At 67.8% G+C, this 44,386-nt stretch carries 40 protein-coding genes; 22 read left to right on the forward strand and 18 right to left on the reverse strand.

The annotated features are described in order from the left end of the window. Positions 1–146: 146 nt before the first annotated feature. Positions 147–782 (forward strand): vancomycin high temperature exclusion protein, encoded by a 636-nt coding sequence (locus tag ACFVJ5_RS35205; protein WP_379226986.1) that lies wholly within the window; start codon positions 147–149, stop codon positions 780–782. On the opposite strand, the gene ACFVJ5_RS35210 is transcribed toward ACFVJ5_RS35205, so the two are convergent. Continuing rightward, on the reverse strand, positions 709–1,362 hold the full coding sequence (locus ACFVJ5_RS35210) for a hypothetical protein (RefSeq protein ID WP_379226988.1): 654 nt from the start codon (positions 1,360–1,362) through the stop codon (positions 709–711). The genes ACFVJ5_RS35205 and ACFVJ5_RS35210 overlap by 74 nt on opposite strands. Before the next feature lie 208 nt (positions 1,363–1,570). On the opposite strand from ACFVJ5_RS35210, the gene ACFVJ5_RS35215 reads away from it, so the two are divergent. Next, positions 1,571–4,861 (forward strand): DEAD/DEAH box helicase, encoded by a 3,291-nt coding sequence (locus tag ACFVJ5_RS35215; RefSeq protein ID WP_379226990.1) that lies wholly within the window; start codon positions 1,571–1,573, stop codon positions 4,859–4,861. On the opposite strand, the gene ACFVJ5_RS35220 is transcribed toward ACFVJ5_RS35215, so the two are convergent. The 3 genes from ACFVJ5_RS35220 to ACFVJ5_RS35230 form a co-directional block, all read right to left on the reverse strand. Beyond that, positions 4,843–5,901: a class I SAM-dependent methyltransferase gene (locus tag ACFVJ5_RS35220; protein ID WP_379226992.1), complete on the reverse strand. Its 1,059-nt coding sequence runs from the start codon at positions 5,899–5,901 to the stop codon at positions 4,843–4,845. The genes ACFVJ5_RS35215 and ACFVJ5_RS35220 overlap by 19 nt on opposite strands. Positions 5,902–5,998: 97 nt before the next feature. Next, entirely contained in the window at positions 5,999–6,454 is a 456-nt protein-coding gene (locus ACFVJ5_RS35225) for a PTS glucose transporter subunit IIA (RefSeq protein WP_379226994.1), read from the reverse strand. Then, positions 6,451–6,681, reverse strand: coding sequence for a PTS glucose/sucrose transporter subunit IIB (locus ACFVJ5_RS35230; RefSeq protein ID WP_358072659.1), 231 nt, complete (start codon positions 6,679–6,681; stop codon positions 6,451–6,453). The genes ACFVJ5_RS35225 and ACFVJ5_RS35230 overlap by 4 nt, the downstream gene beginning before the upstream one ends. A gap of 228 nt (positions 6,682–6,909) precedes the next feature. Between ACFVJ5_RS35230 and ACFVJ5_RS35235 the strand changes: the two genes are divergently transcribed. The 6 genes from ACFVJ5_RS35235 (at position 6,910) to ACFVJ5_RS35260 (ending at position 13,036) form a co-directional block, all read left to right on the forward strand. Further along, positions 6,910–8,256, forward strand: coding sequence for a PTS transporter subunit EIIC (locus ACFVJ5_RS35235; protein WP_379226996.1), 1,347 nt, complete (start codon positions 6,910–6,912; stop codon positions 8,254–8,256). A gap of 4 nt (positions 8,257–8,260) precedes the next feature. Further along, complete coding sequence (locus tag ACFVJ5_RS35240; protein ID WP_378663552.1) at positions 8,261–8,524, forward strand: HPr family phosphocarrier protein; 264 nt, start codon at positions 8,261–8,263, stop codon at positions 8,522–8,524. Continuing rightward, the gene (gene ptsP / locus ACFVJ5_RS35245; RefSeq protein WP_379226998.1) at positions 8,524–10,188 is read left to right on the forward strand and encodes a phosphoenolpyruvate--protein phosphotransferase; all 1,665 of its coding nucleotides are present in this window, start codon (positions 8,524–8,526) and stop codon (positions 10,186–10,188) included. The genes ACFVJ5_RS35240 and ptsP overlap by 1 nt, the downstream gene beginning before the upstream one ends. Positions 10,189–10,333: 145 nt before the next feature. Further along, the gene (locus tag ACFVJ5_RS35250) at positions 10,334–11,503 is read left to right on the forward strand and encodes an N-acetylglucosamine-6-phosphate deacetylase (RefSeq protein ID WP_379227054.1); all 1,170 of its coding nucleotides are present in this window, start codon (positions 10,334–10,336) and stop codon (positions 11,501–11,503) included. Next, positions 11,503–12,282 (forward strand): glucosamine-6-phosphate deaminase, encoded by a 780-nt coding sequence (gene nagB / locus ACFVJ5_RS35255; protein ID WP_379227000.1) that lies wholly within the window; start codon positions 11,503–11,505, stop codon positions 12,280–12,282. Before ACFVJ5_RS35250 ends, nagB begins: the two co-directional genes overlap by 1 nt. Position 12,283: 1 nt before the next feature. Next, positions 12,284–13,036 carry a copper homeostasis protein CutC gene (locus ACFVJ5_RS35260; RefSeq protein WP_379227002.1) on the forward strand — a complete coding sequence of 251 codons (753 nt, stop codon included), beginning with the start codon at positions 12,284–12,286 and terminating at the stop codon, positions 13,034–13,036. Between the two features lie 26 nt (positions 13,037–13,062). On the opposite strand, the gene ACFVJ5_RS35265 is transcribed toward ACFVJ5_RS35260, so the two are convergent. Both ACFVJ5_RS35265 and ACFVJ5_RS35270 read right to left on the reverse strand, forming a co-directional pair. Beyond that, complete coding sequence (locus tag ACFVJ5_RS35265) at positions 13,063–13,704, reverse strand: HD domain-containing protein (protein ID WP_379227004.1); 642 nt, start codon at positions 13,702–13,704, stop codon at positions 13,063–13,065. Positions 13,705–13,777: 73 nt separating this feature from the next. Continuing rightward, positions 13,778–14,446 (reverse strand): methyltransferase domain-containing protein, encoded by a 669-nt coding sequence (locus tag ACFVJ5_RS35270; RefSeq protein WP_379227006.1) that lies wholly within the window; start codon positions 14,444–14,446, stop codon positions 13,778–13,780. Positions 14,447–14,545: 99 nt separating this feature from the next. On the opposite strand from ACFVJ5_RS35270, the gene ACFVJ5_RS35275 reads away from it, so the two are divergent. Next, the gene (locus tag ACFVJ5_RS35275; protein ID WP_379227008.1) at positions 14,546–15,124 is read left to right on the forward strand and encodes a TetR/AcrR family transcriptional regulator; all 579 of its coding nucleotides are present in this window, start codon (positions 14,546–14,548) and stop codon (positions 15,122–15,124) included. On the opposite strand, the gene ACFVJ5_RS35280 is transcribed toward ACFVJ5_RS35275, so the two are convergent. After that, complete coding sequence (locus ACFVJ5_RS35280; RefSeq protein ID WP_379227010.1) at positions 15,060–15,362, reverse strand: hypothetical protein; 303 nt, start codon at positions 15,360–15,362, stop codon at positions 15,060–15,062. The genes ACFVJ5_RS35275 and ACFVJ5_RS35280 overlap by 65 nt on opposite strands. A gap of 245 nt (positions 15,363–15,607) precedes the next feature. On the opposite strand from ACFVJ5_RS35280, the gene ACFVJ5_RS35285 reads away from it, so the two are divergent. From ACFVJ5_RS35285 to ACFVJ5_RS35295, 3 genes are all read left to right on the forward strand, one after another. Continuing rightward, positions 15,608–16,558 carry an NAD(P)H-dependent flavin oxidoreductase gene (locus ACFVJ5_RS35285; protein WP_379227012.1) on the forward strand — a complete coding sequence of 317 codons (951 nt, stop codon included), beginning with the start codon at positions 15,608–15,610 and terminating at the stop codon, positions 16,556–16,558. Between the two features lie 60 nt (positions 16,559–16,618). After that, a complete protein-coding gene (locus tag ACFVJ5_RS35290) occupies positions 16,619–17,173 on the forward strand; it encodes a TetR/AcrR family transcriptional regulator (protein ID WP_379227014.1) in 555 nt (184 codons plus the stop codon). 71 nt (positions 17,174–17,244) lie between these two features. Then, positions 17,245–18,975 (forward strand): alpha/beta fold hydrolase, encoded by a 1,731-nt coding sequence (locus ACFVJ5_RS35295; RefSeq protein WP_379227016.1) that lies wholly within the window; start codon positions 17,245–17,247, stop codon positions 18,973–18,975. 31 nt (positions 18,976–19,006) lie between these two features. Here the strand turns inward: ACFVJ5_RS35295 and ACFVJ5_RS35300 are convergent, their stop codons facing one another. Then, positions 19,007–20,659, reverse strand: a complete 1,653-nt coding sequence (locus ACFVJ5_RS35300; RefSeq protein ID WP_379227018.1) for a CocE/NonD family hydrolase — start codon at positions 20,657–20,659, stop codon at positions 19,007–19,009. Positions 20,660–20,722: 63 nt separating this feature from the next. Continuing rightward, the gene (locus tag ACFVJ5_RS35305; RefSeq protein ID WP_379227020.1) at positions 20,723–21,631 is read right to left on the reverse strand and encodes an SDR family NAD(P)-dependent oxidoreductase; all 909 of its coding nucleotides are present in this window, start codon (positions 21,629–21,631) and stop codon (positions 20,723–20,725) included. Between the two features lie 44 nt (positions 21,632–21,675). On the opposite strand from ACFVJ5_RS35305, the gene ACFVJ5_RS35310 reads away from it, so the two are divergent. After that, positions 21,676–22,263: a TetR family transcriptional regulator gene (locus tag ACFVJ5_RS35310; protein WP_379227022.1), complete on the forward strand. Its 588-nt coding sequence runs from the start codon at positions 21,676–21,678 to the stop codon at positions 22,261–22,263. Between the two features lie 232 nt (positions 22,264–22,495). Continuing rightward, complete coding sequence (locus tag ACFVJ5_RS35315; RefSeq protein WP_379227024.1) at positions 22,496–23,755, forward strand: lipase family protein; 1,260 nt, start codon at positions 22,496–22,498, stop codon at positions 23,753–23,755. A gap of 163 nt (positions 23,756–23,918) precedes the next feature. On the opposite strand, the gene glnA (ACFVJ5_RS35320) is transcribed toward ACFVJ5_RS35315, so the two are convergent. Continuing rightward, entirely contained in the window at positions 23,919–25,355 is a 1,437-nt protein-coding gene (gene glnA, locus ACFVJ5_RS35320; RefSeq protein ID WP_379227025.1) for a type I glutamate--ammonia ligase, read from the reverse strand. Positions 25,356–25,643: 288 nt separating this feature from the next. Between glnA (ACFVJ5_RS35320) and ACFVJ5_RS35325 the strand changes: the two genes are divergently transcribed. Continuing rightward, positions 25,644–26,099 (forward strand): RDD family protein, encoded by a 456-nt coding sequence (locus tag ACFVJ5_RS35325; protein WP_056821067.1) that lies wholly within the window; start codon positions 25,644–25,646, stop codon positions 26,097–26,099. A gap of 45 nt (positions 26,100–26,144) precedes the next feature. After that, positions 26,145–26,528: a YrdB family protein gene (locus ACFVJ5_RS35330; RefSeq protein WP_379227028.1), complete on the forward strand. Its 384-nt coding sequence runs from the start codon at positions 26,145–26,147 to the stop codon at positions 26,526–26,528. Between the two features lie 52 nt (positions 26,529–26,580). On the opposite strand, the gene ACFVJ5_RS35335 is transcribed toward ACFVJ5_RS35330, so the two are convergent. After that, complete coding sequence (locus ACFVJ5_RS35335) at positions 26,581–27,324, reverse strand: DUF4191 domain-containing protein (protein WP_056821069.1); 744 nt, start codon at positions 27,322–27,324, stop codon at positions 26,581–26,583. 119 nt (positions 27,325–27,443) lie between these two features. Between ACFVJ5_RS35335 and ACFVJ5_RS35340 the strand changes: the two genes are divergently transcribed. The 3 genes from ACFVJ5_RS35340 to ACFVJ5_RS35350 are packed head-to-tail and all read left to right on the forward strand — an operon-like array spanning position 27,444 to position 30,196. Continuing rightward, a complete protein-coding gene (locus ACFVJ5_RS35340; RefSeq protein WP_379227030.1) occupies positions 27,444–28,865 on the forward strand; it encodes a M20/M25/M40 family metallo-hydrolase in 1,422 nt (473 codons plus the stop codon). Beyond that, positions 28,862–29,698 (forward strand): alpha/beta hydrolase, encoded by an 837-nt coding sequence (locus ACFVJ5_RS35345; protein WP_379227032.1) that lies wholly within the window; start codon positions 28,862–28,864, stop codon positions 29,696–29,698. The genes ACFVJ5_RS35340 and ACFVJ5_RS35345 overlap by 4 nt, the downstream gene beginning before the upstream one ends. 36 nt (positions 29,699–29,734) lie before the next feature. Then, on the forward strand, positions 29,735–30,196 hold the full coding sequence (locus ACFVJ5_RS35350; protein WP_379227034.1) for a 6,7-dimethyl-8-ribityllumazine synthase: 462 nt from the start codon (positions 29,735–29,737) through the stop codon (positions 30,194–30,196). A 1-nt stretch (position 30,197) separates the two neighbouring features. On the opposite strand, the gene ACFVJ5_RS35355 is transcribed toward ACFVJ5_RS35350, so the two are convergent. After that, positions 30,198–31,643: a metallopeptidase gene (locus ACFVJ5_RS35355; protein WP_379227036.1), complete on the reverse strand. Its 1,446-nt coding sequence runs from the start codon at positions 31,641–31,643 to the stop codon at positions 30,198–30,200. 74 nt (positions 31,644–31,717) lie between these two features. Then, positions 31,718–32,668, reverse strand: a complete 951-nt coding sequence (locus tag ACFVJ5_RS35360) for an endonuclease/exonuclease/phosphatase family protein (protein WP_379227038.1) — start codon at positions 32,666–32,668, stop codon at positions 31,718–31,720. 87 nt (positions 32,669–32,755) lie between these two features. On the opposite strand from ACFVJ5_RS35360, the gene ACFVJ5_RS35365 reads away from it, so the two are divergent. Continuing rightward, a complete protein-coding gene (locus ACFVJ5_RS35365; RefSeq protein WP_379227040.1) occupies positions 32,756–33,043 on the forward strand; it encodes a hypothetical protein in 288 nt (95 codons plus the stop codon). On the opposite strand, the gene ACFVJ5_RS35370 is transcribed toward ACFVJ5_RS35365, so the two are convergent. After that, entirely contained in the window at positions 33,040–35,553 is a 2,514-nt protein-coding gene (locus ACFVJ5_RS35370; protein WP_379227042.1) for a DUF262 domain-containing protein, read from the reverse strand. The two genes, ACFVJ5_RS35365 and ACFVJ5_RS35370, sit on opposite strands and share 4 nt — an antisense overlap. A 103-nt stretch (positions 35,554–35,656) precedes the next feature. Continuing rightward, on the reverse strand, positions 35,657–36,679 hold the full coding sequence (locus ACFVJ5_RS35375; protein ID WP_379227044.1) for a hypothetical protein: 1,023 nt from the start codon (positions 36,677–36,679) through the stop codon (positions 35,657–35,659). 221 nt (positions 36,680–36,900) lie between these two features. Here ACFVJ5_RS35375 and ACFVJ5_RS35380 point away from each other — a divergent pair, with 221 nt between their 5' ends. Beyond that, a complete protein-coding gene (locus tag ACFVJ5_RS35380) occupies positions 36,901–37,104 on the forward strand; it encodes a cold-shock protein (RefSeq protein WP_056821080.1) in 204 nt (67 codons plus the stop codon). Positions 37,105–37,162: 58 nt separating this feature from the next. Here ACFVJ5_RS35380 and ACFVJ5_RS35385 read toward each other — a convergent pair whose 3' ends face one another. The 3 genes from ACFVJ5_RS35385 to ACFVJ5_RS35395 form a co-directional block, all read right to left on the reverse strand. Further along, entirely contained in the window at positions 37,163–40,174 is a 3,012-nt protein-coding gene (locus ACFVJ5_RS35385; protein ID WP_379227046.1) for a bifunctional [glutamine synthetase] adenylyltransferase/[glutamine synthetase]-adenylyl-L-tyrosine phosphorylase, read from the reverse strand. Between the two features lie 48 nt (positions 40,175–40,222). Beyond that, positions 40,223–41,563: a type I glutamate--ammonia ligase gene (gene glnA, locus ACFVJ5_RS35390; RefSeq protein WP_379227048.1), complete on the reverse strand. Its 1,341-nt coding sequence runs from the start codon at positions 41,561–41,563 to the stop codon at positions 40,223–40,225. A 121-nt stretch (positions 41,564–41,684) separates the two neighbouring features. Further along, complete coding sequence (locus ACFVJ5_RS35395; protein WP_379227050.1) at positions 41,685–43,274, reverse strand: alpha/beta hydrolase; 1,590 nt, start codon at positions 43,272–43,274, stop codon at positions 41,685–41,687. Between the two features lie 142 nt (positions 43,275–43,416). Between ACFVJ5_RS35395 and panB the strand changes: the two genes are divergently transcribed. Then, positions 43,417–44,271, forward strand: coding sequence for a 3-methyl-2-oxobutanoate hydroxymethyltransferase (panB, locus tag ACFVJ5_RS35400; protein WP_379227052.1), 855 nt, complete (start codon positions 43,417–43,419; stop codon positions 44,269–44,271). Positions 44,272–44,386 lie beyond the last annotated feature (115 nt).

Below are 44,386 nucleotides of genomic sequence, written 5' to 3' on the forward strand. Positions count from 1 at the left end.
CAGTCAGGCGCTCATCGTACTACCTCGTGTCTCGGCCGCTGGGCGGCTGAGTCGGTGTCCGTGTCGCTCTGACTCGAATAAAGTTACGTGCCGACAATTGCAATGTCAAATCCCCTAGTCAGGGGATATTTTCGCAGTGTTCATGTATGAAAGTGCGCATGGCGGAGGAACATAGCGGGAAGCGCCGGCGGTTGCGTCGTATCGCGAGAGCCGGACTTGTCGTGGCGGGTGGGCTGGTGTTGGTGACGGCTGGGGCGAACATCGCTATGTGGACTTTGTCGTCCGGCCATAGAAGTGATGTGGCGACCGCACCCAGCGCACCCGTCGTGATCATCCCGGGTGCCAAGGTCGGGCCGGACGGAACTCCGATGGCCTACCTACGGGGACGCCTCGATGTGGCGATCGAGTTGGTCGAAGCGGGCAAGGCCAAGGAGATTCTGTTGTCCGGGGATGCCGGCGGCTCGTCAGGTGATGAGATCGCGTCGATGACGCGCTATCTCCTCGACCACGGCATCGACCCGGCCATCGTCCGATCCGATCGTGCCGGGCTTTCCACCCGGGAGACCTGCGAACGGGCGAAGTCGCTGTTCGGCATCGACCGGGCCATCATCGTGAGCCAGTACCAACATCTCCCCCGCGCGGTCGCGCTGTGCCGGGCCGCGGGCATCGAGGCCGACGGGGTGGTCGCCTATTGCGAGTGCAGGCAGGTCACCGAGGTACGCAACAACGTTCGTGAATGGCTTGCAGCGCCGAAGGCCATGGCGGAGATGCTTCTGCGCTGACAGCTCGCCGGGAGCGCAGAGAAGCGATGAATTGCCGCCACCTCGCGGGCCGTGCCGACCGCCGCTCGGGAGGCGCTGTGACCAGATGTGGGGACACCAGCGCGTAAGGCGGTCCTGCCAAGAGGTTGCGGCACCCCTGTCGAATCTGTTCGCGGATGGTGGTCGGGTCGGCGAACTCCAGGTACTCCGACAACACCTCGAACTCCCTGGCCAGGTCTTCCATATCCGGTGCGGGTGGGTCCGGGTATCCGGCGAGCTCCCGGAGCTGCCCGGTGATCCCACCCAAGTGGTCGGCCGGCGCGGCATCATCAGCCAGCAGGGCAGTCGCGTGAGCTCGTGCCAGCCCGACCCGGACGTCGACTTCCCGCGCCCTCCAGTCGTGCACCAGCCCGAGCTCGGCCATCGCGGTGCGGAACAGTTCGGGAGCTGCGCCGCAGTCCGTTCGGTGCAGACAGGCGAGCTCGACCAGTGCCGGACTGTCGAGTCCACGAGCGAGCGCCTCGGCGGCGGCCATCGACAGGTCCGCGCCGTTGAGCTCACCGAGCACGAATCGGTCTGCGGCGTGGGCCAAGTCGTTCATGGTCTCAGCGTGCGCGGCGCGAGGTTGATGGGTCAAAGGGTTTTCCCGGGCCGTTGTGGGCGGCGAGGTGCTTGCCGCGACGGCGGGACCAGCGCCGATGTTCTCGCCACGGCAGACGCGAGGGCCGGGGTGGCGTGCTGGAGGAATCCGGATCGCGTACCGTGATCGGGGTTGTCTGCAATGATCGCCGACCGGATTGGGGTGCATCGTGGGCGGTTCCGAGCACGCCGCGCGGCTCGTGCGTTTCTGGCAGACCGTCGAGTTGTTCGGTCCGCAGCTGGTGCCCGACGTCGAGACCGACGGACTGGTGGTCGATCTCGCGCCGGATGACCGCGCGCCGTGGGAAGACCTCGCCGCGCTGCCCGCGTTGAAAACCGGGCGGGTGTGGCAGTTCGTCGTGTACGGCGGATTGTTCGAGGTGGGGCGCGCGCGGGAAGCGCTGGTGCGGACATTCGGCGAGGACCAGCTGGAGGCCGACGCCCGACGGGCCGGGACCACAGCGGCTTTCGCGGTGACGTTGACCGACAGCGGAGTGGTTGTCGAAGGCTCGGCGACATTGTCCGGGTTGGCGTGGGCCGTGAACCGGCTGCGCGCGCCAGGACCCGACGACATCGGCTGGGCCGACGGGTTCGACCATGACTCGGCGGCGTTCACCGCCGCGCTCGACACGCTGACGCGAGAAACCCACCCCGATGCCGAACAGATGGGTCCGGCGCCGCGCTGGCGTGCGCTGGACGTGGCAGGCCGCGGGGTAGCGGCTTCGGTGATCGCGGCAGGAGCCGATGGCGTCATCTCCCCGGGGCTCGCCGGGATGTCGGCGTTGGCCTTCGCTGAACGGTTCGCTGTCCAGCCCGACGACGACATCGTCGAGGCGCCCCGGCTGACCGGCCGCGACCTGCAAACCTTCACCGGTGAACTGTGTGCCGCGTTGGGCATTCGATCGGAATTGCGGGCCGGCGGTGTCCGGGTGGCGTGCGTCCAGGTCGCGGCGCGTGACGCCGACAGTGATGCCGCCGTGGATCGCCTGAACAGCGGGTTCGGCACGGATCTCGCCGAGCTCGCGAAGGCGGTCGAGCGCGGCGATATCGGTGCGGCGCTGCGTGATTACCTCGCGGCGGCGGAGTCGCTGCCGCTCGATGACCGGATCGATGTCCGTCGACGCCAGGACGCGGTCGTCGAGGGCCTACTCCCCCACCTCATTCCGGACGGACGCTGGCCGGGTGATCCGCTGGTATCCGGACAGCAGTTCGCCGTCGATCGCGCGCTGTCCGAATTGCGCGACGATGCGGGCATCTTCGCGGTGCACGGCGCGCCGGGCACCGGGACGACGACGATGCTGCGAGACCTGCTGGCCGGGATTCTGGTCGAGCGGGCCGCGCAGCTGGCGGCGTTCGATGATCCGATGGCGGTGTTCGCCGGGATCACCGAGCAGGTGCAGGTGGCGAAGAACTACACGGTGGGCGCGCATCGATTGGCGAACTGCGTCACCGGGTTCGAAGTGGTGCTGGCGACCGGCAGCGATGCCACCGCGGCCGATGTGGTCGCCGAGATCCAGCACCGCGACGCGATCGATGGCGAGCTCAATCACTTCACCGACCTGGCCGAACTCGTCGGCGGAGCCCCGGCGTGGGGACTGGTCGCCGCGGCCCTTGGCGGAACGCGACGCACGTTCGCCGAACAGTTCTGGTTCGGGGATCGGTTCGCGACCGAGCGGAAGACCGGCACACCGAACGGCGGGATGCTCGACATCCTCAAGCAGGCCGAGGCCGACCCGGATTCCATTCCCGACTGGCCGACCGCGGTGCGGGATTTCACCACTCGCCGCGCCGAGGTGCGCAGGCTCGCGCAAGCGCGCCAGAACGTCGCCGACGCGGTCGCCGAGCTGCCGACCATGAACGCGGGGTTGCAGTCGGCGGCGGCCGAGATCGCCAACGCCGATGACGCGCACGCGCATTGGCGCGAACGTCATCAGCTGGCCACCGAGCATCTGCGGACCGCGCAGGCCGCGCACCACCGGGCGGGCAAGTTCCTCAGCGAGCACGGTGGGCAGAAGCCGGGGTTCGTGGCGTCGCTCTCGACGGGATTCCGGGCGGGACGGCGGTGGAGCGCGCGCAGCAACGAGTTGCTGCGCGAACGACATATCGCCGAGGCGGATATGCGGCGACGTCAGACCGAGGTCGAGTACACGCGGGAGCAGTGGGCGCAGGCGGCCGAGCACGGACGCACGCTGATTCGCGAGCACGTGGAGTTGACGGAGCGACGGGCGGCGGCGCTGGATGTTATCGAGCGGGGACGCGAGAACTGGTCGCGCACAATCCCGTTCGGTGATGTGGCGGGTGACGACGAGCAGTTCCAGCTGTGCAATCCGTGGGCGGACGAGCAGTACGCGAGCGCACGGCGTGAACTGTTCCTGTCGGCGTTGAAGTTGCATCGAGCGTTCTTGCTCAACGCGGCCCCACGGATTCGCGACAATCTCATCGTCGCCATCGCGTTGATCCGTGGTGAGCTCGCGGTTGAGCCGAAGCCGGAAACCGTTGCGGCGGCGTGGCAGACACTGTTCTTCGCGGTGCCCATGATCACGACGACCTTCACCGCGCTGCCTCGGTTGTTCGCCGGGTTGGGGTCGCAGGCCCTCGGGTGGTTGTTCGTCGACGATGCCGGGCAGGCTGCGCCGCAGTCGGTGGCCGGTGGGTTGTGGCGGGCTCGGCGAGCGGTGATCGTCGGTGATCATCGCCAGCTGGGACCTGTTGGTGTGCTGCCCACTTCGGCGCAGGAAGCATTCGTGCAGCAGTACGGGCTCGACGCGGAGTGGATGCCGGATCAGGCCTCGGCGCGCCAGGCGGCTGACCGTGGGGTGCGGTTCGGGACCTGGCTGATGCCCTCCGATTCGATCGCGCCGGTATGGGTCGGCGCACCGTTGCGGGTCCATCGGCGCAGTGACAGGCAGATTTTCGAGCTCACGCATCACATTGCCTATGACGATGATCTGCTGGTGTTCGCCACCCCGGATCGGCCGGAGTTCCCCGGGCACGATCGGTGGATCGATGTCAGATCTGCACGGGCCGAAGGTAATTGGATTCCCGGTGAGGGCGAAGCGCTCGCCGCGCTGCTCGCGCGGCTGACCGAGGACGGAGTGGCGGCGGCCGATATCCGGGTGGTCAGCCCGTTCCGTGATGTCGCCTTCGGTGCGCAGGAGATCGCGCGTGAGGTACTCGGTGCGGAGTTCGCGCAGCGGCAGGTGGGCACTGTCCATGCGATGCACGGCAATTCGGCCGAGGTCGTGGTGCTGATACTGGGGACATCGCCCGCCGCCGGCGGGTCGCGACGGTGGGCGGCGACGAATCCGAATGTGCTCAACACGGCGGTGTCGCGGGCTCGGCGGCGGGTTTACGTCATCGGTAACTACCGATTGTGGAGCAGCCAGCGCTATTTCGACGATCTCGCCAGGCGCTGGACGGTCGAGACCGAACTGCTCGCCGATCAGACCGTGAGCCGGTAGAAACGCCAGAATCCGAAGTCCTCGATCGGGAGGATGTCCACGGCGGTGAAACCTGCCTGCTCGGCATACTCCCCCAGTTTCGCCGTGCGCATGACGGTGCCGGTGCCCGCGGAGTCGGGATGCGCCATGCCGTCGGGCAGGCAGACCAGCAGGCTGAACCCGTACATCAGGCGGTCGATATCGCTCGCCGGCGCGGTGAATTCCGGCGCGACGGCCTCATCCATGATGATCACCGCGCCGCCTGGGCGCAGGGCTTTGCGCATCGAGGTCAGTACCTCGACGGGGTGTGGCATGTCGTGCAGGCACTCGAACGCGAACAGCGCGTCGTAGGCGGATTCGGGGAGGTCGGTGGCGGCATCGGCGTGGTGGAAGCGGACGCGATCGCCGAGATCGGTGGCGTTTTCTGCGGCCATCCGCACCGAGGGCTGGTCGATGTCGTAGCCGTCGACAGTCAGCTCGGGGTAGGCGCGGGCAAGGGCGATCGCGGACCAGCCACCGCCTGAGCCGATGTCGGCTGCCTTGGCATCGGGGCGCGACAGCAGCGCGTGGATGTCGGCGACCCCAGCCAAGTCTGTCGCGAGACGTTGTTCGAACCAGGGGCGGTTCATGTCCGACTGGGATTCGCGCATGTCGGCGCCGTACTCGGACCAACCGACGCCGCCGCCGTCGCGGTAAGCGCGCACGAGCGCGGGCATCTGGGCGGCGGCACCGGCCAGCATACGAGCCAGTGGCGCAAGGTAATTGAGACTGTTCGGGTCGGTGAGAACCTCGGCAGCACCGGCGGGCAGTACGAACCGCCCGTCCGCGGCCACCGTCAGAATCTCGGTCGCCGCCTGCTGCTCGAGCCACTCCTGCGCGTACCGGCGGTCCCCACCCGCCCGCGCGACCAACTCACCCGCATCCGCGGGCCCACCCTCGACCAACGCCCGATACCAGCCCAGCCGATCCCCGAGATGCACCGCCAGAATATCGATAGCCCCGAGCGCGGCCCCGAACAACCGCTCGGCGAACTGCTCACCGGACTGCTCCACTGCGCTCACCAGTCGTCCTCCTGTTGATGCGATACGGATCCACGCCGACCCGCTGATACGGATTACGGGTCGGTCGGCCGAAAGGTTCAGCAGCAGGTCAGGGTGGCTACGGAGAATCGAACAGGAGGCTGCCTGATTCGACGGTGGTGCCGATGGTGTCGGTGTAGACGGAGTCTTTCGCCGAGTCCATGACTACGACGGGGCAGATGACCGAGTAGCCGGTGGCGGCGGTTTTCGTCGGGTCGAAGGTGACGATGGGGGCGCCGGCTTCTACGGTGTCGCCTTCGGTGGCGAGGAGTTCGAAGCCTTCACCTTTGAGTTTCACGGTGTCGATGCCCAGGTGAACCAGGACGCCGACGCCGTGGCCGAGGATGACGAAGGCGTGAGGGTGGAGTTTGAGGATCTTGCCCGCGATGGGGGCCGTCACCATCAGGGTGCCGCGGGTGCGGTCGGGGTCGAGCGCGACGCCGGAGCCGACGATCTGTTCGGCGAAGACCTGATCGGGGACCTCGGACAGGGCCACGACCTTGCCGGGCAGCGGAGCGATGACCGGGATGCTCACAGAATGTCCTCGATGTCGTCGGCCAGGGTGTCGGCTTCGGGGCCGACGACGACCTGCACGACGGTGCCCGACTTGAGGACACCGTGGGCGCCCGCGGCCTTGAGCGCGGCCTCGTCGACCAAGCTGCCGTCCTTCACCTCGGTGCGCAACCGGGTGATGCAGGCCTCGATCTCAACGATATTGTCCGCGCCGCCCAAGCCCTGGACGATCGCTTCCGCTTTGGACATATGTTCTCCCTTTCGGCGGTGGTTGCCAGTACCAGTATGGGAGTCTCGAATGTGCGCCACATCATATTCAGCGGTTGACATCCGACCTCCACCTGGTCAAACTGGCAACTGGTTATGACCGGACAGTACCCGTCAGGTACACCGGTTCACAACAGTTAACCCGGATCGGCGGGCAAGCCGGTCCTCCCTCGCCGAGACCGCCGGAGAGCCGGCACGAAGAAGGTCGACATGACTGCCGTTACCGACACACCCAAACAAGAATCGAAGGTGTTCGCGGGATTGCAGCGCCTCGGTCGCAGCCTCATGCTGCCGATCGCGGTGCTCCCCGCGGCAGGCATTCTGCTGCGCGTCGGCCAGGACGATCTCCTCGGCCGCTTCTCCGCGCTGGAGAGCACCGCCTCGGTCATCTCGGCAGCCGGACAGGCCGTGTTCACCTGGCTGCCGCTGATCTTCGCCGTCGGTATCGCCATCGGCTGGGCGAAGAAGGCCGACGGGTCGACGGCACTGGCCGCGGTGGTCGGCTACATGGTGATCAACGGCGTGTTCGAAGCGATGTCACCGATCGTGCTCGAAGGGAAAACCGACCCGAAGGGCGCGCAGGCGCTGATCAACTACGGCGTTCTCGCCGGCATCGTGATGGGTCTGCTGTCGGCGATGCTGTGGCAGCGGTTCTATCGCACGAAGCTGCCCGATTTCCTCGGCTTCTTCAACGGCAGGCGGCTGGTGCCGATCCTGACCGCGTTCACCGGCCTCGTCGTCGGCGTCGGCATGGCGTTCCTCTACCCGGCCTTCAACTCCGCGCTCACCTGGGTGGGTGAGACCGTCGCGGACAACTCGGTCGTCGGTGGCGGCATCTACGGCGCGGCGAACCGCCTGCTCATCCCGACCGGTCTGCACCACATCCTGAACTCCACGGTCTGGTTCCTCGTCGGCGATTACACCGACGCCTCCGGCCAGCTCGTGCGCGGTGACCTCAACCGCTTCTTCGCCGGTGATCCGAACGCGGGCACGTTCATGACGGGCTTCTTCCCGATCATGATGTTCGCGCTTCCCGCTGCCGCGCTGGCCATTTGGCGCAACGCGCGTCCGTCGCAGAAGAAGCTGGTCGGCGGCATCATGCTCTCCACCGGTCTGACCGCGTTCGTCACCGGCATCACCGAGCCGCTGGAGTTCTCGTTCATGTTCGTGGCGTGGCCGCTGTATGTGGTGCACGCGATCTTGACGGGCACGTCGATGGCGCTGGTGAACGCGCTCGGTATCCACGACGGATTCACGTTCTCCGCGGGTGCGATCGACTACCTGCTGAACTTCGGCAAGGCCACCAACGCCTGGATGCTGATCCCGATCGGGCTCGGCTACGCGGTGATCTACTACGTGCTCTTCAGCTTCGTGATCAAGAAGTGGAACCTGCGCACGCCGGGTCGCGAGGCGGAAACCGATGTCGAAGCGGGTGTGCCCGACGCGGCCCTGGTCGAAGCGGAGACCGCCCAGACGGCCACGGGCGATACTCGAACCGACGCACCCTCGGTCGCCGAAGTCGAAACGAAGCTGGACAAGAAACTGGAAGGTGAGTGAGGCAATGAGCACCCGCACCGTCATCGTCGGATCCGAGGTAGGCCTGCACGCGCGGCCCGCCGCGAAACTCACGCAGGCCGTGCAGGCCGCGGGGGTGCCGGTGCGAATTTCGCTGGGAGGTGGCGAACCGGTCGACGCGGCCAGCGTGCTCGCGGTGATGACGCTGGGCGCGGGACACGGGGCCGAGGTGACCCTGCACGCCGAGGGCGCCGATGCGGTGTTGGACCAGTTGGCCGAACTCATCGCCTCGGATCTGGACGCCGCCTGATGCCGGAACAGGTGATCCGTGGACTCGGAGTGAGCCCGGGCGTGGTGTGCGCGCCGTGGTTGCGGTTCGGATCGCAGCTCGAGACGTCGGCGCAGGATCCCGTCGGCGGCTCGGTTGCCGACGAGCTCGCACGGGTCAAGGACGCGCTCGGTGGCGTGTCCGACGAGATGACCGCCAGGGCCGCGCGAGTGAGTGGTGTCGCGGCCGAGATCCTTTCGATGTCGGCGACGATGGCCCGTGATCCGGGCATCGTCGCCGCCACGGAGAAGGAGCTCGCCGCCGGGATGCCGACGGCGCACGCGGTGCACCTGGCGTTCGAGGGATTCTGCGCCAAGCTGGAAGCGCTCGGCGGGTACATGGCCGAGCGGGCGACCGATCTGCGCGATATCGGCGGGCGGACCGTCGCGGTGCTGCTCGGGCTGCCGATGCCGGGCATTCCGGAGCCCGGGTATCCATTCGTGCTGGTCGCACGGGATCTCGCACCTGCCGATACGGCGATGCTGGGTGACAGTGATGTGGTCGGGTTGCTCACCACCGAGGGCGGGCCGACCAGCCACACCGCGATTCTCGCGAAGTCCCTCGCGTTGCCCGCGGTGGTGAACTGTCCGGATACCGATCGGCTCGTCGACGGTGTGCCGGTGCTGCTCGACGGCGCCACCGGTGAGGTCGTGATCGATCCGAGTCCCGAGCATCAGCAGACAGCTCTCGAACAGGCAGCGGCGGACAAGGCGCGGATCGCGGCGGCCAGCGGGCCGGGACATACCGCTGATGGGACGCCGGTGCATCTGCTGGTGAACATCGGCACCGTCGACGACGCGGCGAAGGCCGGGCCCGTCGACAGTGAGGGGGTTGGCCTGTTCCGCACCGAGTTCATGTATCTCGGAAAGACTTCCGCGCCGTCGCTGGAGGAGCAGACCGCTTCGTACACAGCGGTTCTCGAACAGTTCGCCGGTCGACGAGTCGTAGTGCGGACACTCGATGCCGGGTCGGACAAACCGCTGCCGTTTCTCGATCTCGGCACCGAGGAGAACCCCGCGCTCGGTGTGCGCGGGCTGCGGATCGGCACGGTGTTTCCGGAAACTCTGGCCACACAGCTCACGGCACTCGCCCGTGCGGGCGAGGCCACCGGGGCCGATCTGTGGGTGATGGCGCCCATGGTCGCCACCGCGGACGAGGCTGCCGGATTCGCCGCGCTGGCAAGGGAATCCGGACTGACCAAGGTCGGGGCGATGATCGAGATCCCGGCGGCCGCGTTGCGCGCCGCTGATCTGCTCGCGCATCTCGACTTCGTCAGCATCGGAACCAACGACCTGAGCCAGTACACGTGCGCGGTGGATCGAATGGCGGGCGGGCTCGCGCAGCTGCTCGATCCATGGCAGCCCGCGGTGCTCGATCTGATCGCGATGGTCGGTGCGGCAGGCGCGGCGGCGGGTAAGTCGGTCGGGGTGTGCGGTGAGGCGGCGTCGGATCCGACGTTGGCGCCGGTGCTGGTGGGCCTGGGCGTGACGAGTTTGTCGATGTCGGTGCCCGCGTTGCCCGGGGTGCGGGCAGCGTTGGCCGCGGTGGATGTGCAGCAGTGCCAGGACGCGGCCGATGCGGCGCGTGCGGCGCGCAATCCACAGGTGGGGCGGGCGGCGGTCGCGGCGATCATCGGGCGGGCGTGAAAAGGGTTGTTGTGCACGCGGTCCGGCCGTCGGTCGGATCGCGATGCGGTGTCCGGCGGCGGTCCTCGATCGCTGAGGTGGAAGCCGTATCAGGTTGTTCAGGTGTTGGGGCCGACCACGGCTCCGGTGATGGGGAAGGTTCGTGGTGACGGGAATCGTGCGCGGTCGTCTCGTCGGGACGGTCGAGGGTGACATCGCCGATGGCGTCGTCGAATTCGCGGACGGGCTGATCACCTGGGTCGGCGATGTGGCGAGTCATCCTGCACCCGATCGGCTTCCAGCATCCAGTGACGATCTGGTGCTTCCGGGATTGATCGATCTGCACTGTCACGGTGGGGCCGGGTTCGGGTTTCCCAATGCTGATGCGGACGGCGCTCGGGTCGCGGCGGCGCATCATCGGGCGCACGGCACCACCGGGTTGATGGGGAGCTTGGTGTCGGATCAGCCGGAGGTGCTGGTCGCGCAGGCGGCGATGTTGGCCGATCTTGTCGAGGACGGGGCTTTGCTCGGGGTGCATCTCGAGGGCCCGTTCATCAATGCGATCCGGTGTGGGGCGCAGGATCCCGCGGCGATCATTCCCGGTGATCCCGCGTTGTTCGAGCGGCTCTACGCGGCCGCGCGCGGCACGGTGCGGTCGATGACAGTGGCTCCCGAGACCGCGCATTTCGATGAACTGCTGGCCGCGATGCGCCGGCATGATGTGCTGCCCAGCCTCGGGCACACCGATGCCGATGCCGCGACCACCGCGGCGCGCATCGCCGAGGCCAGTGGTGGCCCCGTGACAGCTACGCACCTGTTCAACGGCATGCCCGCGCTGCATCACCGCTCCCCCGGGCCGGTCGCCGCCTGTCTGGCCGCGGCCGGGCGAGGCGAGATGGTGGTCGAATTGATCGCTGACGGTGTGCATTTGGCGCCGGAGACGGTGACGATGGTGTTCGATACCGTCGGCCCGGATCAGATCGCGCTGGTGTCCGATGCGATGGCGGCGGCGGGCATGAGCGACGGCGACTATCGGCTGGGCGCCCTCGATGTTCAGGTGCACGACGGCGTTGCCCGGCTGGCCACCGATGGCGATTCGCTCGGGGCGATCGCGGGCGGCACGGCACGGCTCGTCGATGTGCTGCGCTGGACCGTCGATGTCGCGGGCATACCGCTGTCCGACGCGGTCGTCTCCGCGACTCGAACCCCTGCTCGTGTCCTCGGTCTCGAGGACGAACGCGGCAGTCTCACCGTCGGTGCGCGTGCCGACATTCTTGTCACCGACCAGTCATTGCGGCCGCGGCGCGTGCTCGTCGCCGGAACGGAAGGAATCTGATGGAGATCGTGATCCGGGCTGACGAAAACGAAGTGGCGAGTACGGTCGCCGATATCGTCGGCGGTTATGTGCAGGGCGGTAACGCGATCCTCGGCTTGGCTACGGGGTCGTCGCCGCTGGGGAGCTATCAGGAGCTGGCGCGGCGGTACCGCGAGGGCGAGCTGGACTTCACCACCGCCAGCGCCTTCCTGCTCGACGAATACGTGGGTTTGCCGAAAGATCATCCCCAGTCATATTTTTCGGTGATCCGGTCGGAGTTCGTCGACCATGTGAACCTGGATCCCGCGCGGGTGCTGAGCCCGAACGGTGAGGCGGGTGATGTCGCGGGCGAGGGCCGCCGGTATGACGCGGCCATCGCCGCCGCGGGTGGGGTCGACGTGCAGTTGCTGGGGATCGGCACCGACGGGCACATCGGGTTCAACGAGCCCGGGTCGGCGCTGACCTCGCGCACGCGGGTGAAGACGCTGACCGAACAGACGCGTAAGGACAACGCGCGCTTTTTCGACGGGCCGGAGGATGTGCCGCATCACGTGCTCACCCAGGGCCTCGGCACCATCAACGAGGCGGGACACCTGGTGATGATCGCGCTCGGCGCGGGGAAGGCCGATGCGATCGCCGCCGCCGCCGAAGGACCGTTGTCGGCGTTCTGCCCGGCCTCGGTCATGCAGTGGCATCCCCATGTCACGGTGGTGATCGACGAGGCCGCGGCGAGCAAATTGAAGTTGGCGGACTACTACAAGTACGCGCTGGCCAACAAGCCCGCCTGGCAGTCGTTCTGACGTGACCGCCCTCGAGTTCGCGGTGCAGGACGCGGCAGGCGCGCTCGGCGCTCGCCGCGTCGGGGCGGATCGGGTGGAATTGTGCGCGGCGCTGGGCAGTACGGGTGGGCTCACGCCCAGTATCGGAACGATCGAGGCTGTGGTGGAAACCGGGATTCCCGTCCACGTGCTGATCCGGTGCCGGGCCGGGGGCTTCGTCTACGCCGATGCCGATGAACTGGCGGTGATGAACGCTGATGCGCGAGCGGCGATTTCGGCTGGTGCCGCCGGGCTGGTGATCGGTGCGCTCACCCCTGACCACCAGGTCGACGTCGAAGGGTTGCGCCGTGTTCTCGATGACGTTCCTGTCGAAAGCATAGAGCTGACCTTTCACCGTGGGATAGATCAGATCCGCGACCGCGAGACCGCGCTGGACACCCTGATCGCCGGTGGCATGACCAGGGTTCTCACCTCAGGTGGAGCGGCCGCTTGCGCCGCGGGACTCGAGGAACTCGCCGCGATGGTCGTGCACGCGGCAGGCCGCATCCAGGTCATGGCGGGTGGCGGGATCACCGTCGACGATATTCCGGCACTACACCGGGCAGGCGTCGACGCGATCCACCTCTCGGCCCGACGTGTCATCGCTGACGACGGCGGCCCGGGCGGAGGTGGCAGGTCCGGCCATGAGCAACTGGACGAGGAGCTCGCCGCCGCCGCGGCCGCTCAACTGGCGGCCACGGACCGGTCAGCCGGCCGCGGACACCCGACAGCCTGAATCGGGCGCGCCATCGAGTGGCCGGATCAGGCGCGCTCGGCCAGGATCAACTCGGCTTCGCCGGGGTCGCAGTCGAAGGCCGCCTGCACCGCGGCGACAGCCTTGTCGTGTTCGCCTGCCACGACCAGCTGGTCGATATCGGCCCACTGATCGATGGGCGGGGCCACCGACGGGTCGAGGCGGCGGTCGAGCCGCTCCCACATGCGGGCCACGGTGGGGTCTTCGGCGAGGAGTCCGCCGAGGTGGGCCTTGAAGGTGGGATGCTCGGTGCGGTACATGCCCATCCAACTGCTGGCGGGTGGGCTGGCCTCGGCATTGGCGGTGCGGTCGGCGAGTTTGAGGATCACGGCTCTGGGGTGGGCGGCAATCTTGGTGTAGGCGTTCTGGTTTCGTGCCTTGCGATCGGGGCCGATGCCGGTGACCGCCCACACCAGGTCGAGAACCTCACGCCCGAAACGGGATTCGACATCCTCCGCCGTGACGGTGGTGTCTTCGACGACGTCGTGGAGCCAGGCCGCGAGGCCGAGTTCACCGCCGTAGCCGAAATCGTCGAGGACACCCCGAACAGCCGCGAGATGGGTGATGTAGGGATGGACGCCGTAGCGCTGATCGCCGTGTGCCGCGATGGCGAATTCCCGTGCTTCGATTTCGCGCTGATCGAACTCCATGCCGCACCCCCGTGCTCGATTGGTGATCGTGTCGAGATCGACCCTAGCCGAGGGCACCGACAGGTTGCCGGGATCAGTGCTGGGCGACTGGTTTCCGCGCGGTCAGGATGCCCGTCTGGTCGCGGCTCTGGGTATAGCCGAGATCGGTGAAGCCGACGGCCTCGATCTGACCGGTGTAATGGCGGATATCGGCGTCGGCGAACGGATCGCCACCGCGGCCGAGAAACAGAGAGAGTACGGCCCGCATCCGGGGTGAGGGTGACGCGTCGGCGAGCAGCAGACGTCCACCCGGTCGCAGCACCCGCCACATCTCGGCGATCGCGGCGTCACGCTGCGACTCGGGGATGTGGTGCATGACGAAAGTGCAGGTGACGACGTCGAATTCAGCATCGGACACAGGCAGCGACTGCGCCGGGCCCAGCACGTAGCGATGGTGTGTGGCGCGATCACGGGCACTGTTGTCGGCGACCGCGGTAGCCGAGGGGTCGACGCCGACCGCCGCGCCGTTCGGTCCGACCGCATCGCCGAGCGCGCGAACCAGTTTGCCGGGCCCACAACCGATATCGAGTGCCCGCGAACCCGGGCGCGCACCGGATCCGGTGACGAATTCGGCGAGCAGACGACGATGCCTGCCCAGGAAGAACACCGTGGTGAAGAGGTTGTAGCGGCGCAGGCCAGCGATGACCAGACCGGTGCCTGCGTCGTCGACGAACATGGGGGTGAGAAGCTGATTTCGGGACATGAGTTCATCGTCGGGCGCCGCCGCGCACGTCACCAGGAGCAGAATCGCCGGAGGTGTCCGTTATCGAACAGATCCGGGGAAACCGTGCAGGAGGAAGCGATGGCCGAGCACCCTGATCGCCGGGTTCGACGCACCAGGGACACACTGCACAAGGCGCTGATCGAGCTGATGATCGAGCGCGGCTACGACAAGGTGACCGTGAGCGACATCATCGGCCGTGCCGACGTCGGGCGGTCCACCTTCTACGCGCACTACCGCGACAAGGACGACCTGCTACTGGTGAGCTGCACCGAGTTCCTGCGCCGCGAGATCATCCGCACGACCACACCGGGTTCTGCGCTCGCGCCGCTACGCGTGATGTTCCATCTCGCCGCGCAGTATCCCGAGGTGTATCGCCCGCTGATCGGGCCGAAGGCCACCGCCGCCGTCGTGCGCGCCTACCGGCAGTGTGTCGCCGAACTGGTCGGCGAACTCCTCGGTGAGCAGCCGGCGGGCACGATCGAGTTCCTGTCGTGGGCATTGCTCGGCGTGCTGGGTCCGGTGATCGAGCCGACCGCGCCGACGCCACCGGCCCAGGCGTGGCAGCGGTTCGAAACGCTCGCGCTGTACGGGCTCACTGGCTCCGGCGACGCAGGTCCGGCCACGGCGGGCGACGCAGAATCGCCAGCGCCGCGATGACCCCGGTGAGCAGGCCGATCCATTCGCCGAGCTGAGCGATGCGATTGGCGTCCATCGCGGGCGTCCAGTGCGCGCGCCCTTCGTGGACGACGAACACACCGACCGGACGAGGGTGCCGCAGCGGACCACCACCGCGCGAGACGGTGATGACCGTAGCGCCGCCGGGAGTGTCGATCGGCTCGCCGAACACGATCGGCGGCTCGGTCACCAGCTGTTCGACGCGATCTCTGATCGTCATCGCCATCCTGTCTCGTCGTCCGGCATTGCCGTCGAACATACGCGCACCGCGTATCCGTCGCCGAGGTTCTTTCCCGGCGGCGCGCCGCCGATCACCGGATCGAGCCCGCATGACGAATAGCGTTGTCAGCCATCTCTTTCCGATTCGGAGGTCGGCACAGGCGTCCCGGCGCGCGTCGCTTGGGGAGAGCTGCGCCGCTCAGCTGCCATGATGGTTGGGTCATAGCCGTGGCGAAAGGTGCACCGATGTCAGAGCAGACGCTGTCGACACTGTGGTCACGATCGCTGGGGCTGCGGGTGCCGCTGGTGAACGCGCCGATGGGCGGCGCGGCCGGTGGACGGCTCGCGGCGGCGGTGAGCGCGGCGGGTGGGCTCGGGATGATCGGCATGGGCAGTGCGGGATCGGTGGCGGCGTTGCGCCGCGAACTGGACGTCGCCGGAGCACCGGACGGGATCGGGCTGGTCGACTGGGTCCGCGCCCGCGAAACCGGGTTGCTCGAGGCGGCGATCGCCGCGGGTCCACGGATTATCTCGGTCAGTTTCGGCACTGACTTCTCCTGGGTCCCCCAGGTGCGGGCGGCGGGCATTCTCGCCGTCACCCAGGTGTACGACGCACCGGGCGCCCACCGTGCGCAGGACGCGGGTATCGACGTTCTGGTGGCGCGCGGCAGCGAAGGTGGCGGTCACGGCGCCGACCGATTGGCCTTGCTGCCGCTGCTCGACGCCGTCCTCGACATCGCGACCGTCCCGGTCCTGGCTGCCGGTGGCATCGGGTCCGGGCGCACGCTCGCGGCCGTGCTCGCGGCGGGAGCGGCGGGCGCCTGGCTCGGGACCTGCCTGGCCGCAGCCGAGGAATCACTGCTGCCCGAATCGGCCCGCCTCGCGATGCTCGCCGCCGACTCCAGCAGCACCACTGTCACCACCGCGTTCGACGAGGCCCTCGATCTGCCCTGGCCACCGATCTATCCGGCGCGCGTCCTGCGCAACGAGTTCACGGATCCGTGGTCGCGGCTCGAGGGCGACGACGTGCCCGATTCCGACCGTCTTCGCGCGGCGATCGCGGACGATGATCCTCGGCTCGCACCGGTGGATGCGGGTCAGGGTGTCGGATTGGTGACCCATATCGAGCCTGCGGCGGCCATTATCGGCCGACTCTGCGGGGACGCGGCCGAGCTGCTGGCGTCACGCCACGAGTAAGGCTGGTCGCGACCGGGGCAACCCTTTGCGAAATTATGTAGATCGGTCTAGTTTGAGCGAGTGGGCAAAAAGGGAGCCGAGACGCGGTGCAAGTTGATCAGGGCGACGCGGTCGCTGATCGAGTCGCACGGGTATTTCGGCGCCGGGCTCAATCAGATCGTGCAGGAGAGCGGTGCGCCGCGCGGGTCGCTGTACTTCCATTTCCCGGGCGGTAAGGACGAATTGGTGGCGGCGGCGCTCGCCGAGAGCGGTACCGACATCGCGACGATCATCCGCACGGTCGAGGCGACGGACGCGCGAGATTTCGCGCGAAAGATGGTGAACCTGCTGGGCGATCAGCTGGAAGCGTCGGACTGGACCATCGGGTGCCCGGTGGCGGCCGTCGCCTTGGACACCGCGTCGACCAACGATGCTGTGCAGCAAGCTTGTTCGGCGACCTACCGACTCTGGGAAGAGGCGATTCGGGAACGACTGATCGGATTCGGCCATCCCGAACCCGAACGGATCACCACGGTCGCGCTCGCCCTGATCGAAGGCGGGCTGGTGCTGGCTCGCACCCATCGTTCCCGCCGACCACTCGAGCACCTCGCCGACACCATCGACGTGCTGATCTGAGCCGTTCTCCCACCTGCCACTCGAGTCATATCCTGAAAATATGTAAATCGGTCTACTGAAAGTTGGACATCATGGCACACACCGACTCCATCGTTTTCGGCGCCGCCGGGTTCATCGGCCGCTCCCTGGTCGCCGAATTGCTGCGAAACGGGAACACCGTCACTGCCGCGCTGCGTGCGGGCAGTCAGGATCGACTGCGGACCTGGCTCGACGAGCAGAGTGTCGACACCGCCGGTTTGACCGTCACCAACACCGATATCGGCGAACCGGATCTCGCGCTCGGCGACACCGTCGAAGGGGTGCGTGATGTGTACAACGCGGCCGCGTTGATGAAGTTCGGGCTGGACGCGGAGGTGGCGCGGCGGGTCAACCTCGACGGCGCGGTGCACGTGCTGGAATGGGCCGCACGGCAACCGGATCTGCGGCGCATCGTCCACATCACCGGCTATCGCGCGGCCGACGACGGGGGCGAGCAGGACTACGGCAACGGCGCGTACGAGGCATCGAAGGTCGAGGCCGATGCCGTGCTGCGGCGGCTCGCGACCGAGCGCGACATCCCGCTGACCATGGCGAATCCGGCCGGAGTGCTTGGACCCGGCCAGTACTTCGGGCTCTCCGACATCATCGACAATCTCTGGCTGGGTCGATTGCCCGCGTTGCCGGGCTCAGCCGACACCTTCGTTCCGGTGGTCGATCTCGACTACGTGGCCCGGTTCATCGTGGGACTGCCCACGCAAGCCGATACGGTCGGCAGGTCCTATCCGCTGCTGGATGCCGCGACTCCCGTACTGCCCGAACTGATTCGGCTCGTCGCCGACCACCTGCACGTCGCCGCGCCGCGCTTCACGCTGCCGACCGCGCTGGTCCGTCGATTGCCCCGGGCCGTGACCCACGCCGATCCCGAAGCGCTGTCGTTCCTCAGCAGCGATCGGTACGACACCAGCCGAAGCGACGTCATCGCACGGCGTCTCGGCATCGGCCATCCACCGGTCGACGAACTGCTGCGCACCTACGCCGACGGGATCGTCGCCGGCCGCAACGGCACCGTCACACCCACACCGAAATCCGGATTCCGCGACGGGACGTGGCTGGTCGGCGAACGAGCCGACCCGGAATATGTGCTGTTGCACGGGATTCCGCTCGACAGCGAATCATGGTCCGACGTGGTGCGGGAGTTGGATGCCCCCACTCTGGCGGCCGACCTTCCCGGGCTCGGGCGCTCGGCGGTGTCCGCGCGGTCGACCGGTGACTGGATGGAGGAACTGATGGCGCCGGTGCGGACGCGACCGGTCATCGTCGGTCATTCGTTGGGCTCTTGGGCCGCAATCGAATTCGCGCTGCGTCATCCCGATCGGGTGTCACGGCTGGTACTGATCGCGCCCGCTTTCCTCCAGCAGCCCGCCTCCCGGCTGACGGGTTCGCCCATCGCCGCCGAGGTCGTCAAGCGGATGTCCGCCGCGACATTGGCCGCGCGACTGGGTATTCCGGAAGGTCCTGCCGTCACCTCCGCGCTCGCGGATCTGCGCCGACCCGGTGTTGCTCAGCGCACTTGGACGGCCCTGCGCGCCGCCGGCGCCTCGCGAGACGAACTCGCCGCGAAGCTGACCCGGGTTACGGTTCCGGTCGACATCATCGTCGGTTCGGACGATCCACTGGTCGAGCCGACCGATCGGCCGGTCACCATGATCAACGGCACCGGGCACTACCCGCAGCTGACCCATCCGGATCTTGTCGCGCGTGCCCTGCGGGGCGAATCGGTCTCCGCTACACCGCAAGACCACCCGAGGAGCAGCATCCGCTAGTCGGGCCGACAGACAGATCGGTCCGCGACGCTCACCCGGCCGGAGCCGTGAGTTCGATCCGAAGTGCGGGGTCGTTCACCATCTCCGGCTGGAGTGCGATGGTTTCCTCGGTACGCCACCGTGCGTGCCAGATGGGGACGCCGCCGGGAAGATTCAGTTCGCGCGGGGTGGTGAGCAGGGGGAGGTTCAGGCGGGCCGACGTAACGGTGACGGCGGCGTTCGTCGGCGTGTGCGACCACACGTCGTCGACCGCGTTGGTGATCCGGACGCCCAGTCGGTGGCCGGTGGCCAGGCGAGCGTCCTGCCAGAGCAGCCGGATCTCGGATTCGGAGCGGACCGGGGCGATGCCGCGGGTGATGACGGTGGCGCGTCCGTCGGGGGCGATGTCGTAGAGCTCCAGTGCGACAGTCGCTTCCGGCGGGCCGGTGAGGGTCAGCGCGGCAGTGGCGCGGCCCGCGAGGTGCACGGGCTCGGCGACCGGGGCCGAGATCGACCAGATTTCCCGGTCCGCGCCGGGCAGTAGACCACGATCGGTGAAGGTTCCGGTGCGCAATGCGACCGACGCGCGCCGGGAATCCGTAGGCGGCCAGGCGGTTTCACCGCGCCACCCGCCGTCGAACTGGCCGACGGTCACCGGCGGACCCGGTACCTCGACATCGGCGCCCGCCACGTGTTTGTCCAGGAATGCGTAGAGCTCCGAGGCGAAGTGGGGTGTGCCGCACTTCTCGCGGCAGTCCGAGTGTCCCCACTGGCCGAACCAGGCGCGGTGTTCGCCGGGGCCCCTGGCTTCCCATGCCTCGATGATGCGGTCGGCACGGGTATTGGAGTCGAGGAAGCTCTGGCCGAGGAACATCGGGGTGGTGTTGCCGCGGACGGCCTCGACCATGTCGCGCTCGCGCCAGTCCGGGTTGGCGCCGTTGTGGTCGGTGGTGAGGGCGAGGTAGCGGGCGGCGCAGTCCTGGGTCATCTGGACGGCATTGGCTCTGTACTCGTCGCCGTCGTCGGGGTGCCCGGGGGTCGAGGCGATGGCCAGGTGTTCCGCGCCCGCGGTGTCGGCGGGGCGGATACCGTCCTCGGTCAACGGTTTTCCGCCGAACTTCCACGCCGTGCCCTGCATGTAGAGGTAGGAGTACGGATCGACGACCGGTTCGAACGCCGCCACCGCCGCCAGCCCCTTCGGCTTCGCGGCCAGCGCCATCATCCCGGTCCATCCCTCATAGGACGTGCCGACCACGCCGACCCGCCCCGTCGACCACGGCCTGCTCGCCGCCCACTCCACCGCCGCCGCCACATCCGACCGCTCCCCCGGGCCGCCGAAATCCGGGCACCCGTTGGACCCACCGAATCCGCGCAGGTCGACGATCACATACGTGTACCCGGCCCGCAGCGCCCACTCGACCGGCAAGTTGTCGGTCGAGGGCCCGCCACCCGGGCGAGGCTGGGACAGGTATGCCAGGTGCGCCCGATAAGGACTGGCTGTCAGCAGCACCGGAGTCCGCGCGTCGGCGGCCACCCCCGGCGGCCGAAGGACATCGGCGTGCAGCCGCGTCCCGTCGGGCGCGGTCAAATACTCCTGCGTCCACGTGAACGCCACATTCACCGGCTCAGCCGTCGCCGGCGCCACCGATCCGAGCACCAACGCCACACCGGCCACCGCCCGCGCCACCACCACACCCAATCGCACCCCCGGACTATGGCCGGTCCCCGCCTCGCCGTCCAGCCCCGATAATCCGGGGCGTGTCGCCGATCAACTTTCGGCTCGGGCATCCAACTCGGCGAGCAACTCCAGGCTGTCCCGGTAGAGAGCGTGCTGCACCGGTTCGTCAGAGGACGCCACCGAGGATCGGACCGGTCTCCGACCCACCAGATACTGACCGGTGATGCCCTCTCGGTCCGGTGCTGCGACCAGCCACGCAAGATCCGCGCCGGACCCACGCGGCGTGCGAACACCGGGGAGTACGACAAGGGCGCGGGCGATCGTTCTCCAGGCGAGCCGCTGGACAGCGTTCGCGTCCCTGGCCAATCCGGTTCCAGGCATCAGGCCCGGGTCGAACGCGTTCACGGTGATGTCGCGTGGGGCCAACTCGCGAGCGAGCTGGTAGGCGGTCTGCACGTTCGCCAGCTTCGAAGTGGTGTAGCGGCGGCGGGCGTCGCGCTGTGCGGATTCGGTCGGTGGCGGCGGGTAGGCGAGTTCGCGGGCGGTGGCGGTCAGTGGGTGCGGCATCCCGGTGAACTGCTCGGGATCATGGGTTCTCGAGGACACCATGATGATTCGCGCGGGTGCGGTGAGGTGGTCGAGAAGATCGTTGACCAGGCCGAGATGACCCAGGTGGTTGGTGGCGAAAGTCGCCTCCATGCCGTCGACGGTGAGGGTCCGACGAGTGAACTGCACGCCCGCGTTGCACACCAGTCCGGACAGTGGCGGTAGGTCGGCGGCGACCAGTTCGGCCACGAAAGCGCTGACCGACGGGCGCGAGGACAGATCGAGTGCCATGCCGCGCGCGCCGATCGTCGCAGCCAGTTCCCGAGTTCGCATCGCGTCGCGACCGGTGATCACCACCGTGTTGCTCGGGTCGAGCGCGAGGTTCCTGGCGCATTCGTAGCCGAGACCGCTCGTGCCGCCGGTGACCACGAATGTTCTGTCACTTGATGTCATATGGCACAGTCTGCCAGATAGTGGCGTCGTGCGACACTGTCTCGATGTCGCTGCGGGAACTCAAACGGGAACGGACCAGGCAGTCCATCGTCGACACCGCGTTCCGCCTGTTCGCCGAACGAGGTTTCGACGGCGTCACCGTCGCCGAGATCGCGGCGGCCGCGGAAGTCGGCACCCGCACCCTGCACCGCTACTTCACCAGCAAAGAAGAGCTGGTCTTCCCCGAAGACGATGACCTGCGCGCCGACCTGGCCCGACTCCTCGCCGAACGCCCCGAGGGCGAACACCCCGAAACCACCCTCGCCGTCGTCATCACCCCATTGATCAGCAGATTCGGCGGCGAACAACTCACACAGGCGCGCACCCGCGACGCCCTGATCACCAGCACGCCGGCGCTACAAGCCCGCGACCTGGCCAAACAGGCCGCCGTGGAAAAGCTCATCGAACACCACCTTGCCGGCCAACTGGGCGTCGCTGTCGACAGCGACGTGCGGCCGGCCCTGTGGGCGAAGATCGGGATGGCGTGCTTCTTCTCCGCGTACCGAGTCTGGCTCCACGAAGGCGGCGACCTCGCCCAGCATCTGATCGATGCCCGCACGGCGTTGGCCGAATCCGTTCCCCGACGCACGTGACTCGCCTCGCGGGCGAGTAGATAAACGAAACGCCCGCGCCACCAACTCGGTCAGATCGCTCGCTGCGGGCGAACTGATCAAGGGACCAACTTTGTCGTCAGTTCGGGCATTCATCCGGATCAGGGGATGTAATCTGGCTGCCTTCAGGGGGATTCGCGGGAGCGGTCCCCCTCCAGGGAGGGAAGTCCGAATGGTAGACAGTGTCGTATCAGCCTGTGGTGCATCGTGTTCAGTGGTCGAGCGCGGTCAGCTGCGCTCGGCTCTGATCGCGGTGTCGGCCGTGTTGTGCTTGACCGGTACTCCCATGGCGGTCGGTAGTGCGGACCCGCTGACCACTCCGCAGAACGACCCGTTCTACACCCCGCCGTCGGGCTGGGACTCGCAGGCACCGGGCGCCATCCTGAATTCGCGACCCGTCGAGGTGGCCTCGCTGACGCCACAGGCGCAGAACGCCGACGCCTGGCAGTTGCTGTACCGAACGACAGATACCGACGGCCGACCCATGGCAACCGTGACGACGGTGCTGCGCCCACGGACCGGGCAGGTCAACGGATTGATCACCTATCAGGCTGCCACGGACGCCTCGGCCCCACAGTGCGCGCCCTCGTACGTGCTCCAGCAAGGAGCGCCGGACAAGTACGACTCCTCACTGGATCTCATTCAGATCGACCAGATGTTGTCGTCGGGTCATGCGATTTCCGTACCCGACTGGGAGGGGCCGAAGGGGACGCTGTTCGCCCCGAGGCAGCCGGGTTACGCCGCGCTCGACGGAGTGCGCGCGGCCCAGGGATTCGCGCCGCTCGGCCTGTCCGGCACCGATACTCCGGTTGCCGCGATGGGCTACTCCGGCGGAGCGTACGGCACCAGCTGGGTCGCGCACGTGCAGCCGACCTACGCTCCCGAAATACGACTGGTCGGGGTCACCATGGGTGGAGGGACAGCGCCCATCGGCAGCTACATGGGGACCCTCGATGCCGGTCCGTTCTCCGGTTTCCTGCCGTCGCTCCTGCCGGGCATGATGCGCGCCGATCCACGTGTGGCGGCGGCTTTCGACAAATATCTGACGCCTGCCGGGCAAGCGCTGATGGCCGCGGGGGACAGCAAATGTGTGACACCGAACGTGGCTCAGCACGCGTTCCTGCGCATGGACGACTACCTGACGATTCCTTTTGCGCAACTTATCGAGCAGATACAGGAGTCGTTGGCCGAGCTGGACTTCGCCCCCTCGTCGCAGACCGCGCCGCTGTTCCTCTACAACGCCGTGCACGACGAGATCGTCACCATCGCGGGGCCCGACAAGGCGGTGGCACAGTGGTGCGCGTCGGGGGCACGAATCACGTACACGCGGGACCAATTGAGCGAGCACGTCAGCCTCGCGATCAGTGCGACTCCCGCGGTCCTGCGTTGGGTCGATGAGCGTCTGGCAGGGCAGGCCGCGTCGGACGGTTGCTCGACGCGCACGGTGACGTCCATGTCGCTCGGTGGTTCATAGCGCACTACCTCGACGTATCCGGGCATCTGTGCCCGGATACAGACGAGTCCACCCGCCCCGTAATCACGTTCTGTGATCACGGAGCGGGTGGACTCGAAACCGTTCTACTGCGTACCCACTGCGGACGGAACGGGCCGGTCAGGCCCGTTCCCGCAGGTCAGGATCACACGTCGTAGTAGAGCTCGAACTCGTACGGGTGCGGACGCAGGTTGACCGGGGCGATCTCGTGCTCGCGCTTGATGTTGATCCAGGTCTCGATGAGGTCAGGCGTGAAGACGTTGCCCTCGGTGAGGTAGTCGTGGTCCGCCTCGAGGCGATCGATGACCGTGGCCAGGCTGGTGGGGGCCTGGGGGATGTTCTTGGCCTCCTCCGGCGGGAGCTCGTAGAGGTCCTTGTCGACCGGAGCCAGCGGCTCGATCTTGTTCTTGATGCCGTCCAGGCCGGCCATCATCATGGCGGCGAAGGCCAGGTACGGGTTGCCCGAGGAGTCAGGCGCGCGGAACTCGATGCGCTTGGCCTTCGGGTTGTTGCCGGTCACCGGGATACGCACGGCGGCCGAGCGGTTGCGCTGCGAGTACACCAGGTTGATGGGGGCCTCGTAGCCCGGCACCAGACGGTGGTACGAGTTGACGGTCGGGTTGGTGAACGCCAGCAGCGACGGGGCGTGGTGCAGGATGCCGCCGATGTAGTGACGCGCCAGATCCGAGAGGCCACCGTAGCCGGCCTCGTCGTGGAACAGCGGCTTGCCGTCCTTCCACAGCGACTGGTGCACGTGCATGCCCGAGCCGTTGTCACCGAAGAGGGGCTTCGGCATGAAGGTGACCGACTTGCCGGCCTTCCACGCGGTGTTCTTCACGATGTACTTGAACAGCTGCAGGTCGTCAGCCGCCGAGAGCAGCGTGCCGAACTTGTAGTTGATCTCGGCCTGACCGGCGGTGCCGACCTCGTGGTGGCCGCGCTCGAGCTCGAAGCCCGCGTTCTGCAGGTTGGTCGAGATCTCGTCGCGCAGGTCGACGTAGTGGTCGTACGGGGCAACGGGGAAGTAGCCACCCTTGTTGCGGACCTTGTAGCCGAGGTTGCGGCTGCCGTCCGGGTTGAACTCCTTGCCGGTGTTCCACGAACCGGAGACGGACTCGATCTCGTAGAACGAGCCGTTCATGCCGGAGCCGTAACGGATGCCGTCGAAGATGTAGAACTCGGCCTCGGCGCCGAAGAAGGCGGTGTCGGCGATACCGGTCGAACGCAAGTACTCCTCCGCCTTGCGCGCGATGTTGCGCGGGTCGCGGGAGTACGCCTCACGGGTGAACGGGTCGTGGACGAAGAAGTTCAGGTTGAGCGTCTTCGCGGCACGGAACGGGTCGATCCGGGCGGTGCTGAAGTCGGGGAGCAGGAGCATGTCCGACTCGTCGATCGACTGGAAGCCACGCACCGAGGAGCCGTCGAACGCCAGACCCTCTTCCGCCAGGTCGGCGGTGAACGCCTTGGCCGGGATCGAGAAGTGCTGCTGGACGCCGGGCAGGTCGGAGAAGCGGATATCGACGTATTCGATGTCCTCTTCCTTGATGTACTGGATGACCTCTTCGGCCGTGCTGAACGTCACTTGCTCTCCTTACGAATCGGTTCCCAGCCAGTCGCGATGCTGGCCCTTTCGAACGACCTGCGCGCAGTCGCTACGAAGGGGTTCGTCGCGACCTGACGCTAAGGACGCGGTGTTTCCCAACAGTCAAGGCTATGTTTCGCCAGTGTTACGCGAGCCGGATGCCTGGGTGATGTCAGCCATCCGGGCGCGATCTTCACGCTAATCCTGCCATCCGCGCGATCCCGCGCTGACGTGACCTCCATTAATGCGGTCGTGGGCGACCGATCGCGCGCCACTATCCTGGGTCCCATGGCGCGTATTACCGGCACATGGCTATCCGGGTCCCCGGGCGAACCCGGCGACTCGGACATCTCCGGCTACCCCGGTGAGCTGTACGGGCTGCCGCGCGAGGGAGCGGGATCGCTCGCCCCGACGTGGCGACGGGTCGTCGCGCTGTTCATCGACTGGTTCATCGCCGTCGGGATCGCCGCGGTGATCACCCGCAGCTTCGTGTCGTCGTCGGTGCCGCTGCTGGTGTGGTTCGTGGTCGGCGTGGCCGCGGTGACGCTGTTCGGGTTCACCCCGGGCCAGTACTTCATGAAGCTGCGGGTCCTGCGCATCGACGCTCCGGTGGCGGTGGGATTCGTGCGCGCGCTGGCCAGGCAGGTGCTGCTGGTGTTCGTGGTGCCCGCGCTGTTCACCGATGCCGACGGTCGCGGCATGCACGACCGGGCGACCGGGACGGCCCTGGTCAACGCTCGCTGAGCGGTTGGGCATGCTCGTAGTCGCGCACAGCCATACGATCAGGCCGTGTCACTGAATCCGGCCATGTTGGCCGTCCGTTTTCTGCTCGAATTGATCGCCATCGCCTCGTTCGGCGTCTACGGATGGCGCGCCTTCGACTCGCCATGGCGGTACCTGCTCGTGGTGGTACTGCCGATCGCGGCCGCGACGCTGTGGGGTGTGTTCACCCTCCCCGACGATCCGGGACGCGGCGGCGGTTCACCGGTGCCCGTCTCCGGCCAGGTCCGGCTGCTCGTCGAGTTCACGGTGCTCTTCGGTGGCGCCGTGGCACTGTGGGCCGCTTCGCTGCCGCGCCTCGCGTTGATCTCGGCGGCTGTTCTCGTCGGTTACCACCTACTGGCATACGACCGGGTTCTGTGGCTGCTGACCGGCCGCTCACCCAACGCCTGAAACGTCGCGAGCCCGTCACCGGACACGGTGACGGGCTCGCGGCGGGACTGGGTCAGCGGCGACGGATCGCGCGCTGCATACCCTTCATCTTCGCACCGGGGGGCATCGGGCCCTTCGGCATCGCGGGACCACTGCGCGAACTCAGGGCCGAGAGCCTGCCCTCGATCTGGTCGATCCGCTTGACGTCGATGTTGCGCGGCAGCTTGGTGAGGTATTTCTGCAGCTCCTTGAGGGGAGTCTGACCTTCCTCGTTGCCGACGATCACTTCGTAGATGGGGGTGTCACCGACCAGGCGGGCGGTGCGCTTCTTCTCCTGCTGAATGAGCGATTTGACCCGCTGCGGCGAACCCTCGGCGACGAAGATCACCCCGGGCAGGCCGATGACGCGGTGCACGGCGTCGAGCTGGGTGGTCGCGGCGACGCCGTTGGCGACCCGCCACTTGCCCTGCAGGTTCTCCAGCACCCACGCCGCGGCGCCCGCCTGACCCTCGGCCTTGCGGTACACGTTCTTCTGCACGCGGCGCCCGAACAGGATGAATGCCAACAGCACACCCAGCAGCAGACCCAGCGGCAGCAGGAACCACTGCATGTCGAAGATCAGCCCGATGAGGAAGAAGACCACCGTGGTGCCGACCAGTGCGCCGATCATCAGCGGCAGCAGCGCCTTGTCTTCCTTGCGCTGCATGTTGAACGCCTGCCACAACTGCTGACGACGCTCGCGTGATGCCTGCTTACGGGCCGCTTTAGCCGCGGCCCTGGCTTCCTTCGACGGCTTGCCGCCCTTGCCTCCTGCCATGGTGTCAGCTTAGATGGCGCGCCGCCGGGGCGTCTGACCGCATCACACCGCGCGAGGATCACGGCGTTTCGGGCACGTTCGGCGGGCGGCTGCCCTCACCACGGGCCACAATGGCTGAGATGCGCCCGATCACCGAGAACCCCACCCCGACCCCCGTCACCGAGGGCGTCGACGACGAGGTCGCCCGGCGACTGGCTGTCGCGCTGCAGTGCGTGACGGTGTCGACGGAAGATCCCGCGCACACCGCCGACGCGGAGTTCGCGCGCCTGGCCGCCCACCTCGAGACATCGTTCCCCCGCGTGCACGCCGAGCTGACATTGACGACCTTCGGCCACAGCAGGCTCTACCGCTGGGACGGCGCCGAGCCGGGTGCGGTGTCGGCGATCCTGCTCGCCCACCAGGACGTGGTGCCGGTCGACGACGCGCAACGCTGGACCCATCCCCCGTTCGACGGTGTCGTCGACGACGAATTCATCTGGGGCCGTGGCGCGATCGACGACAAGAGCCGCGTGCTCGCCGTCCTGGAAGCGGTCGAGTCGGCGCTGGCAGCCGGAATTCGCCCGCGCCGCACCGTGTTCCTCGCCTTCGGTCACGACGAAGAGGTCTTCGGTGACGGCGGCGCGGTCCGGATGGCCGAGCACCTGCGCGAGCGGGACGTGCGCGCGGACCTGCTGCTCGACGAGGGCGGGGTGATCACCGACGGCGTCGCCGACGGGGTCGACCGGCCGGTGGCCAGCATCATGCTCGGCGAGAAAGGCTATGCGACGGTGCGGCTTTCGGTCACCGAGACCGGCGGTCACTCCTCGATGCCGGGCAAGCAGACCGCGGTGGGGCGGCTGGCACGCGCGGTCGCGCGGGTGCAGGATCATCCGATGCCGCTGCGGCTGACGCCGGTGATCAGCGACATGCTCGCCCGCATGCGGGAGGCGCTGCCCGAACCGCGCCGCCGGCTGCTCGAGCTCACCGACGCACGCGGGCTGTCCAGGCTGGCCGGGCCGCTCGTCGCCCGCATCATGGCGGCGGGCCCGACCACCGAGGCGCTGGTGCGCACCACCACCGCGCCCACCGTGATCAGCGGCGGCGTGAAGGCCAATGTGCTCCCGCAGAGCGCCGAGGCGCTGGTGAACTTCCGTATCCTGCCCGGTGATTCGGTGGCGGCGGTGCTGGCGCACTGCACCAGGGTGATCCGCGATATCGGCGTGGCGATCGACCTCGTCGGACCGGCGTCGGAGCCCTCGCGGTTCCACGGGCCCGGTCCGGCGTTCGACATGGTCGCCGAGCTGGCGTCGAGCGTGGTGCCCGGAATCGTGACCACCACCGGGATCGTGCCCGGCGCCACCGATTCCCGCCACTACGACGGCCTGGCCGCGACCCGCTGCAACTTCGCGCCGATCGTGTTGACCGCGGCGGATCTGGAACGGATCCACGGAACCGACGAGCGGATCTCGCGACTCAACTACGCTCGGCTGATCGAGTTCAACCGGCGTCTCATCGAGCGGCTCGCCGCGGCGCCCGAAGCAGCAGGAGGAGCGCCACGATGACAACCGACACCGGCGAGTTCGCGGGCCACGGCGGCAAGATCGCCTGGCGCGCATGGCAACCGGAGTCGGCACCGCGCGCGGTGGTGGTGCTGGTGCACGGCGTCGCCGAACACTCGGGCCGCTACGAACACGTCGGCACCACGCTGGCCGACGCCGGCTTCGCGGTCTACGCGCTCGACCACATCGGGCACGGCCTGTCCGAGGGCCCGGCGGCCAATATCGGTTCGATGCAGGGCGCCGCTGACAATGTCGCGACCCTGCTCGATCTCGCGGGCGCCGCTCATCCCGGTGTCCCCCGGTTCCTGCTCGGGCATTCGATGGGCAGCCTGGTGGTCCTGCACCAGGCGACCCGCGGACCGGTCGACGTGGCGGGCATCATCGTGTCCGCGCCGCCACTGGACATTCCGCTCGGCAATCCGATCCAGCGCCTCGCCGCTCCCCTGCTCACCCGGTTCGCACCGAATCTCGGTGTGCTGACCCTGGATTCGTCCACGATCAGCCGCGATCCCGAGGTGGTGCGCGCCTACGACGACGACCCGCTGGTCTTCCGCGGCAAGCTGCCCGCGCGCACCGCGGTGGAGATCCTGCAGCACACCGCGCTGGTGAAGCAGCGTCTGGGCGCGCTCACCGCGCCGCTGCTGGTAGTGCACGGCACCGCCGACGTGATCGCGTCACCGTCGAGCGCGGATCTGCTCGAACGTGACGCGGGCTCGACCGATGTGACAGTGCTGCGCTACCCCGGGCTCTACCACGAGGTGTTCAACGAGCCCGAGCGCGCGCAGGTGCTCGGCGATGTCACCGATTGGCTGTCGACCCATGTTACCGGCCAGTAAGTTTTCGCGTCGGCGACACTAGTAGACTTGCGACTCATGACCACGTCTACCGGCGCCGTTGCCTTCATCCGCGCCAGCTGGCACAGCTCCATCGTCAACAAGGCGCACGAGGGCTTCCTCGCCGAATACACCGGCTTCGGGTTCGATCCCGAGGTCGTCGAGGTGTTCGACGTCCCCGGCGCCTTCGAGATCCCGCTGCATGCCCAACGTCTGGCCCGCACCGGCCGCTACGACGCGATCGTCGCCGCGGCCCTGGTCGTCGACGGCGGCATCTACCGCCACGACTTCGTCGCCTCCGCGGTGATCGACGGCCTGATGCGCGTGCAGCTCGACACCGATGTGCCGGTGTTCTCGGTGGTGCTCACCCCGCACCACTTCCACGAGCACAGCGAGCACGTGGACTACTACACCAACCACTTCGTGACAAAGGGAGCCGAGGCTGCCCGCGCGGTGGCGAACACCCTCAGCTCCCTGCGGTCACTGCCTACCTCCAGTTGACCTACTTGAACTGGTTCAGGCAGGCCTGCTCGCCGCTGAGGACGCCGGTGCGGAACGCCTCGAGGCGCTGATATCCGCTCGGCACCACCTTGCCGTTGACGTCGGAGGCGGCGAGGCCGTCGGCGAGCAGGCCGGAGACCGCCTCGTCGAGGTCACCGGCCGACAGGCGCGGATCGCTGTTCGGCTCACTGAGTTTCGTGGTGAGCACGCCCGTCAGGCACGCCGTGCGCAGGCCCGCCGACTCGGCGCCCGACAGCGACAGTTTGCGATCCTGCTGCACCGCGAGGGCATAGCGGGACACGAAGACCGCGGCCGCGTTGTAGTCGCCGGTGACGACCGCTGACAGCGGCTCCTCCTTGGCGCTGGACCCCTCACCCGCGCGCTTGGCCATGCCGGGGACATCGGTGCCGACGGTGTTGGAGCCCGGGCAGTAGGACACCGGCTCGGTGGTGGTCGTCGACGCGCAGTTGCGGGTGACGCCGGCGTAGTCGAACTTCGGCGCGGTCTTCACCGGCATCGACTTGCCGAGCTGGGCCGCCAGGGTGGTCAGGGTCTCCTTGTTCACCGGGAGCTGCTCGTCGCGCTCCCCCTCTTCGAAGGTGACGGGCAGACCGGCGCGACGCTTCTCGATCTCGTCCTCGTTGATGTCCTTGCACGACTTGGCGCCCTGGGTGTAACCCATCTGCACCGCCGTCACCCGCTCGAACGCCGAACCGTGCACGGCGTCGGGATCATTGGGGTCGCGGTCGCGCACGGCGACGGTCGCGCCGAGCACACCGTTGAGCCCGTCGGTGGTGTTGAGCGTGAAGTGCTTCGAATTGCCCTCTGCCACATGGCGAAGGAACACACCGGCCAGGCAGTCGGCCTGCTGCTCCTTGACCAGCGCGTCGGTGAGGAACCCGCGCAACAGGTCGGCCTGGGACTGGATGGCGTGCCCGTATTCGTGGGCGAGCACCATCACCACCGACATCTCCTTGTACTTGTCGACCAGCAGCGGCAGCAGGACGGTGCGGTCCCAGCCGATGGTGTGGTCGAGCGGGCAGTACGCGGCGTTCACCAGCTTGTAGGTACTGCTCTTGCAGAACTGCACCGACTCCGACTCCGGCGCCTTCGCCGACCACGAGATGTACTTCGAGGCGGGCTTGAAATTGCCACGGAAAGTCTTGGAATACTCGGTCTGCCAGTACTCTTCGATGTCGGCGATGGCGTTGAGCGCGAGCTTGTCGATCTTGCCGTTGTCGCCGTTGTCGGCCTTCTTGTCTGTGTCGGGCACACCGGGACGCGACCCACTGGGACCGGTGGACGACGCCGCGCCCGCCACCTCCCACGGGTTGTCCATGATCGGCTGCGCCTGGTCGCTCGCGACAGTTGTCGCGCCGCAACCGGATACGAGCATGCCGATACTCATCAAAGCTGCCATGGTCGCGCCGAACCGATGTCTTCTCATGCGCTGTCCTCCCCGGAAATGACGCGGACGCCTTGCGGTCCGCGATAGAGCGCTCACATGGTAAACGACCGCTGTCACAGGCCCATTCGGATCGTGGCCAGCACCGCGCGGTGGTCGGAGCCGGGGATGGTGAGCGTGCGAATCTGTTCGGCCACCCCACCTGCGACGAGGATGTGATCGATCCCGATCACCGGCCCCCACCGGCGATCCGCCGGGTAGGTGAGCAGCACACCGTCACCGGTCTGGTCCGCGGCCGAGGCGAACGCACCGTCGAGCAGCGCGCGATACGCCGAATGATCGTGCGTCGCATTGAAATCCGCGCCGACGATCGCGGGTGCGCTGGTCGCCGCGAGGATCTCGTCGACCCGGCGCATCTCGGCCGACCAGGCGCCGAAGTCGAGGTTCGGCGGAATCGGATGGAAGGCGAAGACCGACATCGGTCCGCGCTGTGGATGTTGCATCGTCGCGGAGATGTTGCTCATGATGAAGCCGTCGTATTTCTTGGTGTCGCGCAACGGGTATCGGCTGTAGATGCCGGTGCCGCCACCACCCGACTGCGCGGGTTCCAGGTAGAAGTAGGGCAGTCGTTCTTCGAGTCCGGCCCCACGCAGACCGGTGATCGAGTCGATGGTCAACTCCTCGACGGTGAGCACGTCGACGTTGTTCTCTCGCACCGCACCGACCACGGCGACCGGGTCGGCCTTGCCGAAGAGGATGTTCGACTGCATCACCACCAGTTCCGGCCCATCGGCGGCCCTGGCCGTCGGAATGTAGGACGGCACCACCAGCCACGCGGCGCCGGCCAGCACCAGCGCCGCCGCCCCCGAGCTGCGCCAGCCTCGCGCGAGCAGCAACAGCACCAGCCCCACGACCGCGCCGAGCATCAACCACATCGCCCCCGACGCCAACAGCACCATCGACTTCTGGCGCCAGTCCACGACGTGCAACACGATCCCGGCCACCGCCGCGACCACCGCGCCCCACCCCAGGACGAGCAACGCCCGTTCCACCCATTTACGCATCATGAGGTCACCCTAAGCGGCGCCACTTTCAGGTCTCTTGTGGCTGTCTTGGGAACTCTGTGAGGACCTACACTGGCCGACGGAAGGGAGGTGACCGTGTACATCGAAGAATTCGCCGCCGCGGGTCCACTCACCGAGCGGGCCGTCGAGGAGCTGATGACCGTCGCGAACAAGTACACCTCGGCGATCACCCTGACCGTCGGTGAGCGCACCGTGCAGCTCCCGGTTCTCCCGGTCTGCTGGGACGAGCTGCGCGTCGGGGCGGGCACCGCGATCACCGTCGAAGCCGACCGCGGCTACCGACCGGCCGACCTAGAGGACCGCACCGCGCTGACCGACTTCGTCACGACCTTCCAGCGCGCGACCGGCAAGCCCTAGAGCGGCAGACCCGCCTCGATCCAGTTGTAGGCCTGGATCTTTCGGGACTCGGGATCGTTGACCACCTGGTTGATGAGGTCGTTGATCTGATCGGTGGACAGGGGGTAGCCGTAGTGTTCGGCCGCGCCCGCCGACGCCCACAGGGAGGCGAACAGACCGGGCCCGCCGAGGAGGTGGGACAGCGCGGTGGCTACCTCGTCGACGGTCTCGATGACGCCGTGCACGAGAGCGATCGCGATGTCTTCGTCGCCGGGCGGGATGCCGGGGGCCAGCGCACCGGATTCGACGGCGCGCTGGGCCAGCCACGCACGCGGGACCAGCGGGCTCGGGCCGATGGCGTCGCCGAGGTAGTAGCGCCATTCGCCGGGGTTGCCCTGGTCGAAGGCGTGGATGTAGAAGGTGCGGGTGAGCGCCCACAGCGCGATGTAGCGCAGGGCGAGCTGTTCGGGACCGAGCAGCGCGTCGGGGCCTTCGGCGCGGTCGCGCTCCAGCAGGTTCCAGGCGAAGCGGAACCAGACCTGTTCGGAATTGCCGACCCAGGTGGCGGGCAGACGGTCGGCCAATGCGGCCAGATCGCCGACCGGGCCGTCGATGCCGCTGTCGCCGGAGGCTTCCACGCGCAGGTTGTCGACGTAACCGCGCAGGGCGTCGACAGAGGTGAACACCGCGTAGCCCAGCTGGGCGAAGCGGGTGAGGTCGGCATTGGACGGCTCGAGCACGAGCACCACCGGCATACCGACGCCCGGCTGCAGGCCTTCGGGCCAAAAGGCTTCGGCGACAGCGAGTTCGCGGCCGGTGACCGGGTCGGAGACCTCACTGTCGAGCAGCGGGAAGCCGAAGCCGTCGGCGATGAGATCGTCGACGAGCGCGTTGACCTGGTCCACCGCGGGATCGCCGATGGTCACCCCGGCGACACCCACCGTCAGCAGGGTCGGGCGGTGCAGCTTGCCGGTGCGCAACTTTTCGAGGAAGGCATCCGCCGAGGCGGAGAGCATCTTGCGGCGCGCCCGCAGGAACTCACGGTAGTTCTCCACCCGCCACAGCGACGGGTCGGTCGGAATCCACTGCGAGGCGAGCACACCCGGGTTGCGGCGTTCCACCTCGGCGAAGTAGTCGGCGGGCTCACGCTCGCCGAGCTCGGCCTCGGAGCCGGGACTGAGGAAGCAGAAGTTGGCGATCGCGTTGATCTCGTTGCGTTCGTAACCGGCATCGCGCAGCAGGGTTTTCGGGAACAGGTAGTGCACCTGTACCGGGGTGCGCTCGCCGAACTGCTCGATGCCCAGCTCCGAGCCGGTGCCGAGATCGCGTGAACCGTCGACGCGGGTCAGCATGTACAGCAGCGGATAGAACCGGGAACCGCGAGTGGCACCGGCGAAATCGTCGGCGCACAGGTCGAGCGAGCCGCCGCGCAGCCGTTCCAGCGAGCCGATCAGCGCGTTGATGCCGCCGCGTTCGAGCGTGTCGTAGTCCTGTTGCAGGAACGTCTCGGTGGACCCGCTGAACCGGCCCCAGAGCGCGGAATGCACGTACCAGTACAGCACCCGGTCGCGGTGCAGATCGTCGTCGAAGCGGCCGCCGTTGAGGAACAGCAGGCGGGTGATCACGGGAATCGCGTAGCGCCCCATCAGAACTCGGTCGTGATCGAGGCCGAGCCGGCCCGCCACCGTGTCGAGGAAGGTGTCGACCTGTTTCGTGGTGGCCACCAGGGCCTGCTCGAATTCCGCGGGTGCCAGATCGCCGAGCGCGTCGAAGTGCGCGCGGCCGTTGCCGACGGCGATCACGTTGCGCAGCAACCAGTCCAGGGTGAACGTGTAGCCGTCTTTGTCCCAGCGGATCAGGTGGTCGCGCAGGTTGCCGCGGGCCTGCGGCCACTGCGCGCACAGGGTGGCCAGCGCGAGGTCGCCCTTGGACAGTTTGGTGCCGCCGGAGTTGACCCGGTTGAAGATGTCGACCACCTCGTCGACCGTGCGATCCGATCCGGTGATGGTCTCGACATTGAACTCGCGGTTGGCGACCTCGCGGACCTTGTTCAGCCGATCGAGATAGAGGGCAAGGGTTTCGGGCGACTCGTCCGGGAACCTGGCCAGGTAGTGCATCGGGCCCTGGGCGAACAGTTCGGTGATGTCGATCCAGGCCGGCGCGGTATCGCGGGCGGGCACCTGGAATTCGAAGAGCTCACGCTCGACATCGAAATGCAGACCGGTGAAAGCGATCTCGTCGCCTTCGAAGAACGACGGCGCCGTTCCGCGCATGATCCCGTACAGGGTGGTGATGCGCTGCTGACCGTCGAGCAGCAGCTGGCGCAGCCCCGAGCCGGTCGTCGACCCGCGTACCGCGATCTCCTCGGACCCGGTCTCCCACACCAGCAACCCACCAACCGGATACCCGAGATACAGCGACCGCATGAGTCCACGCACCTGGTCGCGGTTCCACACGTAGCCACGCTGGAATTCGGGCAGCAGCACAGCACCGGAGTCGATCTGGTCGAGCAGGGTGGACAGACGTGTCACGGCAGCCTTTCGATCGAGATCCGGTGGCAGACAAGCGCCCCATCGTTGCACGAATCGTACCGACACATCCCGACATGCCAGCGGCCGAACGGAACTGGCGCGATCACTCCATCCCGGACACTGCGGCCCGGAAGGCGTCCGAAGCATAGAACGGAGCGAGTCTGCGCCGCAGCACGATGTCGAGATAACCGCGCTCGTCGAGTGTTTCGAGGACCGGAGGGCCGAAACGCAGCGCCTCCTCGAGCATCTCCGCGCGCCCTACGCCCAGCTCAGCCAGCAATTCGGCAAGGGGGGTGTCGCCGTATTTGTCGAAGACATGGTCCACGCCCTCGTCGAGCAGGGCGCGGAAGTAGTCGGTATCGCGGAAGGTGCGCCAGAATTCGAAGACGAGCACGACGATGTCTTCGACATCGTCGGCCGAGACCAGATCACGGAACGAGCCGACCGCGTCGCCGGTGTGTTTGCGCCAGGTCTCGCGGGCGCTGTCGAGCAAGACCTCGTCGGCGTCACCGCTGTTGCCGCGCAACACGAATCGCGCGCCGGTGCGGGTGAGCCTGCCCACGCCGTGCTCGATCGCGGGCATCGCGGGTTCGGCCAACCGCGACAGCGCGCCGCGCAGCGTGCGGGCCAGGCCGCCGCCTTCGGGGTGCAAACCGTCGTCGACCGCGGTGACCACCGCGCGCTGGACTGCCTCGACGCACGCGTCGATGGTCACCGGGCTGTTGAGCACCAGCCGCACCAGCCGGTGGGTGAGATCCAGATCGGCTACGCCGTCGACCAGCTCGTCGAAGCGGCGGTTGTCGACGAGCTCACCGACCTCGATCTCGTCGTTGGCGCGGTGGTTGTACAGGCGGGTGGCGATCTCACCGACGAGTTCGGGAATCGCGCCCTCGACGGGAACCTGCACGGCGAACTTGTGCGCGACCGCCTTGATCTGCTCACGGGTCACCGCCTGCGCGAGGGTCAGCTCCGCGGCCTCGTCGAGTGCGCCGTCGATCTCCTCGGTGACGAACTCGAGGAACTCGGCCGGCTCGCGCAACTGCTGCTTGGTGAACGCCACGTGTGCGTCGAGCACCCGCATGGCCAGGTCGACGTGCCCGCCACGCCCCGCGTTCATCTCACCCATACCGCCCAGATTGGCACAGTCCGCGGCGCGATGGGAAAGGGGCGCACGCATTGGTTGCCGACCCACGCAACACGCCGGTTTTCCACGGCATACGCCGCCCACATTGCGGTGTGACAAACCGCAAGGCGCGGTTTGCTGGCGAGTATGGCATACTGGGTTGCTGAGACTGGGCTGATCGCAAGTGATCGCCATGGCTCACCTACGGAAAAGACTTTTAAAACATGACTCAAGGCACCGTCAAGTGGTTCAACGGCGAAAAGGGCTTCGGCTTCATCGCCCAAGACGGAGGCGGCCCCGACGTCTTCGTTCACTACTCGGCTATCGGCGGCTCGGGCTTCAAGTCCCTCGAAGAGGGACAGCGGGTGGAGTTCGAGGTCGGCCAGGGCCAGAAGGGCCCCCAGGCCCAGGACGTCCGCGCCATCTGATTTCGGCGTGAACTGAAGATGCCCCGCACCAGTGGTGCGGGGTTTTTTCATGCCCGGACTATGCCCCGAACACGCGCTCGACGACAGCCTTCGCCCGACGGGTGATCCGCATGTAGGTGTCGAGGAATTCACTGCCGTCGTCGTTGGGCCAGCCCGCTACCCGGGCGACCGCGGAGAGCAGCTTGCCGGGGCCGGGGAGTTGATCCGACGGCTTGCCCTTGACCAGGACGAGCGCGTTGCGGGCCGCGGTGGCGGTGATCCACGATTCACGCAGCAGCGCCACATCGTCGGGTTCGAGGATGCCCTCGGCCTCGATCACGTCGAGCGACTGCAGGGTCGAGGTGTTGTGCAGCGCGGGTACCTCGTGCGCGTGGCGCAATTGCAGCAGTTGGACCGTCCATTCGATGTCGGCCAGACCGCCGCGACCCAGTTTGGTGTGGGTGGACGGGTTGGCACCGCGCGGGAGTCGCTCGGAGTCGACGCGCGCCTTGATCCGCCGGATCTCGCGGACCGATTCCTCCGAGACCCCGCCGGTCGGGTAGCGGATCGGGTCGATGACGTGCAGGAAGCGCACGCCCAGATCCTGATCGCCCGCCACCTGGTGGGCGCGCAGCAGCGCCTGCACCTCCCACGGCTGGGCCCATTGCGCGTAGTAGGCCTGATAGGCGGTCAGCGTTCGCACCAGGGGTCCGTTGCGGCCCTCGGGGCGCAGGCCCGCGTCGACCTGCAGCGGCGGGTCGACGCTCGGTGCGCCGAGCAGCCGCTGCACCTTCTCGGCGATCCCGTTCGCCCATTTCACGGCCGCGGCCTCGTCTTCACCGGGGCGCGGATCGCAGACGAACAGCACGTCGGCGTCGGATCCGTAGCCCAGTTCCATCCCGCCGAGCCTGCCCATGCCGATCACCGCGAAGTCGGCGGGCGCGGGCGCTCCGCGTTCGGCCTCCGAGGCGCGGATGACCGCGCTCAGTGCCGCCTCGAGCACCGCGACCCACACCGACGACAGCGCCGCGCACACCTGCGGGACGTCCAGCATGCCGAGCACGTCAGCCGAGGCGACCCTGGCCAGTTCGTGTCGGCGCAGTGAACGTGCCGCCGCGACAGCACGTTTCGGGTCGTCGTAGCGCGCGGCCGCGGTCTGCATGCCACGGGCGACGTCTTCGGGTTCGGTCCTGAGCAACTGCGGGCCGCCGGGCCCGTCGGCGTACATGCGAATGGTGTCGGGCGCGTTGATCAGCAGATCGGGCAGGTACTCCGAGGAACCGAGCACGATCATCAGACGCTGGGCCACCGCGCCCTCGTCACGCAGGACGCGCAGGAACCAGATCTGGTCGTCGAGCCCCTCCGACACCCGGCGGTACGCGAGCAGCCCGGCGTCGGGATTCGGTGTGTCGCCGAGCCATTCGAGCAGCGTCGGCAGCAGCAGGGCCTGGATGCGGCCTTTGCGCGAGACGCCGCCGGTGAGCGCTTTGAGATGGCCGAGCGCGTTGGCCGGTGCACCGTAGCCGAGGGCGGCGAGCTGGCGGACGGCGGCGTCGGGGCTCAGGCGCAGCGCGTCGGAGTCCATCCGGGCGACCGCGTCCAGCAGCGGGCGATAGAACAGTTTCGCGTGCAGCCGCCGGACCCGCACGGCGTTGCGGCGGATGTCGGTGTCGAGCACGCCGACCGCGTCCTGGCGGCCGTCGGGCCGGATGTGGGCGGCGCGGGCCAGCCAGCGCATGCCCTCCTCGTCATCGGCCGCGGGCAGGGTGTGGGTGCGCTTGAGCCGCTGCAATTGCAGGCGGTGTTCGAGCAGGCGCAGGAATTCGTAGGAGGCGGTGAGGTTGGCGGCGTCCTCGCGGCCGACGTAGCCGCCCGCGGCGAGGGCCGTGAGCGCTTCGACGGTATTGGTGACGTGCAGCGCCTCGTCGACCCGGCCGTGCACCAATTGCAGCAGCTGCACGGCGAATTCGACATCGCGCAGGCTGCCCGCGCCGAGTTTGAGTTCGCGCTCACGCATGTCGGCGGGGACCAGATCCTCGACCCGGCGGCGCATGGCCTGGACGTCGGCGACGAAGTCGGGGCGTTCCGACGCGGTCCAGACCATCGGCATCAGCGCGTCGCGGTACTGCTTGCCGAGTTCCAGATCGCCGGTCATCGGCCGGTTCTTCAGCAGCGCCTGGAACTCCCAGGTGCGCGCCCACCGCTTGTAGTAGGCGAGGTGGGAGTCGAGGGTGCGTACCAGGGCGCCCGCTTTGCCCTCGGGGCGCAGCGCGGCGTCGACCTCGAAGAAGGCCGAGCTCGCGACGCTCATCATCTCCGCGGCGAGCCGGGTCGCGGTCGCGTCGGCCGGTTCGGCGACGAACACCACGTCGACGTCGCTGACGTAGTTCAGTTCTCGCGCACCACATTTGCCCATCGCGATCACCGCGAGTCGCACCGGCACCGGGCCGTTCTTGCACACCCTGGCCACCGCGACCGACAGGGCGGCGGTGAGCGCGGCATCGGCCAGATCCGACAGGTGCTTGCCGACCACCAGGTACGGCGGCACCGGTTCGTTCTCGACCGTGGAGGCGAGATCGACCGCGGCCAGCAGCATCAGCTGATCGCGATACCTGCTGCGCAGCAAGGCGACCGCCTCCGGACCGGCGATCCCGGCGCGGAACAGCATCGGCCCCGCGTTGGGCCCGGTCTCCGGCGCCGCGTCGACGGCGTCGAGCAGATCGGCGATCAGCTCGTCACGGCTGGGAAGTTCGTTCTTGTGCAGTACTTTCCACGCCGCCGGGACAGCGACCAGGTGGTCGCCGAACGCCGTCGACGAGCCGAGCAAGCCGAACAGCCTGCCGCGCAACGTGGTGTCGGACCGGATCGCCGAATCCAGTTCGAGCCATTCGTCTTCGAGCGATTCGCGCAGCCGCACCAGCGTGGACAGCGCCAGATCGGCATCGGGCGAACGCGAGAGCGCCCAGAGCACCGGCACCCCGTCGACGTTGTCCCAACCGAGTTGGTGCAGGGAAGCCGCCGCTGTCGGTTCGAGTAAACCGAGCCGGCCGACGCCGGGTACAGCGGAGCGGGCAGTCGGTGGCCGGACCATAGCTGTAAGCCTAGCGGCTGGCGCCGCGGGTTTTCGGCCCAGGATCGCTCAGAGGCTCAGGTATTCCTTCAGTTCCCAGGGAGTGACCTGCGAGCGGTAGGCGGCCCATTCGCGGCGCTTGTTGCGCAGGAAGAAGTCGAAGACGTGTTCGCCGAGGGTTTCGGCGACCAGCTCGGAGCGCTCCATCGCCTGCAAGGCCTCGTCGAGGGTGCCGGGCAGAGTGCGGAAGCCCATGGCGCGACGCTCGGCGTCGGTCAGCGACCACACGTCGTCCTCGGCCTCGGGGGGCAGCGTGTAGCCCTTTTCGATGCCGCGCAGACCCGCGGCCAGCAGCACCGCGAAGGTCAGGTACGGGTTGCAGGCCGAATCAGGGCTGCGGATCTCGACGCGACGCGAGGACGACTTGTTCGGGGTGTACATCGGCACCCGCACCAGCGCCGACCGGTTGGACCGGCCCCACGAGGCCGCGGTCGGGGCTTCGCCACCGTGGATCAGGCGCTTGTAGGAGTTGACCCACTGGTTGGTAATCGCGCTGATCTCGGGGGCGTGCTCGAGGATGCCCGCGATGAACGAGCGCGCGGTGCCCGAGAGGTTGTTCGGGTCGTCGGGATCGGCGAAGGCGTTGTTCTCGCCCTCGAACAGGCTCATGTGGGTGTGCATGGCCGAGCCGGGGTACTCGGAGAACGGCTTGGGCATGAACGTCGCGCGCACGCCCTCGTCGATCGCCACCTCTTTGATCAGGTAGCGGAAAGTCATCACGTTGTCGGCCATCGAGAGCGCGTCGGCGTAGCGCAGGTCGATCTCCTGCTGGCCCGGAGCACCCTCGTGGTGGCTGAACTCGACCGAGATGCCCATGGATTCGAGCGAGTCGATGGCATGGCGGCGGAAGTTCGGCGCCGCGTCGTGCACGGCCTGGTCGAAGAAGCCGCCGTTGTCGGCCGGGGTCGGCTCGTAGCCGTCCTTGAGGTTGTTCTCCAGCAGGAAGAACTCGATCTCGGGGTGCACGTAGCAGCTGAAGCCCGCGTCGGCGGCCTTGTTCAGCTGACGGCGCAGCACGTGGCGCGGGTCGGCCCAGGACGGCGAACCGTCGGGCATGGTGATGTCACAGAACATCCGCGCCGAGTGCTGGTGGCCTTTGGAACTGGCCCACGGCAGCACCTGGAAGGTCGACGGATCGGGGCGCGCGACCATGTCCGCCTCGGACACGCGCGCGAAGCCTTCGATGGCCGAGCCGTCGAAGCCGATGCCCTCCTCGAAGGCGCCTTCGAGCTCGGCGGGGGCGATGGCGACGGACTTGAGGTAGCCCAGCACATCGGTGAACCAGAGACGGACGAAGCGGATATCCCGCTCTTCGAGCGTCCGCAGCACGAATTCCTTCTGGCGATCCATACCGGCGAGAGTAAGCACCCGGCGTTAAATCCGTGTTACATACGGAGACGGGTTTGCGATCTCGTCACATCGTTCGCACATCTCACCGGCCACGACGGGGCGCGGTGAGCAAATGTGGCTCTCAGCATGTGAGACCGGGCGCGGGCGTGGCGAGATCGACGAGGTAGTCGATCACCGCGGTGTCGAGGCACTGATCCCCCGCCACGAGCGCGGCGGTGTGCCGATTACCGCGGAAGGTGATCAGGTCGGCGCCCAGCTGTGCGGCCAGGTCGACACCGGCCTGATAGGGCGTAGCCGGATCGTCGGTGGTGGAGACCACGACGGTGGGCGGCAGCCCAGGGGCCGAGACGCGATGCGGGGTGCTGGTGTTGGGCACCGGCCAGGCGGCGCACAGTTCCAGCGGGGCGGCGCCGGTGCCCTTGCCGTCGTCGAGGAACGGGGCGGCCTTGCGGTACTCGGTGTCCTGGCGGCCGGTTACCGCGGGATCGGTGACGCGGGGATCGTCGACGCAGCGGATCGCGTTGAAGGCGTCCTGGGTGTTGGCGTAGGTGCCGTCCTGGCGGCGGCCGTCGTACATATCGGCCAGTTGCAGCAGGGTGTCGCCGCTGCCCGCGCGCAGTTCGGCGAGGCCCTGGGTGAGGATCTGCCACAGGTCGTCGCTGTAGAGGGCCTGCTGGACGCCGGTGATCGCGTCGTTGTAGCTGAGGCCGCGCGGGTCGGCGGTCGGCGCCGGAGTCTTCTCCAGCGGTCCGACCAGCTCGCGGAAACGGGTCACGGCCTGGGCGGGATCGGTGCCGAGTGGGCAGTCGGCGTTCTTCGCGCAGTCGGTGGCGTAGGCGGTGAACACGCCCTGGAAGCCCGCCGCCTGACGCAGTGACTCCTGGACCGGATCCTGCGAGGAGTCGACGGCGCCGTCGAGGACGAGCGCGCGCACGTTCTGTGGGTATTTCTCGGCGTAGGCCGAACCGAGGCGGGTGCCGTAGGAGTAGCCGAGGTAGCTCAGTTTCGCGTCGCCGAGGACGGCCCGTATGACATCCATGTCCTGGATCACCTCGCGGGTGCCGACGTGGCCGAGCAGGTCGACGCCGGTGCGCTGGGCGCAGCGGTCGGCGTACTCACGGTTGTCGGCCTCGGCCTCGGCGATGCCCGCCGGGGTGTTGTCGGTGGGCGGCTCGGCGCGCTCGGCGTCGGCCTGCTGCGGGGTGAGGCAGACGATCGAGGGCAGCGACGAGCCGACCCCGCGCGGATCGAACCCGACCCGATCGAACTTCTCCGCCAGCTCGGTGCGATTGCCGACACCGACCATGGACAGGCCGGAGACGCCGGGTCCGCCCGGGTTCATCAGCAGCGAGCCGACCTTCTCGCCGGTGGCCGGGATCCGGGAGAGCGCGATCTGGGCGGTCGGGCCGTCCGGGCGCGCGTAGTCGATCGGCACGGTGATCCGCGCGCACTCGGCCTTGGGCGGCAGCCGGTCCTCCGGGCTGCCGTAGCCCTCGCACGAGCCCCAGTCGACCTGCTGGTCGTAGAAGCTGTCCAGGCCCGGTGGGGGCGGGGGCAGTTCAGCACGCGGTGCGCTGTCCTCGCCGGTGCCGCATCCGGTGACGATCAACGCAGAGACAGCGCCGAGGAGCACGACGAGCCGGCCTCGCTGCACAGTGGGCCCACCTTTCCGCGCCCCGCGGCGCACACCTGCGCCCGAACGGGCTCGCATCACGGTAACCGAATCACCGGATGTGACCGATCACACCGGTGCCGGGCCTTAAACCCGTGCGGGCGCAGGTGGCACACTGAGATGGTCAGAAAAGCCCGGGGACCCGGTATGGGCCTCGAGGAACCAGACGAAAGGGACGATGATGTCCGTATCCGATGAGCAGAGTCCTGCCTACGGTGCCACTCCCGCCGACAGCAAGCCACGCCGCAAGACCCGCGTCCAGCATCTACAGCAGATGAAGGCCGACGGTGAGCGCTGGTCGATGCTGACGGCCTACGACTACTCGTCCGCGCGACTGTTCGAAGAAGCCGGTATCCCCGTGCTCCTGGTCGGCGATTCCGCCGCCAATGTCGTCTACGGCTACGACACCACCGTGCCGATCACCGTCGACGAGCTCATCCCGCTCGTGCGCGGTGTCGTGCGCGGTGCCCCGCACGCGCTGGTCGTCGCCGATCTGCCGTTCGGAACCTACGAGTCCTCGCCGCAGCAGGCCCTGGCGACCGCCATCCGCTTCATGAAGGAGGGCGGCGCGCACGCGGTGAAGCTCGAGGGCGGCGAACGGGTCGCCGAGCAGATCGCGCTGATCACCTCCGCGGGCATCCCCGTGATGGCCCACATCGGGTTCACCCCGCAGAGCGTGAACACCCTGGGCGGATTCCGGGTCCAGGGCCGAGGCGACGGCGCCGAGCAGCTGGTCGCCGACGCGATCGCCGTGCAGGAAGCCGGTGCGTTCTCGGTGGTCATGGAAATGGTCCCCGCCGAGATCGCGGGCCAGGTCACCCGCAAGCTGACCATCCCGACCGTCGGCATCGGCGCGGGCGCCGACTGCGACGCCCAGGTGCTGGTCTGGCAGGACATGGCCGGCTACACCAGCGGCAAGACCGCTAAGTTCGTCAAGCGCTTCGGCAACGTAGGCGACGAACTCCGCACCGCCGCAGCCACTTACGCCGCCGAAGTCCGCCAAGGCACCTTCCCCGGCCCAGAACACAGCTTCTGACCGGACCCACAACAACCTGTCCCCGTCTTCAACAACCCACCCAACCCACCCACCGCACTCCCGACCCCTAGGGAGGGACGGCCACGAAGTGGCCGGTCCGCGGCCGGGTCGCCGG

The organism is Nocardia sp. NPDC127606 (genome assembly GCF_042671725.1).
Lineage (GTDB): Bacteria > Actinomycetota > Actinomycetes > Mycobacteriales > Mycobacteriaceae > Nocardia.

Excerpts from the sequence above, each read along its gene's own strand:
- ACFVJ5_RS35205 (WP_379226986.1), top strand. The coding sequence starts at position 147 with ATGAAAGTGCGCATGGCGGAGGAACATAGCGGGAAGCGCCGGCGGTTG.
- ACFVJ5_RS35210 (WP_379226988.1), bottom strand. The coding sequence starts at position 1,362 with ATGAACGACTTGGCCCACGCCGCAGACCGATTCGTGCTCGGTGAGCTC.
- ACFVJ5_RS35230 (WP_358072659.1), bottom strand. The coding sequence starts at position 6,681 with ATGTCCAAAGCGGAAGCGATCGTCCAGGGCTTGGGCGGCGCGGACAAT.
- ACFVJ5_RS35235 (WP_379226996.1), top strand. The coding sequence starts at position 6,910 with ATGACTGCCGTTACCGACACACCCAAACAAGAATCGAAGGTGTTCGCG.
- ACFVJ5_RS35240 (WP_378663552.1), top strand. The coding sequence starts at position 8,261 with ATGAGCACCCGCACCGTCATCGTCGGATCCGAGGTAGGCCTGCACGCG.
- ptsP (WP_379226998.1), top strand. The coding sequence starts at position 8,524 with ATGCCGGAACAGGTGATCCGTGGACTCGGAGTGAGCCCGGGCGTGGTG.
- nagB (WP_379227000.1), top strand. The coding sequence starts at position 11,503 with ATGGAGATCGTGATCCGGGCTGACGAAAACGAAGTGGCGAGTACGGTC.
- ACFVJ5_RS35265 (WP_379227004.1), bottom strand. The coding sequence starts at position 13,704 with ATGGAGTTCGATCAGCGCGAAATCGAAGCACGGGAATTCGCCATCGCG.
- ACFVJ5_RS35270 (WP_379227006.1), bottom strand. The coding sequence starts at position 14,446 with ATGTCCCGAAATCAGCTTCTCACCCCCATGTTCGTCGACGACGCAGGC.
- ACFVJ5_RS35275 (WP_379227008.1), top strand. The coding sequence starts at position 14,546 with ATGGCCGAGCACCCTGATCGCCGGGTTCGACGCACCAGGGACACACTG.
- ACFVJ5_RS35280 (WP_379227010.1), bottom strand. The coding sequence starts at position 15,362 with ATGACGATCAGAGATCGCGTCGAACAGCTGGTGACCGAGCCGCCGATC.
- ACFVJ5_RS35285 (WP_379227012.1), top strand. The coding sequence starts at position 15,608 with ATGTCAGAGCAGACGCTGTCGACACTGTGGTCACGATCGCTGGGGCTG.
- ACFVJ5_RS35295 (WP_379227016.1), top strand. The coding sequence starts at position 17,245 with ATGGCACACACCGACTCCATCGTTTTCGGCGCCGCCGGGTTCATCGGC.
- ACFVJ5_RS35305 (WP_379227020.1), bottom strand. The coding sequence starts at position 21,631 with ATGACATCAAGTGACAGAACATTCGTGGTCACCGGCGGCACGAGCGGT.
- ACFVJ5_RS35310 (WP_379227022.1), top strand. The coding sequence starts at position 21,676 with ATGTCGCTGCGGGAACTCAAACGGGAACGGACCAGGCAGTCCATCGTC.
- ACFVJ5_RS35325 (WP_056821067.1), top strand. The coding sequence starts at position 25,644 with ATGGCGCGTATTACCGGCACATGGCTATCCGGGTCCCCGGGCGAACCC.
- ACFVJ5_RS35335 (WP_056821069.1), bottom strand. The coding sequence starts at position 27,324 with ATGGCAGGAGGCAAGGGCGGCAAGCCGTCGAAGGAAGCCAGGGCCGCG.
- ACFVJ5_RS35340 (WP_379227030.1), top strand. The coding sequence starts at position 27,444 with ATGCGCCCGATCACCGAGAACCCCACCCCGACCCCCGTCACCGAGGGC.
- ACFVJ5_RS35345 (WP_379227032.1), top strand. The coding sequence starts at position 28,862 with ATGACAACCGACACCGGCGAGTTCGCGGGCCACGGCGGCAAGATCGCC.
- ACFVJ5_RS35350 (WP_379227034.1), top strand. The coding sequence starts at position 29,735 with ATGACCACGTCTACCGGCGCCGTTGCCTTCATCCGCGCCAGCTGGCAC.
- ACFVJ5_RS35355 (WP_379227036.1), bottom strand. The coding sequence starts at position 31,643 with ATGAGAAGACATCGGTTCGGCGCGACCATGGCAGCTTTGATGAGTATC.
- ACFVJ5_RS35360 (WP_379227038.1), bottom strand. The coding sequence starts at position 32,668 with ATGATGCGTAAATGGGTGGAACGGGCGTTGCTCGTCCTGGGGTGGGGC.
- ACFVJ5_RS35375 (WP_379227044.1), bottom strand. The coding sequence starts at position 36,679 with ATGGGTGAGATGAACGCGGGGCGTGGCGGGCACGTCGACCTGGCCATG.
- ACFVJ5_RS35380 (WP_056821080.1), top strand. The coding sequence starts at position 36,901 with ATGACTCAAGGCACCGTCAAGTGGTTCAACGGCGAAAAGGGCTTCGGC.
- ACFVJ5_RS35385 (WP_379227046.1), bottom strand. The coding sequence starts at position 40,174 with ATGGTCCGGCCACCGACTGCCCGCTCCGCTGTACCCGGCGTCGGCCGG.
- glnA (WP_379227048.1), bottom strand. The coding sequence starts at position 41,563 with ATGGATCGCCAGAAGGAATTCGTGCTGCGGACGCTCGAAGAGCGGGAT.
- ACFVJ5_RS35395 (WP_379227050.1), bottom strand. The coding sequence starts at position 43,274 with ATGCGAGCCCGTTCGGGCGCAGGTGTGCGCCGCGGGGCGCGGAAAGGT.
- panB (WP_379227052.1), top strand. The coding sequence starts at position 43,417 with ATGTCCGTATCCGATGAGCAGAGTCCTGCCTACGGTGCCACTCCCGCC.